Origin of the sequence: Hymenobacter sp. 5317J-9, from assembly GCF_022921075.1 — a bacterium.
Lineage (GTDB): Bacteria > Bacteroidota > Bacteroidia > Cytophagales > Hymenobacteraceae > Hymenobacter.
The window spans coordinates 3,145,031-3,201,178 of sequence record NZ_CP095050.1; the positions used below are offsets into that span (position 1 = coordinate 3,145,031).

Annotated in this window: 51 protein-coding genes and 1 tRNA gene (1 of these 52 running past the window's edge); 20 read left to right on the top strand and 32 right to left on the bottom strand. The window is 63.8% G+C overall.

The window, feature by feature from the left end:
* Positions 1 to 284 carry the 3' portion of a heavy metal-associated domain-containing protein gene (locus tag MUN81_RS13340; protein WP_245111116.1) on the top strand. It extends 88 nt beyond the left edge of the window, so the window shows 284 of its 372 coding nt (coding positions 89-372); its start codon lies off the left edge, out of view; it ends in the stop codon at positions 282 to 284.
* 203 nt (positions 285 to 487) lie between these two features.
* Here MUN81_RS13340 and MUN81_RS13345 read toward each other — a convergent pair whose 3' ends face one another.
* The 10 genes from MUN81_RS13345 to MUN81_RS13390 form a co-directional block, all read right to left on the bottom strand.
* Positions 488 to 1,225: a fatty acid desaturase gene (locus MUN81_RS13345; RefSeq protein WP_245111118.1), complete on the bottom strand. Its 738-nt coding sequence runs from the start codon at positions 1,223 to 1,225 to the stop codon at positions 488 to 490.
* A 30-nt stretch (positions 1,226 to 1,255) separates the two neighbouring features.
* Positions 1,256 to 2,107 carry a 4-hydroxy-3-methylbut-2-enyl diphosphate reductase gene (locus MUN81_RS13350; RefSeq protein WP_245111119.1) on the bottom strand — a complete coding sequence of 284 codons (852 nt, stop codon included), beginning with the start codon at positions 2,105 to 2,107 and terminating at the stop codon, positions 1,256 to 1,258.
* A gap of 103 nt (positions 2,108 to 2,210) precedes the next feature.
* On the bottom strand, positions 2,211 to 2,681 hold the full coding sequence (locus MUN81_RS13355) for a hypothetical protein (protein WP_198977197.1): 471 nt from the start codon (positions 2,679 to 2,681) through the stop codon (positions 2,211 to 2,213).
* Positions 2,682 to 2,872: 191 nt separating this feature from the next.
* The gene (locus MUN81_RS13360; protein ID WP_245111121.1) at positions 2,873 to 3,715 is read right to left on the bottom strand and encodes a phytoene/squalene synthase family protein; all 843 of its coding nucleotides are present in this window, start codon (positions 3,713 to 3,715) and stop codon (positions 2,873 to 2,875) included.
* Positions 3,702 to 5,180 (bottom strand): phytoene desaturase family protein, encoded by a 1,479-nt coding sequence (crtI, locus tag MUN81_RS13365; protein WP_245117393.1) that lies wholly within the window; start codon positions 5,178 to 5,180, stop codon positions 3,702 to 3,704. Before crtI ends, MUN81_RS13360 begins: the two co-directional genes overlap by 14 nt.
* 209 nt (positions 5,181 to 5,389) lie before the next feature.
* Positions 5,390 to 5,941 (bottom strand): sigma-70 family RNA polymerase sigma factor, encoded by a 552-nt coding sequence (locus tag MUN81_RS13370; protein ID WP_245111122.1) that lies wholly within the window; start codon positions 5,939 to 5,941, stop codon positions 5,390 to 5,392.
* Between the two features lie 253 nt (positions 5,942 to 6,194).
* Positions 6,195 to 7,094: a MerR family transcriptional regulator gene (locus tag MUN81_RS13375; RefSeq protein ID WP_245111124.1), complete on the bottom strand. Its 900-nt coding sequence runs from the start codon at positions 7,092 to 7,094 to the stop codon at positions 6,195 to 6,197.
* 54 nt (positions 7,095 to 7,148) lie between these two features.
* Positions 7,149 to 7,658 (bottom strand): sterol desaturase family protein, encoded by a 510-nt coding sequence (locus MUN81_RS13380; protein ID WP_245111125.1) that lies wholly within the window; start codon positions 7,656 to 7,658, stop codon positions 7,149 to 7,151.
* Between the two features lie 125 nt (positions 7,659 to 7,783).
* Positions 7,784 to 8,590 (bottom strand): enoyl-CoA hydratase/isomerase family protein, encoded by an 807-nt coding sequence (locus MUN81_RS13385; RefSeq protein ID WP_245111127.1) that lies wholly within the window; start codon positions 8,588 to 8,590, stop codon positions 7,784 to 7,786.
* A gap of 217 nt (positions 8,591 to 8,807) precedes the next feature.
* Positions 8,808 to 11,075: a ComEC/Rec2 family competence protein gene (locus MUN81_RS13390; RefSeq protein WP_245111129.1), complete on the bottom strand. Its 2,268-nt coding sequence runs from the start codon at positions 11,073 to 11,075 to the stop codon at positions 8,808 to 8,810.
* Between the two features lie 371 nt (positions 11,076 to 11,446).
* On the opposite strand from MUN81_RS13390, the gene MUN81_RS13395 reads away from it, so the two are divergent.
* The gene (locus tag MUN81_RS13395) at positions 11,447 to 12,130 is read left to right on the top strand and encodes a phytanoyl-CoA dioxygenase family protein (RefSeq protein WP_280638279.1); all 684 of its coding nucleotides are present in this window, start codon (positions 11,447 to 11,449) and stop codon (positions 12,128 to 12,130) included.
* A gap of 63 nt (positions 12,131 to 12,193) precedes the next feature.
* Here MUN81_RS13395 and MUN81_RS13400 read toward each other — a convergent pair whose 3' ends face one another.
* Both MUN81_RS13400 and MUN81_RS13405 read right to left on the bottom strand, forming a co-directional pair.
* On the bottom strand, positions 12,194 to 12,625 hold the full coding sequence (locus tag MUN81_RS13400) for a GNAT family N-acetyltransferase (RefSeq protein WP_245111132.1): 432 nt from the start codon (positions 12,623 to 12,625) through the stop codon (positions 12,194 to 12,196).
* Between the two features lie 131 nt (positions 12,626 to 12,756).
* A complete protein-coding gene (locus tag MUN81_RS13405; RefSeq protein WP_245111134.1) occupies positions 12,757 to 13,851 on the bottom strand; it encodes a PhoH family protein in 1,095 nt (364 codons plus the stop codon).
* 128 nt (positions 13,852 to 13,979) lie between these two features.
* On the opposite strand from MUN81_RS13405, the gene MUN81_RS13410 reads away from it, so the two are divergent.
* Positions 13,980 to 14,750, top strand: coding sequence for an SAM-dependent chlorinase/fluorinase (locus tag MUN81_RS13410; RefSeq protein ID WP_245111136.1), 771 nt, complete (start codon positions 13,980 to 13,982; stop codon positions 14,748 to 14,750).
* 165 nt (positions 14,751 to 14,915) lie between these two features.
* On the opposite strand, the gene MUN81_RS22720 is transcribed toward MUN81_RS13410, so the two are convergent.
* The 3 genes from MUN81_RS22720 to MUN81_RS13420 form a co-directional block, all read right to left on the bottom strand.
* Positions 14,916 to 15,041: a hypothetical protein gene (locus MUN81_RS22720; protein ID WP_280638193.1), complete on the bottom strand. Its 126-nt coding sequence runs from the start codon at positions 15,039 to 15,041 to the stop codon at positions 14,916 to 14,918.
* Positions 15,042 to 15,085: 44 nt separating this feature from the next.
* Entirely contained in the window at positions 15,086 to 16,039 is a 954-nt protein-coding gene (locus MUN81_RS13415) for an alpha/beta hydrolase (protein ID WP_245111137.1), read from the bottom strand.
* A gap of 315 nt (positions 16,040 to 16,354) precedes the next feature.
* A complete protein-coding gene (locus MUN81_RS13420; RefSeq protein WP_245111139.1) occupies positions 16,355 to 16,573 on the bottom strand; it encodes a hypothetical protein in 219 nt (72 codons plus the stop codon).
* A 262-nt stretch (positions 16,574 to 16,835) separates the two neighbouring features.
* On the opposite strand from MUN81_RS13420, the gene MUN81_RS13425 reads away from it, so the two are divergent.
* The 5 genes from MUN81_RS13425 (at position 16,836) to MUN81_RS13445 (ending at position 20,589) form a co-directional block, all read left to right on the top strand.
* Positions 16,836 to 17,132 carry an antibiotic biosynthesis monooxygenase family protein gene (locus MUN81_RS13425; protein WP_245111141.1) on the top strand — a complete coding sequence of 99 codons (297 nt, stop codon included), beginning with the start codon at positions 16,836 to 16,838 and terminating at the stop codon, positions 17,130 to 17,132.
* 142 nt (positions 17,133 to 17,274) lie between these two features.
* The gene (locus MUN81_RS13430; RefSeq protein WP_245111142.1) at positions 17,275 to 17,820 is read left to right on the top strand and encodes an iron-sulfur cluster co-chaperone HscB C-terminal domain-containing protein; all 546 of its coding nucleotides are present in this window, start codon (positions 17,275 to 17,277) and stop codon (positions 17,818 to 17,820) included.
* A gap of 37 nt (positions 17,821 to 17,857) precedes the next feature.
* A tRNA-Leu gene (locus tag MUN81_RS13435) sits at positions 17,858 to 17,939 on the top strand.
* A gap of 224 nt (positions 17,940 to 18,163) precedes the next feature.
* Positions 18,164 to 19,363 carry a lactonase family protein gene (locus tag MUN81_RS13440; RefSeq protein ID WP_245111144.1) on the top strand — a complete coding sequence of 400 codons (1,200 nt, stop codon included), beginning with the start codon at positions 18,164 to 18,166 and terminating at the stop codon, positions 19,361 to 19,363.
* Positions 19,364 to 19,458: 95 nt separating this feature from the next.
* Complete coding sequence (locus tag MUN81_RS13445) at positions 19,459 to 20,589, top strand: AI-2E family transporter (RefSeq protein ID WP_245111146.1); 1,131 nt, start codon at positions 19,459 to 19,461, stop codon at positions 20,587 to 20,589.
* 52 nt (positions 20,590 to 20,641) lie between these two features.
* Here MUN81_RS13445 and MUN81_RS13450 read toward each other — a convergent pair whose 3' ends face one another.
* Together MUN81_RS13450 and MUN81_RS13455 are read right to left on the bottom strand one after the other, a co-directional pair.
* Complete coding sequence (locus tag MUN81_RS13450) at positions 20,642 to 21,706, bottom strand: cobalamin-dependent protein (protein WP_280638194.1); 1,065 nt, start codon at positions 21,704 to 21,706, stop codon at positions 20,642 to 20,644.
* Between the two features lie 181 nt (positions 21,707 to 21,887).
* Positions 21,888 to 22,313, bottom strand: coding sequence for a hypothetical protein (locus tag MUN81_RS13455; RefSeq protein WP_245111148.1), 426 nt, complete (start codon positions 22,311 to 22,313; stop codon positions 21,888 to 21,890).
* Between the two features lie 220 nt (positions 22,314 to 22,533).
* Here MUN81_RS13455 and MUN81_RS13460 point away from each other — a divergent pair, with 220 nt between their 5' ends.
* A complete protein-coding gene (locus MUN81_RS13460) occupies positions 22,534 to 22,935 on the top strand; it encodes a hypothetical protein (RefSeq protein WP_245111149.1) in 402 nt (133 codons plus the stop codon).
* Positions 22,936 to 22,949: 14 nt separating this feature from the next.
* On the opposite strand, the gene MUN81_RS13465 is transcribed toward MUN81_RS13460, so the two are convergent.
* The gene (locus MUN81_RS13465; RefSeq protein ID WP_245111151.1) at positions 22,950 to 23,843 is read right to left on the bottom strand and encodes a hypothetical protein; all 894 of its coding nucleotides are present in this window, start codon (positions 23,841 to 23,843) and stop codon (positions 22,950 to 22,952) included.
* A gap of 227 nt (positions 23,844 to 24,070) precedes the next feature.
* On the opposite strand from MUN81_RS13465, the gene MUN81_RS13470 reads away from it, so the two are divergent.
* The gene (locus MUN81_RS13470) at positions 24,071 to 25,447 is read left to right on the top strand and encodes a sigma 54-interacting transcriptional regulator (protein WP_245111153.1); all 1,377 of its coding nucleotides are present in this window, start codon (positions 24,071 to 24,073) and stop codon (positions 25,445 to 25,447) included.
* Positions 25,448 to 25,535: 88 nt separating this feature from the next.
* On the opposite strand, the gene MUN81_RS13475 is transcribed toward MUN81_RS13470, so the two are convergent.
* From MUN81_RS13475 to MUN81_RS13505, 7 genes are all read right to left on the bottom strand, one after another.
* On the bottom strand, positions 25,536 to 26,363 hold the full coding sequence (locus MUN81_RS13475; RefSeq protein ID WP_245111154.1) for an amidohydrolase family protein: 828 nt from the start codon (positions 26,361 to 26,363) through the stop codon (positions 25,536 to 25,538).
* Positions 26,364 to 26,398: 35 nt separating this feature from the next.
* A complete protein-coding gene (locus MUN81_RS13480; protein WP_245111156.1) occupies positions 26,399 to 29,011 on the bottom strand; it encodes a peptidoglycan-binding protein in 2,613 nt (870 codons plus the stop codon).
* Positions 28,980 to 30,119: an aminotransferase class I/II-fold pyridoxal phosphate-dependent enzyme gene (locus MUN81_RS13485; protein ID WP_245111158.1), complete on the bottom strand. Its 1,140-nt coding sequence runs from the start codon at positions 30,117 to 30,119 to the stop codon at positions 28,980 to 28,982. The genes MUN81_RS13480 and MUN81_RS13485 overlap by 32 nt, the downstream gene beginning before the upstream one ends.
* Before the next feature lie 165 nt (positions 30,120 to 30,284).
* Positions 30,285 to 32,339, bottom strand: a complete 2,055-nt coding sequence (locus MUN81_RS13490; protein WP_245111159.1) for a hypothetical protein — start codon at positions 32,337 to 32,339, stop codon at positions 30,285 to 30,287.
* Positions 32,340 to 32,345: 6 nt separating this feature from the next.
* Positions 32,346 to 33,662 carry a hypothetical protein gene (locus MUN81_RS13495; RefSeq protein ID WP_245111161.1) on the bottom strand — a complete coding sequence of 439 codons (1,317 nt, stop codon included), beginning with the start codon at positions 33,660 to 33,662 and terminating at the stop codon, positions 32,346 to 32,348.
* Between the two features lie 62 nt (positions 33,663 to 33,724).
* Positions 33,725 to 34,711, bottom strand: a complete 987-nt coding sequence (locus tag MUN81_RS13500) for a hypothetical protein (protein WP_245111163.1) — start codon at positions 34,709 to 34,711, stop codon at positions 33,725 to 33,727.
* Positions 34,712 to 34,761: 50 nt separating this feature from the next.
* On the bottom strand, positions 34,762 to 35,628 hold the full coding sequence (locus MUN81_RS13505; protein WP_245111165.1) for a hypothetical protein: 867 nt from the start codon (positions 35,626 to 35,628) through the stop codon (positions 34,762 to 34,764).
* A gap of 227 nt (positions 35,629 to 35,855) precedes the next feature.
* On the opposite strand from MUN81_RS13505, the gene MUN81_RS13510 reads away from it, so the two are divergent.
* The 8 genes from MUN81_RS13510 (at position 35,856) to MUN81_RS13545 (ending at position 42,373) form a co-directional block, all read left to right on the top strand.
* The gene (locus tag MUN81_RS13510; RefSeq protein WP_245111167.1) at positions 35,856 to 36,236 is read left to right on the top strand and encodes an S-adenosylmethionine decarboxylase; all 381 of its coding nucleotides are present in this window, start codon (positions 35,856 to 35,858) and stop codon (positions 36,234 to 36,236) included.
* Positions 36,233 to 37,546: a DUF4178 domain-containing protein gene (locus MUN81_RS13515; protein WP_245111168.1), complete on the top strand. Its 1,314-nt coding sequence runs from the start codon at positions 36,233 to 36,235 to the stop codon at positions 37,544 to 37,546. Before MUN81_RS13510 ends, MUN81_RS13515 begins: the two co-directional genes overlap by 4 nt.
* Before the next feature lie 12 nt (positions 37,547 to 37,558).
* Complete coding sequence (locus MUN81_RS13520; RefSeq protein WP_245111169.1) at positions 37,559 to 37,765, top strand: hypothetical protein; 207 nt, start codon at positions 37,559 to 37,561, stop codon at positions 37,763 to 37,765.
* Between the two features lie 11 nt (positions 37,766 to 37,776).
* Positions 37,777 to 37,992, top strand: coding sequence for a DUF350 domain-containing protein (locus MUN81_RS13525; RefSeq protein WP_245111171.1), 216 nt, complete (start codon positions 37,777 to 37,779; stop codon positions 37,990 to 37,992).
* Entirely contained in the window at positions 37,985 to 39,544 is a 1,560-nt protein-coding gene (locus tag MUN81_RS13530; RefSeq protein WP_245111173.1) for a polyamine aminopropyltransferase, read from the top strand. Before MUN81_RS13525 ends, MUN81_RS13530 begins: the two co-directional genes overlap by 8 nt.
* 91 nt (positions 39,545 to 39,635) lie before the next feature.
* Positions 39,636 to 39,920 (top strand): hypothetical protein, encoded by a 285-nt coding sequence (locus MUN81_RS13535; protein ID WP_245111174.1) that lies wholly within the window; start codon positions 39,636 to 39,638, stop codon positions 39,918 to 39,920.
* Positions 39,857 to 41,266, top strand: coding sequence for an FAD-dependent oxidoreductase (locus MUN81_RS13540; RefSeq protein ID WP_245111176.1), 1,410 nt, complete (start codon positions 39,857 to 39,859; stop codon positions 41,264 to 41,266). Before MUN81_RS13535 ends, MUN81_RS13540 begins: the two co-directional genes overlap by 64 nt.
* A 72-nt stretch (positions 41,267 to 41,338) precedes the next feature.
* The gene (locus MUN81_RS13545) at positions 41,339 to 42,373 is read left to right on the top strand and encodes a hypothetical protein (protein ID WP_245111178.1); all 1,035 of its coding nucleotides are present in this window, start codon (positions 41,339 to 41,341) and stop codon (positions 42,371 to 42,373) included.
* Positions 42,374 to 42,468: 95 nt separating this feature from the next.
* On the opposite strand, the gene MUN81_RS13550 is transcribed toward MUN81_RS13545, so the two are convergent.
* From MUN81_RS13550 to MUN81_RS13570, 5 genes are all read right to left on the bottom strand, one after another.
* Complete coding sequence (locus MUN81_RS13550) at positions 42,469 to 44,499, bottom strand: RICIN domain-containing protein (RefSeq protein ID WP_245111180.1); 2,031 nt, start codon at positions 44,497 to 44,499, stop codon at positions 42,469 to 42,471.
* A 122-nt stretch (positions 44,500 to 44,621) separates the two neighbouring features.
* A complete protein-coding gene (locus MUN81_RS13555; RefSeq protein ID WP_245111182.1) occupies positions 44,622 to 45,293 on the bottom strand; it encodes a response regulator transcription factor in 672 nt (223 codons plus the stop codon).
* Positions 45,294 to 45,466: 173 nt separating this feature from the next.
* A complete protein-coding gene (locus tag MUN81_RS13560) occupies positions 45,467 to 47,368 on the bottom strand; it encodes a sensor histidine kinase (protein WP_245111183.1) in 1,902 nt (633 codons plus the stop codon).
* 217 nt (positions 47,369 to 47,585) lie between these two features.
* Positions 47,586 to 48,887 (bottom strand): amidohydrolase family protein, encoded by a 1,302-nt coding sequence (locus MUN81_RS13565; RefSeq protein WP_245111185.1) that lies wholly within the window; start codon positions 48,885 to 48,887, stop codon positions 47,586 to 47,588.
* 7 nt (positions 48,888 to 48,894) lie between these two features.
* Entirely contained in the window at positions 48,895 to 51,993 is a 3,099-nt protein-coding gene (locus tag MUN81_RS13570; RefSeq protein ID WP_245111186.1) for an amidohydrolase family protein, read from the bottom strand.
* Between the two features lie 178 nt (positions 51,994 to 52,171).
* Between MUN81_RS13570 and MUN81_RS13575 the strand changes: the two genes are divergently transcribed.
* The gene (locus MUN81_RS13575; RefSeq protein WP_245111188.1) at positions 52,172 to 52,381 is read left to right on the top strand and encodes a DUF2945 domain-containing protein; all 210 of its coding nucleotides are present in this window, start codon (positions 52,172 to 52,174) and stop codon (positions 52,379 to 52,381) included.
* 166 nt (positions 52,382 to 52,547) lie between these two features.
* Positions 52,548 to 53,738, top strand: a complete 1,191-nt coding sequence (locus MUN81_RS13580; protein WP_245111190.1) for a DUF418 domain-containing protein — start codon at positions 52,548 to 52,550, stop codon at positions 53,736 to 53,738.
* A gap of 62 nt (positions 53,739 to 53,800) precedes the next feature.
* On the opposite strand, the gene MUN81_RS13585 is transcribed toward MUN81_RS13580, so the two are convergent.
* Together MUN81_RS13585 and MUN81_RS13590 are read right to left on the bottom strand one after the other, a co-directional pair.
* Positions 53,801 to 54,346 (bottom strand): hypothetical protein, encoded by a 546-nt coding sequence (locus MUN81_RS13585; RefSeq protein WP_245111191.1) that lies wholly within the window; start codon positions 54,344 to 54,346, stop codon positions 53,801 to 53,803.
* Positions 54,347 to 54,472: 126 nt separating this feature from the next.
* Complete coding sequence (locus MUN81_RS13590) at positions 54,473 to 56,053, bottom strand: amino acid permease (protein WP_245111193.1); 1,581 nt, start codon at positions 56,051 to 56,053, stop codon at positions 54,473 to 54,475.
* Between the last annotated feature and the right edge of the window lie 95 nt (positions 56,054 to 56,148).

The window sequence follows — 56,148 nt, forward strand, 5'->3', positions numbered from 1 at the left end:
AACCGGCTGGCACCGCCACTGTCCAGTTCAAAACTTCGGCCGTGTGCGACATGTGCAAAGCCCGCCTTGAAAAAAGCCTGGCTTATGAGAAAGGCGTGCAGTCGGCCACGCTCGATGTGCCCACCAAGGTGCTCACCGTGACCTACAAAGCCGACAAAACCACGCCCGATGCCCTGCGCACCGCCGTGCAAAAAACCGGCTACGACGCCGACCAGCTTACCGCCGATGCCCGCGCCTACAGCCGCCTGCCCGACTGCTGCAAGAAAACCAACGCTATACACTAAGCCTGCCGTCATTGCGAGCGCAGCGAAGCAATCCGTTCTGTTCTCAGCGACTTACCTAATTAATGTGAAAAGCCCCGGCTCTGAATGAAGTCGGGGCTTTTTTCTTTAAGTTTTGTATATGGATAAGCGCTTGCCACAACTCAGGGCCAGCCGCTCAGCGAGGAAAGATTACTATGGCCTGCTGCCTCACAATGACGGCAGGGCTATTTCGATTTCCACAGCCGCCACCAGGGTAGATAGGGCTGGTCGTGGTGCTCGTAGTGATACCCGAAGAAGTAGCAGCTCACAAAGGCCCACAGGTGGTGCCGAAACTGGCTGCGCGATTTATGCGGGTTATCGGGCGCGTGCTCGCCGCGGTGCGGCAGGTAGGTGCCAAAGAAAAAGAGCTGGACCGTGGCCAGAATAGCCGGTATCATCCAGAAGGCAATGACGTTGGCCTGCGGGAAAAACAGCTTCAGCACGTTATAGGTGGCCGCCATCAGCAGCACCTGCCACCAGGTCACGTAGTTCCAGGCGAAGCGCAGGAACCAGGGCAGGAAGCCGGGGTGGCGGCCGTCGTGAAAATCAGGGTCGTCCTGCGTGCCCACGTGGCGGTGGTGGGCGTGGTGCTTGGGCAGCTGGCCCGGAAACCAGTTGTAGGCAAACAGCCCGGCCGCCAAGGTGCCGATGGCATTATTGAGCCGTTTGTTGGGGCTTACTAAGCCGTGCATGGCATCGTGCGCAGTGATGAATAAGCCGGTGTAGAGGTGCGTTTGGAGCAGCACCAGCAGATACGGGGCCGGACTATGCCAGTCGGGCCGGTACCACGCCAGCAAAAAGCTCAGCAACGTCGCCCAGCACACGCCCACCGCCACCGCCACCGCTACGCCTTTCAAGCCCAGCGGCTCGGGCACCACACGGCGGGTGAGCGGCGATGCCGACGGATAGGAAGCAGTTTGCATGGGCAACAGCGAGTAAACCGTGAGGTTGAATTACAAACTTAGCAGCTGGTCGCGCACTTGCTCCATCAGCCACATGGGCGTGCTGGTGGCGCCGCAAATGCCCACCGACTGCCCCGGCTGAAACCACTCCGGCTGAATTTCGCCCACGTTCGAGATGAAATGGGTTTGCGGGTTGGTTTCCTTGCACACCTGGTAGAGCACCTTGCCGTTGGAGCTTTTGGTGCCCGACACGAACACAATCTGGTCGAACTGCGCGGCGAAGCGCCGCAGGTCCTTGTCGCGGTTGCTCACCTGGCGGCAAATGGTGTCGTTGGCATTCACTTGGTAACCACGGCCTTCCAGTTCGCCCTTGATGTTGTAGAAGCTGTTGGTGCTTTTGGTGGTCTGGCTGTAGAGCGTGATATTTTCGGGCAGCTCGTGGCGCAGCAGCTCGTCGATGCTTTCAAACACCACGGCGTCGCCGCCGGTCTGGCCCAGCAGGCCCAGCACTTCGGCGTGGCCGTGCTTGCCGTAGATGAAGATTTTCTCCTTGCGGTCGTAGCTCGCCTTGATGCGATTCTGCAGCTTGAGCACCACGGGGCAGCTGGCGTCAATCAGCGTCAGGTTGTTTTCCATGGCCATCTGGTAGGTGGCCGGGGGCTCGCCGTGGGCCCGAATGAGCACGGCCTCATTGCGTAGCTCGGCCAGCTTTTCGTGGCAGATGATGCGCAGGCCGCGCGCTTCCAGGCGCTGCACCTCCTCGTCGTTGTGCACGATGTCGCCCAGGCAATAGAGGTAGCCCTGCTCGTCGAGCAGGTCTTCGGCCATTTGAATGGCGTAAATCACGCCGAAGCAAAAGCCGGAGTTGGGGTCGATGCGGACGCTGAGGTGCAAGTGGGGCATACGTCAGGACAAACCGCGAAACCACGGTTAAGGTTGTGACCGCCGGAAACGTTTTTGGCGGGCGCCAAAAACTACGTCAGAACCGCGCAAACCGGTTTTCGGTTTACTCGGCCACGCGGCTCAGGCGCTGGGCCTGCTCGTCGCTCACGTGGCCACGGTCCACCAAGAAGCTGCGCACCGTGCGGAAAGCCTCGGCATCGAGCCCCGATTTGGGGTGGCTCAGGGCCGCGTTGAGCAACATTTCCTTGTCTTCGTCGACGTGCTTGCTCAGGCCCAGAAAGGCCGGCAGGTTGCTTTCGACCGAAAAACGCAGAAACCGGATTTCGGGGTTGCGAGGGTCCAGGCTCACGGCCTGCTCGAAGGTGCGGGCGGCGTCCTGCACATAGGTCAGTTTGTTGAACATCGACGCATCGCGGGCCCGGATGGCCTCGGCCGCGCCCTTGTAGCCCAGCACCAGCGCGTCGCGGTCCTTGTAATCGGCCAGGAGCTTATAGAATTTTTCGCCCGCGGCTTTGTCGGCGGCGGCCTGCTCGTAGTGGCGGCGGAGTACGGAAGGATGGTAAGGAGAAGCCACGGAAAGGGTCGGGAAAGAGGGATTAGTAGAGGAAACGCGGGCCGCCGCAAGGCCGCTCGCGGGAGCAAAGCTGCACGCCATCGGCACAAGCAGCAGGCCCAAGCCGCGTCGAAACAAAGCATTCATGGGAGCAAAACTACTTCAGGCTTCAAAGAATTCAGCTCACTGGTAAGCGGGCCCGGCCGACCCGCTCAGATGCGCGACAGCCGGTAGCGGAAATACGAGCCCAGCAGCAGCAGCAGCTTGGTGTTGTCGGGCACCCGCACCCGCTCACCCAGGATGCGGGCCGCCGGCAGCTTTTTGATTTTATAAAACAGCTTCAGGTAGTACACATAGGCCAAATACACGCCCAGCTTGGCCGAGCGCGGCAGCTGCTGAATGCCCGCGTAGGCGGCTTCAAAATCGGCCTTGATGTCGACCTCAATCTCGCTCTTGGTGGCGTCGTTGAAGCGCTGGTACACCACGCCGGGGAAGTATACGCGGCCCCGCTCCTCGTAGTCGGAGCGGATGTCGCGCAGAAAATTGACTTTCTGAAATGCCGCCCCCAGCCGCCGGGCCGGCTCACGCAGGCGCTCAAACAGCGCGTCGTCACCGTCGCAAAACACCCGCAGGCACATCAGCCCCACCACTTCGGCCGAGCCGTAGATGTACTCGTTGTAGAGGTCGGGGTGGTAGTTCTGGTCCTCCAAATCGAGCGCCATGCTGTGCAGGAAGGCCTCGATGAACTCGCGGTCGATGCCGTAGCGGCGCACCACGTGCTGAAACGCGTGCAGCACCGGGTTGAAGCTCAGGCCCGTGTCCAGGGCCTCGTAGGTCTGGCGGCGGAAATCGGCCAGTAGCGCGGCCTTGTCATGGTCATGAAAGGTGTCCACGATTTCATCGGCCCAGCGCACAAACCCATACACGGCGTACACCGGCAGGTGCAGGCGCTCGTCGAGCGTGCGAATGCCCAGCGTGAACGAAGTGCTGTAGCGCCCCGTGATGAGTTTGCTGCAAGCCAGGCTGGTGTCGGTGAAGAGTTTAACGTGGTCCATTTTCTTTCAAAACTTCTCCCGCCACCACCTGGCCCGAAATTAACGAGGGCGGCACGCCCGGTCCGGGCACGGTGAGTTGGCCGGTGAAATACAAATTACTGACTTTTTTGCTCTTGAGGGTGGGCTTCAGAATAGCCGTTTGCCGGAGGGTATTCGCCAAACCGTAAGCATTGCCTTTGAAGCTGTGGTAGTCGGCCATGAAGTCGCGGTGGGCGTAGCTGCGCTTGAACACCACGTGCTCGCGGATGGGGTGGCCGCAGTGCTTTTCGAGCCGGTCCATCAGCAGGTCGTAGTACCGCTCGCGGGTGGCTTCGTCATCGGTCAGGCCCGGGGCTACCGGGATGAGCAAAAACAGGTTTTCCTGCCCTTCGGGGGCCACGGTGGGGTCGGTTTTGCTGGGCACCGAGGCGTAGTAGAGCGGCTTGGTGGGCCACTGCGGCTGCTCGTAAATCTCGCGGGCGTGCTGGGTCAGGTCCTCGTCAAAAAAGAGGTTGTGGTGCCGCAGCTTGTCCAGCTTGCGGTTCACCCCCAGATAGAACAACAGGCTCGACGGGGCCATAACGCGTGATTCCCAATACTTAGCATCGTAATGCCGGTACTCGGGTGCCAGTACTTCCTGCTCAATGTGGTGGTAGTCGGCCCCGGCCATCACGGCATCGGCGGCGAAGAATCCGCTGGCGGTGCGCACGCCGGTGCTGCGGCCGTTTGCCACCGCTATTTCCGTCACTTCCTGATTGTAGCGGATTTCCACGCCCAACTCCTCGGCCAGGCGCACCATGCCTTCCACAATCTTGTGCATGCCGCCCTTGGGGTACCAGGTGCCCAGCGCCAGGTCGGCGTAGTTCATCAGCGAGTATAAGGCGGGGGTGTTCTCCGACGTGGCACCCAGAAACAGGATGGGAAACTCCACCAGCTCCAGCAGGCGCGGGTCTTTAAAGAAGCGCCGCACGTGCTTGTGCATGCTTTGCAGCACGTCCATGCGAACCATGTCGACCAGCAGCTTGGGGTCGGCAAACTCAAATACGGAGCGGCTGGGCGCATACACCAGCCGGTTGATGCCCACTTCGTACTTGTAGGCCGCCTGCTTCAGAAACTCGTCGAGGCGGGCGGCGCTGCCGGGCTCGTAGCGCTCAAACAGCGCCCGCAGCTCGCTCATCCGGGCCGGAATGTCCACCGCCTCGGGCCCCCGAAAGATTACCTGATACGACGGGTCGAGGCGCACCAGCTCGTAATAGTCGGCCACTTTTTTGCCGAAGCGGGCGAAGTACTTCTCAAACACGTCGGGCATCCAGTACCAGCTGGGGCCCATGTCGAAGGTGAAGCCTTGGGCACGGAAAACCCGCGCCCGTCCGCCGGGGCCTTCGTTCTTTTCCAGGATGGTGACGCGCCAGCCGGCCTGGGCCAGCGTGGTGGCAGCGGCCAGCCCAGCAAAGCCCGCCCCGATAACAACGGCTTGCTTCGGCAAACCCGATTCGGGCGGGCGGGCGACGTGAGTGGCGGCATGAATAGCCGCATTGACGGCAACGCTGGCAGCAGTGGTGGCGGCGGTTGAAGACAAAAGCAGGAAAGAATCTGGATGAATGAAAAGCGAAAGTCGCCCGGAAAAACAAACCGCCGGCCCCGCGCCGCGCGAGCAGCAACAAGGCCGGCGGCCAAAGCACTTACAGCCAAAAGCTAGTCTTCAACTACTTCGGTGGCATCGGCGGCCGAGGCGCCCACCGGCGCGTACACCTGTAGGGCCGACTTCAACTCCTTGCGGGCAATGTGAATACGGTTTTTGACAGTGCCAATGGGAATCTGCAGCTTCTCGGCAATCTCCATGTACTTATAGCCAATGTAGTACATCATGAACGGCGTGCGGTAGTCGGTGCCCAGGCCGGCAATGGCCTCGTTGATGTCGCGCACCACAAAGTCCGACGTCGCGCCGTTGTGGGTGATGTAGTTCTGGTCGGTGTTGAAATACTGAAAATACTCCGTCGAATCGATGTTGGAGCTGCGCTTGGTAATCTTGTTATAGTTGTTGATGAAGGTGTTGCGCATGATGGTATACAACCACGCCTTCAGGTTGGTACCGGCTTTAAACTTGTCTTTGTTGAGCAGGGCCTTGAGGAGGGTTTCCTGCACCAAATCCTTGGCATCATCAGCGTCTCGCGTCAAGTTCATGGCGGCGGGCCGGAGGGTGAGCGAAATCTTCTGCACTTGCGAGGTGAATTCTAGCGAAGTCATGCTGTTTAGCTTTTCGTGGCCGATTGTTAAACAAATATACGAGCCCGCCGCAAAATCAGCTAGCCCCGCCGAAATAATTTCGTTCGGCACGCCTACTAGTGGCTCGCAGGCGCGGCAAGGTACGCCCGACCCGGGCTTCGCCCCGGCGCCAAAACCACTTTTGCCATTACCCTTTTGTGAAGCCGGCGCGCAGGCCGGCGTTCCAGCTACGAGGCAAACTGCGCCGATGGTTTGCTTTTCGGCACAACCTAGCTTACGCTGCCACCGGCTCGGTGGCGTGCTCGGCCACCAGGGCCAGGAAATCGGTCATCAGCGCCGGCGAAACGCAGCTTTTGGGCAGCACCAAGCCTTCCTGCCGGGCCAGCTGGCCGTATAGCACCACCAGCTTGCCGGGGCAGCAGGCGGCCACGGCTTCGGCGAATTCGCCCACGCGGCTGCGCTCGGGCTGGGTGGTGAGCACGGTGGCCACGGCGTCGGGCTGGTAGGTGCGGCACACAGCGTCCAGCTCTTCCAGCGGCAGGTTCTGGCCTAGGTACAGGGTGTGCAGGCCCCGGGCGCGCAACACGTAGTTCATAAAGAGCAGGGCCAACTCGTGCAGCTCCTCGGCCGGCAAAAACAGCACCCAGCGCCGGGCCGTGGCCGGCACGCCGGGCAGCGCGTCGGTAGCGGCCAGCATCTTCTGGCGCAGCAAATGGGCCAGCAGGTGTTCCTGGGCCGGGTTCACGGTGCCGGCCAGCCACATCAGCCCGATGCGCTGGAGCAGCGGATAGGCCACGTTGAGCATCATGTTCTCGAAGCCCAGCTGCGCGCTGGCTTCGTTTAATAATTGATTGATGCGCTGCTCCTCAAATCCGAGCATGGCCGCCAGCAGCGCGTTCACCTGCTGATGGTGGTCGTGCACGTCGTGGCAACAGGCCAGCACGGCCGCCTGCATCTCGTCGTCGCTGAGGCGGGCCACCTGCGAAATGCGTTGCCCCCGGCTGCACAGCGTGGTCACGTTGAGCAAGCGGCGCAGGTCGTCTTCGCAATAGGTGCGAATGTTGGTGGCCGTGCGCACGGGCCGCAACAGGCCGTAGCGCTGCTCCCACATCCGAATGGTGTGCGCCTTGATGCCCGAAAGCTGCTCTAAGTCGCTGATGGAGAAGTGGCCCATTGTGGGGTATGAAAAGGGTATAGCAAGAAGGTTAAAAGCAGCGGGCGCGTGCTGCTAGCCCGGGCCCATTTCGGAGCCCGTTTTCATTTTCTCGCTTTTTAGTTTTTGGCGCCGTTTGCGGGCCAGCTCCAGGTACTTGGGCGACACCCACAGCAGGCCAAACTCGGCCGAGCCGTCGCGGCCCTGGGTTTTGTGGTGGGTTTTGTGGGCCATGTTGAGGGCCCGCAGGTAGGTATTGTCGGACTTTTTCCAGAAGCGCAGGCGGCCGTGAATGAGCACGTCGTGCACGAAGAAGTACACCGTGCCGTAGGCCGCAATGCCCACGCCCACCCAAAACCACCAACGCGCGCCGTTGTCGCCGGTGATGAACAGCGCGGCCGAAATGCCGCCATAAATCAGAAAGAACAAGTCGTTGCGCTCTACCGGGTGCGGGTGCCGCACGTGGTGCGAGCGGTGCAAAAACCACAAGGGCCCGTGCTGCACGTACTTGTGCATGAACCAGGCCCAGAATTCCATGAATCCGAAGGTGGCGAGCGTGATGCCGAGGGCGGCGAATGCAGTCATGGGCAACTAACCAGAACGGGAAACGGGATGTTTCAACCGCAGCGAATGATGAACGGTTAGTGGGTAGCGGATTGCCGGCTGGCCTTCCATCAATCACTAACCGTTGACCACGTATGCATAAAATCTTACCAGCCGATTTTCTCTTTGTTGAGAAAAGCTGCAATTCCGCGGCGGCAGTCTTCCGAGCCGCGGGCTTCGGCGTTGCGCTGGGCGGCGTAGCGCAGGCCTTCTTCGAGGTCCAACTCGGGCAGGCGGGCCAGCATTTCCTTGGTTACCTCCATGCTCTGGGCCGAATTTTCGCGGCAGAGGCGCTGGGCGTAGATTTTCACCGTTTCGGCGAGCTCCTCTTTGGGCACCATGAAGGTGATAAGCCCCATATCGAGGGCCGCCTGAGCCGGGATGACATCGCCCGTAAGCAGGAGCTGCTTGGTGCGGGCTTCGCCGATTTTGCGCACCAGAAACACACTCACGATGGCCGGCAGGAACCCGATTTTTACTTCCGTGTAGCCAAACTTGGCCTCGGGCACGGCAAACGTGAGGTCGCAGATGGCGGCGAGCCCGCAGCCGCCGGCCAGCGCGTGGCCCTGCACCTGCCCTATCACCACCTTTTTGAGGGTGTAAATCTGGTGGAAGAGCTGCATGAGGTGCGTGGAATCCTCCAGGTTGTCGGTGTAGCCGAAGCCCTGCAGGTCCTGAATATAGGCCAAATCGGCGCCGGCGCAGAACACGTCACCGGCCGCGCGCAGCACGATTACTTTCACGTGCTCGTCGTTTTCGGCAAACTCGAAGGCTTGCTTGAGCTCGGTCACCACGTCGGCGTTCAGGGCGTTGCGCTTGTCGGGCCGGTTCAGGGTGATGTAGCCGATGCGGTCCTGGGCTTCGTAGCGGATGTAGCGAAGGGCTTCGAGTTCGGGGGTGAGCAGGTCTTCCATGAGGGCGGAGTTGGCGCGGGCGGATGGGTGTAACCATGATGCCAACCGCCGGGGAAAGGTGGCATCACCAGAGCAATTAACGGAAAAAAGACGCACTTGGTCGGCCTCGCTCGACCAAACCCCTGCCCGGGCAAACCCAATGACCTGGCAAACTGGACGAACGCCGAAGTAGAGCCAACTCGGCCCGGCTGGCCGCTGGGGTTGCCTGCGCGGACTTCTACAGCGGCGGCGCACACCGGAAAGCGCCCTGCGCCGTCACGTCCCAGGTGCGGAAACCGCGGGCGCGCAGCAGCGAGTCCTGCCGGGCCACATACCAGATTTTGCAGCTGGAATCGAACACCACCCGCGCTTTAGTGCCAAACACGGCGGCCAGCGTTTCGGGCTTTACGCGGGCATTGCGCCGCAGCACCAGCACATCGACCGGCGCCGGTTGGGTGGCGGAGGCAATGCGGTTTGACACAAACCCGATGCGCAGGCCCCGCCATTGGGCCAGCAGCACCGGGCCGGGCCGCCAATAAAGGGCTTCTTTGGCGCTGTCGGCATCGGCCAGGCGCCGCACGGGCACGGTGGTGCCGCGCCAGCCGGTGCTGTAGTGCGTGCGCCGGGCAGCCCGCCGGATGATGCCCGGCAGCAGGCGGTAGGTGCGCTCCGTTTCGTTGAGTGGCACCGAATCGGGCGTGACAAACTCGGCGCTGGCGCCCTGCCAAAAACCCACTGCCGAACGCCGCGGAATGCTGTACACGATGAATTCCTCGGTGGGCGCCACTGTGCGGGCTTCGGCCACGCGGCTGCCGGCGTAGCACAGCAGCAGCAGGGCCATGCCGCGCAGCCAGCTGAGCTGGCGGGTGTTGAGCCAGGCCAGAAAGCTGCCGATGAGGCCGAAGATGAGCACCGTTTGCAGGGCCGAAACGTGAATCTCGCGCACCACCCAACCCGAAAAGTAGCGGCTGATGAAGAAGATGTATTCGTTGAACGCCCACACCATCCATTCAAAAAGCCAGGCCACGGCTTTGGGCCCCCAATCCAGGTACCCGGCCATGGACGGAAACCAGACGCTGGGAAAGGCCACAAGCCCTTTCACGGCCAGCAGGGCCAGCCCGACGTACACGGCCGCGCTCGAGATGGGCACGGCCACCAAGTTGGAGAACAGAAAGCTGAACGGAAACTGGTGGAAATAGTACAGCCCCAGCGCAAACGTGGCCACCTGCGCCGCCAGCGACAGCGCCACGGCCTGCCACACCTTATCGAGAAACCAGCCGCTGCCCTGCCAGGCCCACTGCACCGGCTTGAGGTGCCAGGGACGCCGCCGGGCGTAGAAATACCCTTCCACATCAAGCCAGCGAGCAATGCGCGGCTGGATGTACACGATGCTGAGCACCGCCAGAAACGACAGTTGAAACCCCACGTCGGCCACCAGAAATGGATTCCAGAGCAGTAGGAAAAAGGCCGCCACGGCTAGCGTATTAAAGATGGAGCTTTGGCGCCCCCAGGCCCGCCCGATGATGAGGAAGGTGAACATCACCGTGGCCCGCAACACCGACGCCGACAGCCCCGTGACGAAAGCGTAACTCCAGATGACGGTGAGGCCCAGCAGCGCCGACCACAGCCGGAAGCCTGGCACCCGCGCAAAAAACAGCTTCAGCAACACCGTGAGGGCCGCAAACAGCAGGCCCACCTGCAGCCCGCTCACGGCCATGATGTGCGAGGTACCCGTGCTGCTGTAGGCCAGCTTGGTTTCGCCATCCACGTCGTCCTTGATGCCCAGCACCAGCGCCGAAGCAATGGCGTATTCGCGCTTCTCTTTAATGTATTGACGAAAAACGCCATCGAGCTTCTCGGCGCAAGTCATGCTCCAGTACACCAGCACATTGGGCGGCGCCACGCGCAGCACGCGGTACTGGTCGGGGTGAATGTATTGCTGATGATACACCTGCCGATAGGCCAGGTACTGGCGGTAGTCGAACTCGCCGGGGTTCAGCGGCGGCTTGCTGGGGTCGGGGTGGCCGCGAATGAGCCACACCTCGCCGTAGCGCGGCTGCGCAATGCCCGCCACCCGCGGCAGCGACACCCGCACGCCGCCCGTGGCCCGGCGCCAGCGCCCATCTACCCGCACGGCCTGCACCCGCAGCGTGGTGGCAAAGGTGGCGGCGCGCACCACGGTGGCTTCGTCCACCACCGCCTGGTAACAGTCAATGCGGGTGTCGAACCGAAAGAGGTGGTCGGCCCGGCGGCTTTCAGTGGCGCGCTGCGTGAGGGCGGCCCCGAACAGAAAAACGGCCAGCAGGGCCACCACTCCGGCCGCATCGGTGACGGCCGGCCGGCGTTGGCGAATGGCCCAGGCAATGAGCAGCATCGTGGCCGCCGCCATTCCCACGGCCACGGGCCAGAGCTCCGGCCAGGCTTCGCCAAGGTAGAGGTAGGCCACGATGCCGCCAATGAGCGCGGGCGTGTAGCGAACGAATGGGAACGTGGCCCAGGTAATCATTTATGGCAGAAAAAGAGAGCGTATTGAATTGGCAATGTAGGACTTTGCCCCGATACCGCCCAAGCGCCCGGCCATCGGACTGGCAGAATTAGTAATTTGGGCGGGCAATTTCTTCCTGCCATGCTCTCCTTTCTGCGCCGCCTCAAGCTTAGCTACGCCGCCTACAACGTGCTTCAACCCCGCCGGCTGCGGCACAACGTGCCCCTGTACCAGAAGCTGGGGCTGCACAAGCAGTACTTCTCCCCCGTCAGCAGCCGCGATTTCCGGCACTTGGCGCCCGATGCGGGCCTGCCACCCGTGCCCCCGCTGCCCCAGCGGCTGGCGGCCACGGCCGCCTTCCGGGCGCTGCCCCCGCCAGCCAGGCCAGCCTGCTGGCGTTTGAAGAAAATGGCTTTGCGGTGCTGCCGGGCTTTTTCAGCGCCGACACCGTGGACGGCATCAATGCCGAATTGGCGAAGCTCATCGAAACCAGGCAAATCAGCCGGCGCTACCGCAACAAGTTCATGTTTGCCTTTCGGCAGTCGGCCCGCATCCGGGAGGCGGGCGAAGGCGCTTTGCGCAGCCTATTGGCCGCCCTGCTGGGCCACGAAACCACGCTATTTCAGAGCATTAACTTTCTCACCGGCAGCGAGCAGCGCACCCACTCCGACAGTATCCACATGAGCACCTTTCCGCTGGGGGGCATGGCGGCGGCCTGGGTGGCGCTCGAAGACATTACGCCCGGCAACGGCCCGCTGCACTACTACCCCGGCAGCCACAAGCTCCCCTACTACCTCAACGCCGACTACCAGAACGAAGGCACTACTTGGCTTATCGGTGACAAGGAATACACTGAGTACGAGGCCTACATCAATCAGAAAATAGCCGAAGCCGGCCTGCCCAAGCAGGTTTTCCTGGCCCGCAAAGGCGACGTCTTTGTGTGGCACGCCAACCTGATGCATGGCGGCGAGCCCCACCTCGATAAAGCCCAGACGCGCAAAAGCATGGTGTTCCACTACTTCAGCCAGGCCCACATCTGCTACCACGAAATCACGCAGCGCCCGGCGCTGCTGTAGCGTGGGCTCTGCGTGTCCACGCGTTGCGAACGTTCGCCCGGGTATGGACTCGCAGAGTCCACGCTACAGCACCATTTTGTAGTGCTGAATATTAGCTTCCTCAAACATTTCCCCCTGTTTTTGGAAGCCGTGGCGCTCGTAAAAGGGCACGGCCCTCAACTGGGCGTTGAGGTAAATCTCGGCGTCGGGCAGTTCGGCCTGCACGTCGGCCAGCACGGCATGAAGCAGGGCCGCCCCGATTTCCTGATTGCGAAAATCGGATAGCACGGCAAACCGCTCCAGCTTCACGCCGTTTTCGGTTTCGCGCCAGCGGGCGGCGCCAGCGGGCGTGCCGTCGGCGGCGCGGGCCAGGTAGTGGCGGGCATCGGTGCGGTCGTGCACGTCGTGCTCCTTGGCAGCCGGCACGCCCTGCTCCTGCTGAAACACTTTCTCGCGGATGGTGAAGGCGGCGTCGAGGTCGCGCAGGTCGGTGATGCGGTAGGCGGTGGCGGGCATGGCAGTGTTAATGAGGGTACTTAAAAACCGTCATCCTGAGCGCAGCGAAAGACCTTCTCACGCCTGAACAATTTGTTCTGACGCGAGAAGGTCTTTCGCTGCGCTCAGGATGACAGCATATGCGTGAAAAACTACAGCGCCTGTTCGTGGTTCACGGGCAGCTCGGGCTCGTCGGTAGCGGGGGCATCGGGCAGCAGGCCCTGCTCGCGCAGGCGGCGCTCGTGGCGCTCATCGCGGCGCGCCGAACCGTTTTGCTGGGCCTGGCGGGTGGTTTCCTCGGTGTCGTACCGGTCGTAGGCTTCCACAATTTCCTTTACCAGACGGTGACGCACCACGTCTTCCGACGTCATCTCGACGTAGCCGATGCCGGGCACGCTCTTCAGGATGTCGAGCGCCTGCAGCAGGCCCGATTTCTGGCGGGTGGGCAGGTCAATCTGGCTGCGGTCGCCGTTCACCATCACTTTGGCGGTGGGGCCCATGCGCGTCAGAAACATCTTCAGTTGCGAGGGCGTGGTGTTCTGAGCTTCATCAAGCAGCACGAAGGCGTTGTTCAGCGTGCGGCCACGCATGTAGGCCAACGGGGCGATTTCGATGATTTTGTTTTCCTGGTAGAACTTCAGCTTTTCGGCCGGAATCATGTCTTCCAGAGCGTCATAAATCGGGCGCAAGTAAGGGTCTACTTTCTCCTTCATGTCGCCGGGCAGGAAACCGAGGCTTTCGCCGGCCTCTACCACGGGGCGCGAGATGATGATTTTCTTGACCTCCTTGTTTTTGAGGGCGCGCACGGCCAGAGCCACCGAAATATAGGTTTTGCCGGTGCCCGCGGGGCCCAGCGTAAACGTCAAATCGTGCGCCATCACGGTATCGACCAGCTTTTGCTGGTTGGGCGTTTTGGCTTTGATAACGCCGCCTTTGGCGCCGAACAGAATGACGTCGGGCGAAGCAGCCAGTACCCGTCCCTCGGCCTCTTCGGAGGTGGCGGAGAGGTACTGGTTGACGGTTTTGTCGGTAATCTGGCCGTACTGATGGTAGTGCTCGATGAGCGACGACAATAAATCGTTGATGCGGGAGATGACCGCCGGCTGGCCCTGAATCTTGATTTCGTTGCCGCGGCTGATAATTTTGGAACCCGGGAAAGCGGCAGCTAACTGACGGATATTCTGATTGTCGGGGCCGAGGAAATCGACCAGAGACATGTTTTCGAGGGTGATGATTTTTTCGACCAAGGGCGGGAGAAGGGGAAAAGAAGGCGGGGAAACAGCCAAAAAAGAAACAAGCCTTTCCGCACAAACCGGCTACTTTTGCCCCGGTTCGGGCGGACGAACAATACTACGAAAAACTACCGAACGCAGGCATGGGATTGATTACGTTGCTGACCGATTTTGGCTACCGCGACCATTACGTGGCGGCGCTGAAAGCGCGACTTCTGCAATTGGCCCCGGCGACGCCCGTGGTGGACATCAGCCACGGCGTCGAACCTTTTAACATCGCGCACGCCGTTCACGTTCTCCAATCCGTGTTTCGCGACTTTCCGGCGGGCACGGTGCACGTCATCGGCGTCGACGACCACGGCGCGGGCCCTGAGCCGGGCTGGCACGCGGCCCGCTACCAAGGCCACTTTTTCGTGGCCGGCGACAACGGCATTCTGGCCCTGCTCACCACCAGCGCCCCCGAGGAGCTGGTGGCCCTGCCGGCTGCCGTCACGGCCTCGCCTACCCGCGACGTGCTGCTGCCCGCCGCCGTGGCCCTGGCCAACGGCCAAGCCCTGACGTCGCTGGGCCCCGTGGTGACAAATTTCCACCAGCTCAACAACCGCCAGCTGCGCCTGCAGGACCACCGCATCACGGGCCACGTGGCGCACGTGGACCACTACGGCAACCTGATTACCAACATTTCCCGCACCGCGGTCGACGCCGTGGGCCATGGCCGCCCGTTTGCCGTGCACTTCGGCCGCGATGTGGTGCGCGAAATCCATCCGCACTTTTCGGCCGCCCCTCCCGGCGAGGCCGTGGCCGTGTTCAACAGCCAGGATTGCCTGTGCCTCGGCATTTGCCAGGGCAACGCCTCTGAGCTGCTGGGCTTGCATTTTGATTCGCAAGTTGACGTGCGCTTTCCGGTTGAGTAGCTTGGAATTATGAAAAAGACCGGCGTGCAGAGCGGCAGCGAAGCATCTCGCTCGAAGCAGTAATTCTTTTCGTTCAACGATTAGATTACTACCACAAGCGCGATGCTTCGCTGCCGCTCTGCACGCCGGTCTTTTTTGCCTTAAAGACGGCTGAGTTGCGGGGGCTTACTTCAGCGCGCCTTTCAGGTCGCTGACAGCTACGCCCTGGGCTTCTTTGGCTTCGGGCACTACAGCAGCCATGCCGAAGAATTCATGCGTGGTGCCAGTGTAAAGCTTGTAATTGGTTTTCACCCCGGCGGCGCTGAGCTTGTCAGCCAGGGCCTTGCCTTCGCTCTTCAGGGGTCGTAGTCGGCACCAATGACGGTGGTGGGCTCCAAGCCTTTCAGGTTGGCGGCCACGAGGTTGATGCGCGGGTCCTTTAAATCGGCCGGGGTGCGCTGGTAGTTCTTGAAGAACCACTCCATGCCGGCCTTATTGAGCGGAGCAGTTTCAGTATTGGCCTGGTAAGAAGGCGTGTTGGTGTCGGAACCGGCAATGGGATACACTAGTACTTGGTATTTGGGCAGGGCCACCTTTTTGTCGCGCGCCATGATGCTCACGTTGCAGGCCAGGTTGCCGCCGGCGCTTTCGCCCACCACGGCCACCTTGTTGGGGTCACCTTTCATGCTGGCGGCATTTTTCAACACGTACTGATAGGCGGCAAACGCGTCGTCGTGCGCCGTCGGAAATTTATGCTCCGGGGCTTTGCGGTATTCCACCGACACCACTACCGCCCCTACCTGCTCGCACAGGGCCTGGGCCGAGGCCGCATACGTATCGTTGGTGGCAATGACCCAGCCGCCGCCGTGGTAGTACACAATAACCGGGAACGGCCCGGCAGCGCCCTTGGGCGTGTAGATGCGCGCTTTCACGCCGGGCATCAAGGCTTTGGTAGCGGTATCGCAGTTCAGGGGCGGCACGGGAATGTTGCTCAGGCGCATCTGCTTCATGGCCGCGTCGGCGGCGGTGGGCTGCTTGCGGGCCTGGGCGGCGGTGAGCTCAGGCAGGGGTTTATTTTTGAAGCTCATGAGCTGCTCAATCACGGCTTGCATTTCGGGCTTAAGGCCAGGGCCCCAAGCGGGCTTGGCCATGGTGGGCTTCACCGTGCCTGGAGTGCCGGCGGTGACAGCCGTGTCGGGGCTGGCGGCCGTGGCCGTGCTGTCGGCGCCGGCCGTGGTGGCGGTTTCGGTGGTAGTGGAGTTGCTGTTGCAGCTGGACAACAGCAGGCCGGTGGTCAGAGTCGGAGCCACCAACAAAGCAAGAGCAAGCGAACGAGGTGCAAGGTGTTTCATGAAGAGAATGGCAATGTGCAACGTGTGAAAAGCAATGTCGAGCCTATACGAACGGTCTAGATAGAGGTTCGACTTATTGCATTTTTCAAGCACTAACGCTATCAAAATCCCTCATTATACCAAGATTAAAACGGCATTGTTAACACCGTGGCCCACACGCTCTAAAGCAAAAAGGGCCTCCATGTCAACAGCACATAGCAGCTGACACGGAGGCGCTTTTTGCTTTAGAACAGTCAGGCTGCCTAATGGCTTCAGATTTAAACCAGTGTCGGTTTACTTGGCCATCGTGGAGTCGGTGCCCATGGCGGAACTGTCGGCACGGGCGGTAGTGGCGGTGCTGTCGGAAGCGGCGTTGGTTTCGCTCGAAACCACGGTGGCGGTTTTGTCGGCCTCAGTAGCGGTGGGCTCCGAGTTGCAGCTGCTCAACGCCAGGCCGCCGGAAAGCGAGAAGAGGCAGGCCACGGCGGCGGCCCGAAAAGTGGATACTTTCATAACAAGAAACTTCTGATGTGAAGGAAGGTGTGTGCCCGTGCTTACGGGCGGCTTAACTGAAGAGTTGGGTAAAACTGCCGGACTGCACGCTGGCAATGGGGTTCACAATCATTCGTTTCCGTGGCCCGCAATCCTTTGTGAAGGGGCAGCAGAAGGATTTTTTGCGTTTCTATCTATTCGTAAAAAAGGCGAAAGCCCACGGCACGTTGAGTGCGCACAGCCGGAGCGTTTTACTTTTGCGGCGTTCATTTTTCTATTCCAGATGCTCATTCGCGTTGTCCGCATGACGTTTGCGCCGGAGCAGGTGCCGGCCTTTCTCACGCTTTTTCACGCTACCAAACACCGCATCCGGCAGCGGCCCGGGTGCCGCCACCTAGAGCTGTGGCAGGATGCCGTCGTTCCCAACGTGTACTGCACTTTCAGCCATTGGGACGACGAAGCCGCGCTCAACGCCTATCGGGAGTCGGAACTGTTTGGCGAGGTGTGGCCGGCCACGAAACGGCTGTTTGCGGCACCGCCGGTGGCATTTTCGTCGGCCCCGGTCACAGTGGTGGAATAGCGCGAGGACCTGCGCCACAGACAGAATTTTGCTGAGGCCGCGGCTACAGATGCGGCACCGCTGGACGCATTATTGGCCAAACCATCAGGCCCCTTTAGCGGTACAAGCAGCGGGGCGCCCCGTTGCGGCCCTACCTTCGCCCATGCCCGACCCTGCCGATTACTTCGCTTTTTACGGTATTCCCGAGTCTTTCCGGCCCGATGAAGCCGCCCTCAAGCGCCGCTACTACGCCAAAAGCCGTGAAACTCATCCCGATTTTCACGCCACCAGCTCGCCTGAAAACCAAGCCGAAATGTTGCGCCAGTCTACGCTCAACACCGATGCCTACCGCACTCTCGCCGACCCCGACCAGCGCATGGCCTACCTGCTGCGCCACCACGGCCTGCTCGAAGAAGGCAAGCAGGAGCAGCTCCCGCCCGACTTCCTGATGGACATGATGGACCTCAACGAGCAACTCATGGAACTGGAAATGGAACCCGACCCCGCCACCCATACCAAAGCAGCTACCGAAGTACAAGCCCTAACCGAAACGCTGGACGCCGGTATTGAGCCGGTTCTGGCTGGCTATGAGCAGCTACCCGCCGACCACCGCCCGGCCGCGCTCCAGCAAATCCGCACCTACTACCTAAAAAAGCGGTATCTGTTGCGCATCCAGCAGCAGCTAGCTACCTTTGCAGCCCGCTCCTGATACCGGCAGAGCGGAATTGTTCTAAAAAGCTCATCCTGCCCGGATGGCGGAACCGGTAGACGCGTTGGTCTCAAACACCAATACCGCAAGGTGTGCCGGTTCGACTCCGGCTCCGGGTACTAGGAAGGTCTAACGACCACCCACAATTCAAGCCTCAAAAGCTGTAAATCTGTTCGCAGATGCAGTTTTTGAGGCTTTTTGCGTTCAGGCCAATCGGGAAGTTGTGTGACATTGGCTTCTGGCCTATTAAAAAACAATGGCTTTCGTAGCCATTTCCCTATGCAGGCTGGTAGGCTCCCCTACTTTGGTGCACTTTTGCAACTCAACCTTTGCCCAACCCCGAATGAAGTTTACTGCCCGTTTCCGCACGTTGGTGCCCGTGTACAGCCTTGGCCTGCTTGCGGCTGCCGCATTTCTGGATGGGTGCGCGAAAAAGGCATCCAGCAGTTCAAATGCTTCCCGCGACTACCTCGTGTACATCGGCACCAACGTGAGCTCGGAGCAGGAAAACTCGATTTACCTCTACCGTCTTGCGCCGGCTACCGGGGTGCTGACGCCGATAGGCGCGTACCGGGGCGGGGCCAGCCCCACCTACCTGACCATGCCGGCCGGGCGTAAGTTTATGTACGCGGTGAGCGAGACGCAGATGTTTCGGGGTGCCAAGGGCGGCGGAGTGAGCGCCATAGCCGTCGACCCGCGCACCGGCGGCCTCACGCTGCTCAACCAGCAGCCATCCACCGGCGCCTCGCCCTGCTACATCAGCCTCGACCGTTCCGAAAAAGCCGCGCTGGTGGCCAACTACGTGGGCGGCAACGTCGCCCTGCTGCCCCTGAGTCCCAACGGCCAGCTGGCCGCCCCCACCGCCACCGACCAGCACCAGGGCGCCGGCCCGCACAAAAACCAGAACGGCCCGCACGCCCACTGCATTCTCCCCGACCCGACCAATACCTACGCCTTCGCCGTGGACCTGGGCACCGACCAAGTGGTGAGCTACCGGCTCAACGCCGCTCAGGGCCAGTTGGCCCGCCTGGCCGAACCCGCTTTCAAAGCCACGCTTGGCGCGGGGCCGCGCCACCTCATTTTCCATCCCAACGGCAAGCGGGCGTATTTGATTAATGAGCTGAACTCGACGGTGACGGCGCTGGCGTATGACGCGGCGGCCGGCAAGTTTCAGGAGTTGCAAACGGTGAGCACGCTGCCCAAGAGCTTCACTGGTCAGAATTCCTGCGCCGACATTCACGTGTCGCCCGACGGCTTGTTTCTCTACGCCTCCAACCGGGGCCACAACAGCATCGCTGTGTTCGCCATCGACACCAGCAACGGCACGCTGGCGCCCATTCAACACGTGAGCACCCAGGGCAACACCCCGCGCAACTTCAGCCTCACGCCCTCGGGGCGCCTGCTACTGGTGGCCAACCAGAACTCCAATAACGTGGTCACGTTCCGCGTCGACCCGCAAAACGGCCTGCTGGCCCCCACCGGCCAGACCGTGGAAGTGCCCTCGCCCATGTTTGTGCAGGTGGTGGAAGATTTTACGCGCTGAGCCAGCGCCCCGGCCCAGCGGACAACGCGCCAAATGCTACACCGTAAGCGGCCTTACGCTGACGGCACATCGCTGAATGGCCTCTCACCCCCTTTATGCCCGACCTCGACGCCCCCTCCCGCGAGCTGCAATTTCCCCTCTACGTAAAACTGCCGCTCATCCTCCTGGGCCTGGCCCTGGCGGTGTTCACCATTCACATTGCCAGCGAAATCATTTTTCCGCTGTTTTTCGCGGCCATTTTTGCCATCATGCTGCATCCCGTGGAGCAGTGGCTGCTGCGGCACCGGGTGCCCAGGCTGCTGGCCATCACGCTCACGGTGGTACTGGGCGTGAGCGCGCTGCTGGGCCTGCTCTACTTCATCTACATCGAGGCGTCCCAGCTGTCGAGCCAGATGCCGCTGTTCAAGAAGAAGTTTGCCGAAACCACCGCGCAGGTGCACCAGTGGCTGCAATCGCGCTTCGGCGTGAGCGACCAGAAACTGCAGGGCTACCTCAGCGAGGCCGGCAACCGGGCCTCGGCGCTGCTGGGCGGCACGCTCTCGGCGGTGTCGGGGCTGGCGGTGGTGGTCACGCTCATTCCGGTCTACATCTTTCTGCTGTTCCTGTACCAGCGGCGGCTGATTGACTTTCTAACGCAGGTGTTTTCGGGTCGCCGGCAGGACCAGAACGTGGCCGACGTGCTGCACGAAAGCAAGGCCACCATTCAGAGCTACATGGTGGGCCTGCTCATTGAAGCCAGCATCGTGGCCACGCTCAACACCACGGCGCTGCTCCTCATCGGGGTGCCGTATGGGCTGCTGCTGGGCGTGCTGGGCGCGCTGCTGAACTTCATTCCCTACATCGGCGGGCTCATTGCCATTGCGCTGCCGGTGCTCATGGCCTTCGTGGCCAAGCCCGGCTACGGGCACGCCGTGGCGGTGGTGGCCGCCTACATGGTCATTCAGTTCATCGACAATCACTACCTCATTCCGCGCATCGTGGCCTCCAAAATCAAGGTTAACGCGCTGGTGGCCATTGTGGGCGTGCTGGTGGGCAACGCCATCGGCGGCGTGGCGGGCATGTTTCTGGCCCTGCCGGTCATCGCCATCCTCAAAATCGTTTTCGACCGCATTCCGTCCCTCAAGCCCTGGGGCATGCTGCTGGGCGACGAGGAAACCCCGCGCGGCCGCAAAATCAACCCGCCCACCAAAGCCACCGAGCGAGCAGAGCAAGTAGTGCCGGGCTAAGGCGCCGCGCCACCCCCCTGCCGGACCACCGCAGAGGTAGCCCGAGCCCCGGTTATTCTTGCTGAAAAAGTCCCCGCACCACGGCCACCGCATCGTCGGCGCTGGCGGCCCAGGCGTCGGCGCCGGTGCGCTCCCACAGGTCGGCGTCGTACACAAAGGGGCGCCCGCCCACCACCACGCGCACGTGGCGCGTAGCCGGGTCGCGCCGCAGGGCAGCCACTAGGTCGCCCAGCAGCGGCACGTGGTGCGGCATGGACGCCGACGTAAGCAGCAGCTGCACGCCTTGGTCGGCTATCATGCGGCGGATGCTGTCCTGGGGCGTGCTGGCGCCGAGGTAGCTCACGTCCCAGCCGTCATACTCCAGAAAGTCAGCCACCATCTGCAGGCCAATCGTGTGCAGGTCGCCGGCCACGCAGGCGGCCAGCAGGCGCCGCCCGTTCCGCGGAGTGCCCTGGAAATAGGGCTGTAGCTGGGCCATCACGCCGGCCGTGGCGGCGGTGCAGTAATGCTCCTCAGCCACGCTGATTTCGCCGCGATGCCAGCGGTTGCCCACTTCGCGCTGGGCCGGCTGCAGCACGTGCAGGTAGAGGTCGCGCACGTCGGTGCCCGCTTCCGCTTCGGCCACCAGCAGGCGCTGGGCGGCGGTGCGGTCGGCGGCCAGCAGCAGGGTCACGTAATGGGTGGCCAGCGCGGCAAATCGGAGGGCTTCGGGGGTTTCGGGGGGCGCTTCGGCCACCGGAGCCAGCGCCGCCAGCGGGGCGGCCAGCGCAACGAGGCCGGCGCTGAGGATGCCTGCCACCAGCACGTATTCGCCCACGGTAAGGCGTAGCAGCAGCGTTTGGCGCAGGGCGGCCACTTCCTCAGTTGCCACCACGGGGCCCAGCTGTTGGCTGAACTGCAGCAGGTGGCCCTCAAACAGGCCCGGGCTGTTCATGAGCACGGCGTTGGCCAGGGCAATGATGTGTTGCTGCAGCTGGTCGACGGATGAGTCGGGGAGGTCGGCCGCGGGCGGGGAGGCGGCATCGGGGAGCTGCTTAGCGGCAGCTTCGGCCAGCGCCCCCAGCTCCTGGTAGAGCCGCTGGGCAATCTGCTCGCGCAGCGCTTGGTTGGTGGGCAAAGGCGTGGTATCGGTTTTGGGTAACGGAGACGGATTCCGGATTTGTCTCCGAAATCAACTTCGCCTTTACGCAACTTATACCCAGCAGGATGCCTTTTAGCGGCGGCCCGGCCCGCAAAGCCATGAAAAATAGGCATATTTTTTTGGCCACCGCCTGCGCTGGCGGCAGCGCGTGCAGCCGTCAGGCGGGCAGGCCGGTTAGCCAAGCTTCGGCCGCGTCAACGCTGACAAAGCGTTGGAATACGAAGCCCGACGGCGACGCCGACACCACCGACTGCGTGGACAGGCGGTGCAGCGGGTCGGCGCCCTCCACGATGGCGCAGTGCCGGGTGCGGGCCTGCGTCATGGCCCGCGGAATCCAGTTTTCGATGAGCCAGGCCTGCGCCGCGCCCGAAAGTGGCGCGCGCTGCCCGTGGTCGGAGAGGATTTTGCGCGCGCCCGAATTCAGCAGCAAGGCCAGCACCTGCTCGTAGAAGGCCTTCACGGCGTCGAAGGAGGTGCGCTCGGCACTCCAGGCCAGGCGCACGAAGCCGCGGGGGTGATGGTAGACCTTGCCCGCGGCATTCTGAAAGTAGAGCGTCTCCTGAGTTCGGGGCAGCAAATTCATAAGAAGAGTAGAAGGTAGAAGTGCCCGAACGAACGCCGCTGGAAGCCAAGTAAAAGCCGCGACAAAACTACGCGGCGCAGGGGCAATCTGTGCTTTTTTAATTTCTCAACGAAACGGCCCGGCTTTCGTAGAAAGGCTCAGCCATTGGGCATTATCCATTTAGCCCAAGTATATTATTATCCATCTGTTTATCAGCGGCTTGCTCGCTTTCTCCTGCATAATGCGTTTATATTTTGAGAATCCCGTGGGGCGCCTGCTCGAACACCCCGACGGCTATGCTTTGGTGCAATACGCGGCCGGCCCCCGGGACTTTCCCACCTTTCAAGCCTTTCTTACTCACACCAGCCAGCTGCTGCGCCGCCACAACTGGCACAAGATGCTGGCCGACCAGCGCCAGATGTCGCCCTTCACCGACGAGGAGCGCAACTGGATTCGCGAATACTGGCTGGCCAGCAGCCAAACCGACGGCTACGAGCTCTACGGCGCCGTCATCATTCCGGCCGACGTGTTTGCCCGCCTCTCGCTCAACCTGGTGATGAACGACTCGCAGCAGTCGGCCCTCACCTACCGCCTCTTCGACGCCGAGCCCGAGGCCGTGGAGTGGCTGCAGCAGCTGCCCTAACCCGAAGCCCTCCGCTATTCCAAGCTGATTTCGGCCACCACGGCGGTGCTGCCGCCTGCGTCGTCATCCGTCACGAGCAGCAATTCCCAGTGCCGTGCGCCCACCACGCGGCGCACCGCCAGGCCCTCCACCTTGCCGCGGTAGGCACGCCCGTCGTGCCAGGCCAACAGGGCAAACGCCGCCCGCTGCGTGTCGAGGTTGACCAGCCCGATGAACGAGCCCAGCACGTCGCCATCGAGCACGGCATCGGTGGTATTTTCCACGGAGGCGGTCACGAAAAGCAGCTCGTCGACAAACGTGGCGCCCGAAAACCCAGCCGGGCAGCCTGCAATGGCGGGCAACTCAAAGGGCAAAACCTTAACGATGGGAACGGTGGCCGCGCCACCCAAAAAAGCCACCGTGGCTTCCAGAGGCAGCCGAAACAGCAGCGCCGCGTCGGCCCGCCCCACCGTGCGCTGAAACAAGAGCAGTTCGGTGTCGGAGGCGGCGGCGGCTTCCAGGTTGAACACCGCGCCAGCGGGCAGCAAGGGCGCCAGCAGCGCGTAGAGCGGCGTCAAATCGAGCGGTTCGGGAACGGCGCTGGCGGTGTCGGTGGGCACAAACCAGCCCCGGGCGCGGTTGGGGCGACTGCCCGAACCCAGCAGCAGCAGGCCGGGGCGGCCGTCGGCCCAGCACACGGCTGCCATGCATTCCAGGTCGGGCTTTTCGGGCTTGGGAATGCGGAATGGGCCATTGGCCGGGCCATCGAATAGTTGGCGGCGGGCGGTGGGCGCCAGCGTGGCCGCATCGAGGCAGTGCAGCGCGGCCGGGTCGTCGCCGATGACGTAGGCCGTGGGCCCAATGATTTCGACCCCGGAGGCCGAGGGCAGGCCGGGAAGAGCAACTTCAGAGAGAATGGTGGCGGTCATGGGCAGGCGGGGCGGCGGCGAATGGCGGGCAACTGCCGCGTGTACGCAAGGTGGCAAAGTTGGCTGCATCGGGCGGCCTAGCAAGCTCAAGCGGCCCTGTAGTCAAGCAGGCAAACACTTTGATTTTAACACAAATAAAATATTCAATTTATTGATTATTTAACTTATATTTACCTCCCTTCCTTTCCCGCGCGCCGCTCTTCTTTCCCACTTTTTTCCTGCTTCGCATGGCTACCCCCTGCCCGGTATGGTTTCTACCGTTTACGCGCCAGAACTCCCGCCTCGCCGAAATCATCATTCAGCTGGAGAAAGCGGGACTGGCTTTGCAGCCGCTGCGGGCTCACACGCCCGCTAGCGGCGCCGGCATTCTATTTCTCGACGCCGACGCTTCGCTGCCCGCCGCGGTGGAGGCCGTGGCCGAACTGCGCACTGCCCCCGACGCCAACGTACTGGCGGTGGGCGTGGGTGCCTTGCCCAGCCCGAGCACCTGGACCCTGTTGCGCGCGGGGGTGTCCGATGTTTTTTCGTGGTTTGATGTGGAGCAGCCGGTTGAAATCGTGACTTCACGGCTGCGTTACTGGCAGCACCTGAATGCCACCGTGGCCGACCTGCAGCGCCGGCTGGTGGGCCGCAGCCAGCGCTGGCGCGACGCCCTGCGCCAAGTGGTCGACATGGCCCTTTCGAACTGCCAGGTGCTGATAACCGGCGAAAGCGGCACCGGCAAGGAGCTGGTGGCCCAGGAAATCCACCGGCTGGACCCGCGTCCCGGCAAGCGCGACTGCGTGGTGGTGGACTGCACCAACCTGATTCCCGGCCTGTCGGGCAGCGAACTGTTCGGGCACGAAAAAGGGGCTTTCACCAACGCCATCAGCGCCCGCGACGGGGCGGTGGCGCTGGCCCACGAGGGCACGCTGTTTCTGGACGAGCTGGGCGAACTGCCCTTGCCGCTGCAGGCCGAGTTTTTGCGGGCCCTGCAGGAAGGCACCTACAAGCGCGTGGGCAGCAACACCTGGCGGCAGGCCCACTTCCGGCTGGTGAGCGCCACCAACCGCGACCTGCTGGCCGAAGTGCAAAAGGGCACTTTCCGGCAGGATTTGTACTACCGCGTGTCGGGCTGGACCTGCCACCTGCCGCCCCTGCGCGAGCGCAAAGAAGACATTGTGCCGCTGGCTGAGCACTTTTTCACGCAGCAGCACGGCATCCGCCAGCCCGTGGACCGGCAGGTGTACGACTTCCTGCAGCTGCGCGACTACCCCGGCAACGTGCGTGAGTTGCAGCAGCTCATCACCCGCATTGCCAGCAAGCACGTGGGCGAAGGCCCCATTACCATCGGCGACATACCCCGCTCCGACTGGCCGGATTTTGCCCACTTAGGCGCGGCTGCACCCACCGCCGACGAGCTCGAAGCCGGCGTGACCACCCTGCTTTACCAGGGCCTGGGGTTGAAGGAAATAAAGGACCAGGTGACGGAAATCGCCAAAAAAGTGGCTATCACCCACGAGAGCGGCAACCTCAAAATGGCTGCCCTACGCCTGCGCTGCAGCGAGCGAATTCTGCAGATGCACCGCCGCGACGAGCCCGAGACGCAGATGCGCCTGGCGTAAAGGGACAAATTATAAACGCCTGTCATCCTCATCTGGCTGCGCGGACGCCAGATGAGGATGACAGGCGGTTTTAAAGCCGCCTACTTCGCTATTCTTTCCCAATAAGCCAAGGGTCACGCCAGGCGTTGCTCAGCGGCTCCGTGACTACCGACACACGGCGCCGGGCGCCATCGCCTACCGCGGGGCGCACCCGGCCAATGAGGCGCAACAAATTGCCGGCCAGCACCTGTTGGGCCTCTTCGGGCGCGAGGTGCAGGGCGTGGATTTTGCTTAATTCCACGCCCGGGTGTAGCCAGGGGCCGTCGGAGCCGAAGAGAAACTTGGCGGGGCCGGCCCGCTCCACGGCGCGCTGCAGGATGTCGAAGCGGCGCACGCCGGAGGTGTCGGTGAAGATATTCGGGCAACGCACGAGGTAGTCGATGAGGGCGGTTTGGGCGCGCCAGTCGTCGGAAAACGAGCCCAGGTGCGGGATGATGAAGTTGACGTCGGGGTATTGGGTGGCCAGTAGGTCGACCACCGAGGTTTCGCCCACCACGTCGTAGAGCACCGGCAGCCGGAAGGCGCGGGCCACGTCGCACACCTCGCGGCTGATGCGGGCATCGTAGCGGTGCAGCTTGATGCCGACGAAGCCGTACTCTTCCACGGCGGTGCGCACCATTTCCAGCACCCGGCCCCGGTCGCGCTGGGCGTGCACGAAGGCAAAGCCGTAGAACCGCTCCGGGTTTTGGTGCACGAGGTGGGCCACCTGGCGGTTGGCCACGGCGTAGTCGGAATGAAACGCGGCAAACAGCACCGTGCGCGCAATGCCGGCCTCCTCGGCCCAGGCCAGGTAGGGCTTGAGCGGCGCATCGGTATCCCAGGGGCCGGTGAGGCCGTCGCCGCGCCCGGCGTGGCAGTGGCAGTCGATGATGAGCATGGCGGTGGGTGAAAAATGGCAGCGGCAGTTCCGGCTTAGCCGTTGAAGGCGCTGAAAAACAGGTCGACGCCGCGCAGGGGCACGCGGCTTTTGCTGCGCACGGTGCTGGTGCCACCCGAGTTGCCGTCGATGGTGTCCATAGTGCCGTCGGGGTACACCTCGCGCACCAGGAAGTGGTGGCGGAAGGGCTGCTTGGTGGCAGGGTCGAGGTTGTAGTAGCCGATGTCGCCCTTCTTCACCCGCGCCGCCGGAATGCTGCGGAAAGCCGGATTGGCACTGATGCCCTTGCCGATTTTCCAGGTGCCCACGTTTAGGCCGGCGGCGCGGTGGGCCCACAGCGCGAAGATGCCGCACCAGTGCGGAATGCCCGCCGTGTTGCTCACGCTGGTGCTGCGCTTGAGGTTGTTTTCCTCCCAGCCGGACTGTACGTAGTCGGGCGCAGCGGTTTCAAACAGTATTTTCAGCTTCTGCCAGCCCTTGCGGAAGCCGTCGGCCCCGCGCAGCTTCGCCTCGATTTTTGGCTCAGCCATCATGCCCAGCGCATTGGCCACAATGGCTTCGCGCAGAGCCGCTTCGGAGCCGCCGGCGGGCGGCACAGGCACCGGCCCTACATTGCCGGGCTGGGGCACCGGCCCCACAGGAACAGGCGCGGCGCCCAGGGTGGCAAAAATCTGCTGCACGCGCTGCACAAACAGGGCGGTGTAGCTCTTCGTGCACATCACATCGCAGGCCACCATGCGCACGCTTTCCCAGTCGCCCACGCGCACTTTGTTAATACTGTTGGTCTTTTTGCCAAAGAAAATCTTGAGCGCGCCGAGCGCAAACTCGGTGCTTTGCATGAACAGTGCCTGCCAGTCGGCGTTGCTGGAGCGGGTGGCCACGGAGTCGAGGCTGAGGCCGCGCCACTGGGCCTTTTTTTGCAGGATGATGGGGTCGGAACCCGAGTAGTTCTGCACCGAAGGGATGAGCCACTGGTAGGCGTTGCGCCAGGTAATCTGGATGTAGCCGCGGCCCCGAAACTTGTAGAAATCCGCCTCTTGCACAAAGCCGGCGATGGCCGGGTCGGTGCTGGTCGAGGCCGCGTCTGTGGGGTAGGCCTCGCCGCCCCAGCGCGCGTCCTTGGTGTTGGCCAGTTGGGCGCCCAAAGGCTTCTGGCCGTGCGCTTCCAGGAATTCCCGGTTGTTGAACAGCTCCAGCGCCCGCTTATTCGAGCCGGTATTGTACGACACCTTGAGGCCGGGAATGCGGTTGAAGGCATAGGCCAGGCCGGGGTGGTCGGGCAGGCCCACCTTTTCGGCAATAGGCCGCATGGTGCCGCCCGTTTCGTTCACAATCACGCTTTGCAGGGCGGCAAACTGCGCGAAGTTGATGTCGGGGGAATTAAACACGCGCGGAATGCCGTCCCAGAACTGCAGGAAGCCCGCTTTGGCGTCGGCGGTGGCGGGCATGGTCACGGGGTAGGTTTTGCCGCCATGGGTGCGCACCCAGGCGCCGCGCCCGCCCACTTTGCCCCGGAACCAGTCCACGAAATCCTGCCCGGTGCGGGCCAGGAAGAAGTTATTGATGTCGGCCGCGTTGCGAAAGCGCACGGTGCTCACGTCGGTGCCACCGCTGGGCGTGGTGCCGACGGGCTGCGTTTTGGGCGGCACCGTGGGCACCACCGCGCCGCCGGCGTCGAGCTGGCCCCACGTGAGCGGGCCCACCACGGCATCGACCACCAGACCCCGCCCCTGCTGGAAATTGCGCACGGCGGTCTGGGTTTTGGGGCCCCACACGCCATCGTTCACCAACGGCTGAGGCAGGCTCACCTTGTGGAAATTGAGCCGGCACTGCAGGTAGCGCACGTACTCGCCCCGGGCGCCCAGGCGCAGGGTGGGCCGGCCACTGCCGGGGCTGGCGCAGCCGGGCGCCACGTCGGCGAATTCGTAGCCCATTTCCTGCTCAAAGCCAAGCTCCTGCTGGCCTGGCGGGCGCCGGCTGGGCAGTTGGGCAGATTCTACGGTGCGCTGCATCTTATTGTGCTTCTCGTAGGCGCCGGCCACGGCTTTGGCTACGTCATACACAGGCTTGAAGGCGCCCTGCGGGCCCAGCGCCAGGGCGCCGGTCAGGGCCGCGGCCTGGCCCAGCTGCTTCAAGCGGCTCCACCAGCCCTCGTCTTCCAGCTCCATATCAGAGATGTAATCATCCTGCAGGAGGGCGTTCAGCAAATGGGAATTACTACTGCTATTATCTTTGTAATCAATATCATGCCCACAATGCCCGCAACCGCAGCTGCAGGTTTCAGGTGTGGCGGAGCGGGCACTGGGTGCGGCTTCGGCCAGCGTGCGCAGCTGCAGCTTGTCGGCCAGGTGGAAGCGGCTGAGGTAACGGGCCAGGCCGAGGTAGCAGCTTTGGCACAACGGCTCGCCCGTGACGAGCAGAATGCGCCGAACCTGCAGCGGAAAGCCCGGCCGGGCGCCCGCCATGCGGTTGAACCAGGTGATGAGCTGGCGCTCGGGGTGCTGCTCGTGGCCATAGGAGCCGCCGGTGGGCGTGCGCCGTAGCGGCACGCGCAGCACGGTGCCCACTTTAGGGTAGATGATGGCCACGGCCGCCGGCGCATTGGTGCGGCTGCGGCTACGGGGCGAAAGGGTTAGCGTCGGATTCATGGCGTAGGGCAACGGAAAGAGGTGAGGAAAACCAGTCGGTGCCGCGGGCCAGGTGGGCCAGGGCAGCGGCGGCGTAGTCGATATCGGCCGCCGAATGGTCGGCCCGTAGGCAGAAAGCCACTTCGGGCACGCCGGGCCGGGTTTCGCCGGCCAGCAGCAGGGTATTGAGGCCGGCCTGGCGTAGCTGTTGGTGCAGGCCCAGGGCGGCTGTGGTGCGGTCCAGCACTATTTTCTGGACCGGAAAGTCGTCGCCCAACGGCCGGATGCCCGCCCGCGCCAGCGCCCGCCGAAACTGCGTGATGCGCAAGCCCAGCCGGCGCCGGGCCGCGTGGCCGTGGCGGGCATCGTGGCGCAGGGCCTGCTCGGCGGCCCAGGCGTGCCAGGCCGATACCGGACTGGTGTGCACCCGCGTTTCGGCCCGCCGACGGAACTGCGCAAGCCGGCTGGCGCGACCCGCCAGCACGGCTACCGGCACGCCCAGGCCCTTGGCCAGGGAGGTAATGGTCAGCAGCTCGGGGCCTAGCCCTTGCGGCGTAAGGCGGGCCCAGCGCAACAGCCCGCCCCCGCCCTGCCCCAGCGGCCGGTTGCGGGCCGGGTTAGCTCCCAGCACGCCAAAAGCTTGGGTATCATCAATCAGCAGCACAGCGCCGGGGTGCGAATCCAGCAGCTCTCGGTAGTGCGCCAGCGGCGCGGGGCCGCGGCCAGGGTGCCAGCCATCGGTCACGAGCCAGGGCGTACGGCCCTGCTGCTGATAGGTGTGCAGCACCCGCGCCAGGCCGGGCAGGTCATCGGCCCGAAATGTGGCCACGGGCAGGCCACGGGCGCGAGCGCGAAGGCTGCCCCATTGCCCTACCGGGTACAGTTGGCGCTCCAGCAGCACCACACCGCGGGCCGGCACCAGCCCAAACACGTCCCAGAACAAGTGCAGGGAGGACGGAGCCAGCTCGCCGGCTTCCAGGCCCTGGCGCCGGGCCACGGTGTGGGCCACCCACTGGGCCCGACCGTTGTGGTCGAGCACCGCCGGGCGGCCGGTGGTAAGGGCCAGGCCCGGGGGCGGCGGCGGGAATGCTTGTGGGCCCAGGTACAGCGCCGAGGTGAAATCGAGCATGGGCGGGTGATTCAAAAGGTAAGCTTGGTTGCGGCGCTAGCGGGCGCCTCACCCCCGGTTCCTCTCCACTGGGAAAGGGGGGCCAGTCGACCCAAAGCTTTTCCGGTGCCCCCTCTCCCTGTGGAGAGGGGGTCAGGGGTGAGGCGCCCCGCCAGCACGAAACCCCTACTCGCCCAATGCCTTACGGCGAGGGACAGGCACGGCAAACGGGCGACGTCCCTGGGCCAGCGGGCCGTTGAGCTGGCGGCTGCGACGGAGCTGGCCCTGCTGCAGCGCGTTCTGGCGCTCGATGAGCTGGGCCGGCTGCAAGTACCGCTCCTCGTTCTCGGGCAGGTTCTGGCGGATATCGCCGAGGTCGGTGGCCAAATCGATGCCCGTCACGGCCTTGTAGGCGTGGATGTAGCGTTGAATTTCTTCTCTCCAGTAGTGGGCCCAGTTGGCGGCGCTGGTGGCGCCCACGGTGGGGCTGTTCCAGGAGCCGTAGCGGATGCTGAGCAGCAGCTGCTCGCCAAACGCACCCAGGTCGCGGAAGTGCGTGATGTTGGTCGGGTTCCAGCCCTGCAGGCTCTTCATGTTGTCGACGCGGTCCATCCAGGGCTCGGAATACGGCACCATGACGCGGCCGCCCAGAAACTCGCGCACCTCGGGCCGGGCCAGAATCCACTGCTGGGTCATCATCTCGGCGCGGGCCGTCCAGGGCAGGTCGCCGTACTGGTTGTGGGCGCCTTCGGCCAGGGTCAGGTGCACTTCGCGCAGGTGATTGAGGATGGGGAAGCCGTCGGGAATCACCGTCGTGAAGTTGGCCTGCTGGTAGAACTCGGTGCAGGCGCGCAGCAGGCTGTGGAAGCCCCGCAGGAAGAACGTGCGGTGCTCGGCCACGGCAATGTTCTGCACACCGCGCCCAATCAGCCCGAAGCCGTACTCGTACTGGTATTCCAGGTTGCGGCGGTTCATGGTCAGGCGGTTGCGCTCGTCCTCGATGTAGCCCCAGATGATGTTGTTCAGGGGCCGCAGTGGGTCGATGGCCAGGTTGGCCAGCGGGTCGGGGCCGGGGCCGGGCCGGCGCACGTTCTGGAAGCGCAGGCTCAGGGCGTTCATGGTTTGCACCAGGCCGCCTTCTTCGTGCCAGTACGACCAAATCAACTCCATGAGCGGCGGCGCTTCCACGCGCGAGCGGAGGATGCCGTAGGTGAGCTGCCCGCTTTTGATGATGTCGTCGGGCTCCTTGAGCGGCACCTCCTTCAGGCGCTCCCGAATGGTGTCGAGGTAGGGCACCGCCAGCGCCGCGCCTTCTTCGTCGCCCAGACTTTTGAGGTATTCCTCGCGCATGCGGCTCAGGTCGAAGGGCTTGCCGCCGGTGCGCTGCAGTTCGCTGTTGGCCCACTGGGGGTCCGAATCGCCGGGGGCGGCAATGGGCGCCAGGCCCACTTCCTGCATCAGGAAATACTCGGTGGCGTACTTGAGCACAGCGTAGGAGGCGGCGCGGCTAAAGGGCAGCTGCCGCGACGACACGTAGGCCCGCGCCGACATGCCCAGCTGCGAAGTCCGGTCGGTCAGCACGTTGTCGATGAAGTTGCAGTACCGGCTGAAGTTCAGCGTGCGGCGCCGGATGAGCCCCCACAGGTCCTGGTCGTCGCTGGCTTCGCGCTGCGCCTGAAACAGCGTGACCGGCAGCGGCAAAGGCAGCGGCGTTGCCGTGGGACCGGGGTCAGGCGTGGGCGTGGTGTCAATCACCGTCACGTCGCCCACGGCCAGCCGCGTTTCGCTGATTTCCAGCCCCGTCGGGTGCTCCTCGTTTTTCATGGGCTTGGCGCTCAGCAGGCGCCCGCGCACCGAATAGCGGCCTGCATCCCGCCAATTGTTGAGCCGCCACATGGGGGCCACCACGTTGTTGGTGATGCTGAGCCTGTTGCGCACTGTTTGCAGAGGCGAGCAAAAGGGCAGTGGCGGGTCGTTGGGCTCGGGCGTGAGCGTGAGCTGCCGGCTGCTGATGGTGTAGTTGTAGCTCTGCTCCAGGCGCTCAGTGGGGTCGTCATCTGACCAGAATTCCAGCGTGATGCTGCCGGCGGTGGTCAGCAGGGTGGCCAGCGGGATGTCGCCCTCGGCCGACAAGGTCAGTTCCAATTCCGTGTCGTTGCCCACCCGGATTTTGGGTTTGGTAAACGACAGTTCGCCCCGCAGCGGAAACCCCGATTTGGAGGTTGAGGTAGTGGCTTCCATGATGAATTAAATGGTTTGAAGTGAAGGGGTTGACACCGCAGCCGGGGCTGCCGGCGCGGTGCAGTAGTTGCGGGCCCGATTCAGGGCCCAGCGGTTGAGCATGTGCGAGAGCACGCGAGCCTCCTCGTTGGTGCTGATGCGGCCGTCGGCCTTGGCCTGCCCCACCACCGCAAACACCAGCGACGGAGCCACGTGCTCGCGCAGGTGGGGCTGCTGCTGCCAGGCCTCGAACAGGGCCTGCAGCTGGTCGGGCTGGCGCTCGGCCACCGGGAAAATGTCGGCCACCCGCTGCCCGCGCAGCGACTTGGGCCGGTGGTTGAGCACCAGCTCGGCGAAGGCGGGCAGGGCGGCTTCGAGGCGGTCAATCAGGTCGCGCTTGTCGGCGCTGAGCTCGTCGGTGGGATACAGCTCCTCCCACTGCCGGCTTAGGGCTGCCCACTGCGGGTGCGGAAACAGCACCGCCCCCAGCGCCAGGCTGATTTTCACCCGAATCCACGGGAACGGGTGCGGCCCGTCGGTGCCGATGCGGAACACAAAGTAGCTTGGCAAACTCACCACGCTCAGCAGCCCGTAGGTGGCCGTGATGCCCAGGTGGCCCATGGCCCAGCAGTCCGACAGTATCTCGTTCAGCCAGCGGCTATATAGCTGCCATGGCAGCGCGTTTCCCCGGTCGCCGGCCGCCGTGTGCCGCTCAATGGCCTGCTTGAGCGAGGTGGTCAAATCCAACAGCTCGGAGCCCTGGTGGCCCACTTCGTGAATGAGCGAAGAGGCAATGCCCGACCCAATGAGGCGCTCACGCGGAATCTGAATCACGCCCACCGGGCTGAGGTCGCCGCCCGGCAGGCGGGTGCGCGCCCGCCGGATGGCCGCCCCGTGCCCACGCTCCAGGAAGCACACCAGCGGCGGGGCTTCGTAGTAGTTGCCGGGCAGGCACAGGGCGTCTTCGGCCAGCACGTCGAGGCCGGCCACCCAGGTGCCGGTGCCGTGCTCGGAGCGCTGCCCCAGCACGTCGGCAAAGATGTCGACCTGGTCGAGCAGGTTGTTGAAGCGCATCTTCAGCAGCACGTAGCGGGCCTGGGTTTTGGCGGCGCTGAGCCGGCGGCTTTCGGGGCTGCGCAGCCAGCGCACAAACTCCAGCAGCCGGCGGCGCAGGTCGAACGCCACGTGCGCCAGGTGCGCGTTGATGGCCGCCTGCGCCGGCGCCGACACGGCCGCCGCCAGCACCATGGGCGTGCTCAGCGAGAACGAGCGCACGGTTTGGAGGCGGCCAAACAGGGCCAGCGTTTCATTCACCAAAAACCGGGTATCGGCGGCGGTTCGCATCGGTAAGGGAGTAAATGTGTAGATGAGTAAAGACTTAAGGTTTTAACTCCTAATAGCTTTCCTCAGAGCTGGATAATGAGCGTGCTGCCGCGGCGCATCCATGTGCCGCGCGTGGGGCCCTGCTCGCCCGTGCCGTTGGCTTCGGGGCCGTCGTAGCCCGAGGGGTCGTAGCCGTTGGTGGCCGGCGCCTGGCCAAAGCCATTGCCCTGGCCGTAGTCGTTTGAGGCGAAGCCGGGGCCCGGCACACCGGGGCGACGAAAACCGCCGGCCCCCGGCCGCTGGAAGCCCGGATGGGGCCGCCGGGTGCCAGCGCGCTGGCCGGGCCGGGCGCCCATGGAGCGGAACGTGCCGTTGGGGTTGCGGGGCCGCAGCAGGCCGGGGGCGTGCTGGCGGGCCGCGCCCGAGAGGGCCTGGCGCACCACGGCCGCCATGGGCGCCCCGCGGCGCTGGGCGTGCAGGCTGGCGGCCCGGTTGGCTGCCGAATTGGCGAAGCGCACGTAGGCGCGGGCCACTTCAAACTCCTGGTCTTCGGGGCTCAGGCCTTCCAGCTCCAGCTCGAAGAGGTTGCTGGCGGCCGAGCCCAGCTTGTTGCCAATCATGCCCCCCAGCGGCCCGCCGAAGAAGGTGCCCAGCGCGCCGCCCGCAATGGGCAGGGCTTTTTTGGCCACGGTCTTGAGCACGCCACCAATGGCGCGGCCCACGCCCGACTTGGCAAAATTGCCAATGGCCTTGCCCGCGCCTTTGATGAGCTTGCCGAGGAACTGGTTCAGCTCCTGCTCGTTGCTCACTTCCAGCAGCTCGTGGGCCAGCTCCATTTCCATGGTTTCGTTCAGCTCGCCGCTGTACTCGTGGCTGTATTCGTTGCTGAACTCCTGGCTGTACTCGTTGGCGTATTCGCCGCTCATCTCGAACGACTCACCCTGAGTCTCACCGCTGGTTTCGCCCAGGTATTCGGGGTTGAACTCAAAGGTTTCCATGGAGTGCCCGCCGGCTTCCAGTTCCTGGCCGATGGCTTGCTCAAATTCCTGAGAAAATTCGTTGTGGTACATGACATTGGGGGTAAAGTGAAGGGTGTGAGAGTTGGGTTCGGGTGAAAAAACTACAGGCCGTAGAGGACCACCACGCCGTCGCGGCGCTCCCAGCGGCCACAGCTGGCGCGCCGGGTGGGCCCGCTGAGCTGCAGGTCGCCGTTGAGCAGGCCGGGGGCGTAGTAGGGCGCGGTGGCCGTGAGCACCTGCCGGCCCAGGGCGCCGGGGCGCAGGCGCGGGTTGCGGCGCAGGGCGCGGTTGGCGCGCCGGGCCACGTCGGAAGCAAAGCGCACGTAGGCGCGGGCTATTTCCAGCTCCTGGCTTTCGGGGCTGAGGGCTTCGAACTCCAGGCCGAATACTTTTTTGGCGTTGTCGGCCAGGAAATTGCCGGCCTGGGTACCCGCCCAGTTGCCGGCCGCCGAGCCCGCGTAGCCGCCGGCCTTGCTGCCGGCCCACTGTCCGGCGCGGGCACCCAGCGGCCCCAGCCGGCCGCCAAGCGCGGCGCCGGCCCGGCCGCCCAGGGCGGCACCGGTCTGCCCGCCGTATTGGCCGGCCAGCTGCGGCAGGGTTTTCTTGCCAAAATCGACGAGGTAGCGGCCCACGCTTTGCCCGGCCGGCGACTTCGCCAACTGCGAGGCCGCGCCCGCCACCTTGCTCACCAGGCTGCCCAGAAACTGGTTCAGCTCCTGCTCGTTGGTTACTTCCAGCAGCTCGCCCACCAGCTCCTCTTCCTGGCTCATCTCGAAGTTTTCGCCGTTGGTTTCGCCGCTGAACTCCTGGCCGAATTCCTCTTCGAACTCCTGGCCCATTTCCTCCTCGTATTCGAATTCCTGGCCCAGCTCCTGGCCGTATTCGCCGCTGGTTTCGTAGTTCTCGTATTCGCTGTTGGTAGCGACCCCGGATTCAAATTCCTGCAGGGTGCGGTCGATGTTGTGCATGGTTGACAAGGGAAAGAATTGAGAGATGCCTCCCCTGTTTTCAATCCCAGTGCCAAGTGTGCCAGGGCCATTTCCAGCCATTGAAGCGGGGTACGGCCCGAAATAAATTTCGCCAGCCCGCCAAAGGCCGGGATTTGACGAAACTGATTTCGCCGCCCGCCGCGGCGTAATGCAAACCGCCTTCCGCCGATAACTGGGCAACCCTGGCTTCCTATCTTGCCGCCGCGATGTCCCACGCCATGCCCCTCTACTCCCCCGGCCTGCACATTCTGGCCACGTTTGCCGCACCGGCAGCCGCTCTGCGCGACGCCGCCGCCTGCCGCACGTTCTTCGATGCCCAGGTGCGGGCCTTCGGCCTGGAGAAGGTGGGCGAAGCCTACCACTCCTTCCCGGCCGATGAGAACGGCGCGGGCGGCTTCACGGCCGTGTTGGCGCTCACCGAGTCGCACCTGAGCATCCACACCTGGCCCGAGCACGGCCTGGCCACGTTCGACGTGTTTCTCTCCAACTTCCGGCGCGACAACGCGGCCACCGTGCGCGGCATCTACGCGGCCACGCTGGCGTTTTTCGGGGGCATCGAGCAGCACAAAACCGAAGTCCGCCGATGAGCGCAACTGCTACTCACCGGCCCGAATCGGCCCAGCTTGATTGCCCTTCCTGCGGCACCGGCATCACCTACTACGACGTGGAGGGCAGCGAATTCTACGCCTGCCCCAACTGCCACGCCTATTTCCGGTGGTCGGGTGAGGAAACGCCGAAAGTCTTCGGCAGCTACAAGGCCGGGCCGCAGGAAGCGCCCCTCTTCCCGCTGGGTGCGCTGGGCACGCTGGCCGACCAGCGGTGGCGGGTGGTGGGCTTTGTGGAGCGCTGCGAGCTCCGGGCCGAGCAATACCGCTGGACGGAATACCAGCTTTTCCAGCCCGAAACTGCCGAATACGCGCAGCTGGCGCAGTACCGGGGCCACTGGATGCTGGTGCGGCCGGCCCGGGAGGAAATCAAGCATACCAAGCTCAACGGCCGGTTTGTGACCATGCCCGACGGCACGTACCGACTGTACAACCGTTATCAGGCGCGGGTGCTGTGGGCGGTGGGCGAGTTTGATTGGGACATCGAGGGCGACGACCGGCTAAAAATTGCCGAATTCATCCTGCCGCCCCAGATGCTGGTGCAGGAGAAAGCGCCGAACAACACGGTGGTGTGGTACCGCGCCGAGCACGTGGAGCCCCGCGAGGTGGCTTCGGCTTTCAACCTGAGGCCGGGCGCTATGCCGCCGCAGGAAGGCGTGGGCGCCATTCAGCCCGACCCTGTGAAGGCCAGCTGGCCGGCGCTTTCCACGCTTACCACTGTGGCTTTTGTGGTGCTGCTGCTATTGCAGATTGGCCAGCACCTGCGCCACCCCGACCAACTGCTGCTGAAGGCCAGCCTGCAGGTATTGGCCGACACCACGGCCAAAACCGCTCCCGGCACCGGCCGGGTCATCGTGTCGCCCTCCTTCACCCTCGACCACCAGGCGGCGCTGCAAATCGACCTTACCACCACCCTCAACAACCAGTGGCTGGAGCTGCCCGTGAGCCTCGTGAACGAGCAAACCGGCCAGGGCTTTGAGTTCACCAAAAACATTGAGTTTTACAACGGCGTGGAGGGCGGCGAAAGCTGGACCGAAGGCAGCCGCGACGCTGACGCCGTGCTCTCGCGGGTGCCGGCTGGGCGCTACCATCTCAATTTCTACCCCTTCACCGAAGCCGGCCCGGCCGCACCTAGCATCGAGGTGCGCGTGACGGCCGACCCGCCCCTGTGGTCGAACTTTTTCGTGGTGCTGCTCCTGCTGCTCGTCTTTCCCGCATGGCAGTATTTCCGCCGCGCCAGCCACGAAACCCAGCGCTGGAGCCAAAGCGACTACGGCCCTGACTCCGAATAACCTTCTGCCTTTATGCTCGAACGCTTGTTGATTTCCCTGCGGCCCGTGCGCTTCTACGCGCTGCTGTTGCTACTGCCGCTGGGCTGGTTTGCCTGGGGCACCGCCACCGGCACTCGCCTGCTCGGCGACGACAACGAAAGCACCGAAACCCTGAGCGCCGGCTCTGGCAGCCGCGGCGGCCGCGGCAACATCGGCCACGCCCGTTTTTATCACAAGTAACTTTTCAGCTCATGGAATACCTCAACCTCAAGGCTTTCGCGGCGTCCATCGTCTACTCGCTGCTTGGCATCGTCATTCTGGTGGTCAGCTTTTACGTGTTCAACAAGTTGACGCCGGGCACCTTGCGCAAGGAAATTCTGGAAGACCACAACACGGCGCTGGCCATTCTGGGCGCGGCGTTTATGCTGGCCGTGGCCCTCATCATCAGCGCCGCCATTCATGGTTGAAACCGATTTGGCGCCCGAAGTGGCCCCCCCGGCCACGCGGCGGCAGCAGTCGCCGGGCTTGCTGCTGCTGGCGGTGGCCGTTATTGCCACCTGCGGGCTGATTTATGAGCTGATTGCGGGCACGCTGGCCTCCTACCTGCTGGGCGACTCGGTGACGCAGTTTTCGACCATCATCGGGGCCTACCTTTTTGCCATGGGCATTGGCTCGTGGCTGTCGAAGTTTCTGGAAGGCTCGCTGCTGCGCTGGTTTATCCGGCTCGAAATTCTGGTGGGCATCGTGGGTGGGTGCATGGCGCCGCTGCTGTTCGTGTCGTTCGAGTACGTGGCCTCGTTCCGGCTGCTGCTCTATGCGCTGGTGGGCCTCACGGGCGTGCTGGTGGGGCTCGAAATCCCGCTGCTGATGCGGATTCTGGAAAACCGCTACCAGTTCAAGGACCTGGTGGCGCGGGTATTTGCCGTCGACTACGTGGGGGCGCTGCTGGCCTCGCTCATCTTCCCGCTGGTGCTGGTGCCGCAGCTGGGGCTCATTCGCACCTCGCTCCTGTTCGGGGCGCTAAACCTGGCCGTGGCCGCCGTGGTGCTGGCCCGCTTTCCCGAAACGCAGCCCTACCGGCGGCGCTTCGCGGTGGGCATCGGAGCAGCGCTGCTGGGGCTGGCGGTGCTGTTCGGCTTCGCCAACCGGCTGCTGGCCTACACCGAAACGTTGGCGTTTCAGGACCAGGTGATTTACTCCAAATCAACGCCCTACCAGCGCATTGTGCTCACCCGCAACCCGCGCGAGTTGCGCCTGTTTCTCAACGGCAACCTGCAGTTCAGCTCCGCCGACGAGTACCGCTACCACGAGGCCCTGGTGCACCCGCTGCTGCAGGCGCTGCCCCAGGCCCGCCGCGTACTGGTGATGGGCGGCGGCGACGGCCTTGCCGTGCGCGAGTTGTTGAAATATCCTCACATCCAACGCATTAAGCTAGTCGACCTCGACCCGGGCATGACCAGCATTTTCCAGCACAACGAGCTGCTGCTGGCCCTGAACAAAGGCTCGTTGAACGACCCCAAGGTGCAGGTCATCAACGCCGATGCCTACCAATGGGTGCGCCAGGACACGGCGCACTACGACGCCGTCATCGTCGATTTTCCCGACCCCGGCAACTACTCCATCGGCAAGCTGTACTCGGCGGCGTTCTACTCGGCGCTCAGCAAGCGGCTGGCGCCGGGCGGGCGCATGGTGGTGCAAAGCACGTCGCCCTATCTGGCCCGGCAGTCGTTTTGGTGCGTGGCGCACACGCTGGCGGCCGTGGGCCTGCACACGGTGCCCTACCACCTCTACGTGCCCTCCTTCGGCGAGTGGGGCTACGTGCTGGCGGGGCCCGATGCCCACTGGCGCGGCGATGCCGGGCCGCTCCCGGCGGGCCTGCGCTACATCACCCCCGCCACCATCCACGACATGCTCCGCTTCCCGCCCGACATGGCCGAAGTGCCCACCGAGGTGAACCAGCTCAATAACCAAGCGCTGGTGCGGTATTTTGAGGAAGACTGGGGCCCGTACGTGCATTGAGGGAAAGGACATTTCCCCTCGAAACGTCATGCCACGGGTACGCTCGGCAGGACGTGCTTAATTTCTCTATTCCCTCTCCCTGCCTCCCCTAATGCCCACCCGTCGCACTTTTCTGGCCCAAAGCGGGGCGGCCCTTACCGGCGCGCTGCTGCTCCCGGTTCTGCCCGGCTGCGCGCCCGCAAACCCGCTGGCGCACATCAAGGGCCGGATGCTGGGGCAGGACGCGGCCACTGGCCACCTGCTGCGCGACCCCGGCCGCATCCCTGCGCCTACGCAAACCATTCAAACCGACGTGTTAATCATTGGCGGGGCGTGGCGGGGCTTTCGGCCCGGCGCTGGCTGCACCGCCATGGCCTCCGCGACACGCTGCTGGTAGAGCTAGCCCCCGAAACCGGAGGTAACGCCGCCGCAGGTCAAAATGAGGCTTCGGCTTACCCTTGGGGCGCTCACTACCTGCCCGTGCCCGATGTGCGCAACGTGGAACTGCTGGAGTTTCTGCAGGAAACCGGCACGCTCACCGGCTACGCACCCGGCGGCCTTCCCATCTACAGCGACTATCACCTGTGCCACGACCCCGACGAGCGCCTGAGCATCGACGGGCACTGGCAGGAAGGGCTGGTGCCGTCGGTGAACCTGTCGGCCGAAGAGCAGGTGCAGTTTGCCCGCTTTTTCCAACTCATTGACACCCTCAAGAAAGCGAAAGGGCGTGATGGGCGCGATGCTTTCTGCATTCCGCTCGACCACGCATCGGCGGATGAAGCCTACTGCCAACTCGACCGCATTTCCTTTGCCGACTACCTCACTCGCGAAGGTTTCACGGCCGTGCCCCTGCGCTGGTACCTCGACTACGCCTGCCGCGACGACTATGGCGCTTTGGCCTCGCAGGTGTCGGCCTGGGCGGGGCTGCACTACTTCGCCAGCCGCAAGGGCAGCGCCCACAACGCCGACCGCGGCGACGTGCTGACCTGGCCTGAGGGCAACCATTTCCTGACCGAAAACCTGCGCCGACACGCCACGGCCCCCGTGCACCCGCACACCCTGGCCTACGACCTGCGCGAAACCGCCGCCGGCGTTGAGGTTCTCACTTACAACGTGGCCACCCGCCAGAGCACCCGCGTGCTGGCCCGGCGTGTGCTGCTGGCCACGCCCCAGCACGTGGCCCACCGGCTGCTGGCCGCCGTGCCCGGCCACGCCCTGCCCCCGCCCCAGGCCCTGCACCACGCCCCCTGGCTCATCGCCAACCTCACCGTAGATGGCCTGCCCCAAGGCCCAGGCCGCCCCCTAAGCTGGGACAACGTGCGCTACGGCAGCGCCTCGCTGGGCTACATCAACGCCATGCAGCAGTCGTTGCAGCAGGAAAACGGCGCGCCCAAGGTCATTACGCTCTACTGGCCTCTCACCGACGAGGCCCCCGGCCCCGCCCGTCGCCGCGCCTACCAAACGCCCTACGCCGAGTGGCTGCCCCACGTGGTGGCCGAGCTCGAAACCTACCACCCCGGCGTGACGCCCTACATCAAAAGCGCCGACCTTTGGGTGTGGGGCCACGGCATGGTGGCCCCCACGCCCGGCCTGGTGTGGGGCTCAGCGCGCCAAGCCGCCATGCAGCCCGTGCGCAACCGCATTTTCTTCGCGCACACCGATTTCAGCGGCATTTCTATTTTTGAGGAAGGCTTTTACCAAGGGATTCGGGCAGCACGGGAGATATTGGGGGACGAAGTCTGATAAGCAAAAAGAGCGTCATGATGAGAGCAGTCGAAGCATAACGTTAGTTAATTTTATCTTTCTCACCCGCCCATGCCCCAACCCTGGATTCGCTCGGCCCGCTACGACGGGCTGCTGATTTTGGCGCCGCCGTTTCTGGCGCTGGGGCTGGTGCTGGCCCTGCCGCCTACCTACCGCAGCTCGGCCCAGATGCCATTGCTGGCCTGGGTAGCCCTGGTTGTGCTCATCGACGTGGCTCACGTCTACGGCACCTTGTTCCAAACCTATTTCGACCCGCAGAAGCGACGGCAGCGGCGCACGCTGCTGTGGGTGGTACCGGTAGCCTGCTACGCGGCCGGCGTGGCGCTGCACAGCTTAGGCGGGCTGGTATTTTGGCGGGTGCTGGCCTACCTGGCGGTGTTCCACTTCATTCGCCAACAGTATGGGTTCCTGCGGCTCTACGGCCGGCACGAAACACCCGAGAAAGGCACGTGGCTGGCCACCGCGCTCATTTACTACGCCACCATCTACCCGCTGGTGTATTGGCACCTTTCGCCGGGGCGCAACTTCAACTGGTTTGTCGACGGAGAGTTTGTGCAAATCGACTGGCCCGCGGGCCGATGGGTAGCCACCGGTCTTTACGTGGCCCTCATTGCCGCCTACGCCAGCCATGAATTCCGGCGCTGGCGCCGCACCCGCATCTTCAACTTGCCCCGCAACCTGCTGCTGGGCGGCACACTGGTGTCATGGTACGCCGGCATCGTGTGGTTCAACGGCGACTTGGCGTTTACGCTGCTCAACGTGGTATCGCACGGTATCCCTTACCTGGCCCTGGTCTGGAACGGCGGTCCATCGCCCCAACACGCGCCGCGGCCGCCGCGTCGGGGCGCATGGGCGGGCCGCTACGGCCTACTGGTGTTTTTGGGCGCCGTAGCGTTGTTCGCCTTTCTGGAAGAAGGACTATGGGACGGGCTGGTGTGGCGCGAGCACGGCACCGTGTTCGGCTGGTTTCAGCGGCTGCCGGCCGTGGCCAGCCCGGCGCTGCTCATCTGGTTGGTGCCGCTGCTGGCCCTGCCCCAGTCTACACACTACGTGCTCGACGGCTTCATCTGGCGCCGGCCGAAGTAGCTTGGACTCTGCGAATCTGAGCAGCATGTGGCAACGAGCATCCTATGCGTGACGTTGTTCGGTTCCGCTTGCTGCTCAGACTCGCAGAGTCCAAGCTACTTCACTATCACCAGCTCCACGCGCCGGTTGAGGCGGCGGGTTTCTTCGCGGTCGTTGCTGTATTTGGGGCGGGAGCCGCCGTAGCCTACTGTGGTGATGCGCTTCTCGTCCACGCCCCGGCCCACCAGGTAGCGCTTCACCTCGGCCACCCGGTCTTCGGAAAGCTGCTGGTTTTTGTCGGCCGGCGGCTCGTTGGAGGTGTGGCCTTCGAGGCGGATTTCGGTGGCGGGGCTGGCCTGCAGGGCAATGGCTAGGCGGTTGAGTTCGGCGTAGGCGGTGCCCAGCAGCGTGGCCTTGCCCTGGGCAAAGAGGATGGTGGTCAAATCCAGCTTCGAGCCCACGGCGGCGGGCAGCAGCAGCAGGTCGCGCCGCGGCGAGCCGCTGATGTCCACCGTGTCGCCCACCGTCAGGAAGCCGCCGCCCGTGGCGGTGAGGTAGTATCGGCCCGGCAGCAACGACAGCTGGTAGCCGCCCGTGTTGTCGGATTTGTGCGTGGCGTTGTACTGCACGCCCGCCGCGTTGGCCAGCAGGTTGGCTTTCACGATGGCGCCCGGCACGGGCTGTTTGGTGCGGGCGTCCAGCACGCGCCCGCTCAGGTAGGCGCGCGTGTTGGGGTCGGGGGCAGCGGCTACCGGCGCGGCGGGCAGCGAGTCGGCGGGCGTGGCGCGGCCCGTGCGCCAGATGTCGCTCGTGGCATTGGGCGCGGGCGACGACGAGTAATAGGCCGTTTTGCCATCGGGCGCAAGGCTGAAATAGGCGTTGAAGCCGGGGCCGTTCAGAGCCGGGCCCAGGTTGCGGGGCTCGCTCCATTGCGTCCAGCTTTCGTCAAGGCGCTGGCTCACGAAGATGTCGGCCGAGCCGTAGCCCATGTGGCCGTACGACGCGAAATACAGCGTTTTGCCATCGGGTGCCAGCCAGGGCGCGAAGTCAAAGCCGGGCGAATTCAGCACAGGTCCCAGGCTGGTGGGCTCCGTGAAACCGCCCTTGCCGTCGGGCCGGCTGAAGTAGAGGTCGTTGCCGCCTTCGGAGTCGCCCCGCTCCAGTGATGAAAGTAGCATTTTGCCGTCGCCACTCACGAAATAGCCCGCGCCCGGCACCGCGGTGTAGAAATTGGCAATCGGCGCTGGCGTGGGCCGTGCGCCTTTGGCCAAACCGCTGACGGCCGCCGCGCTGCTCACCGTGCTGACACCCTCATCGCGAAAGCCATTCGAATCATAAGCACCGCGCACAAAAAGCGCACGCCCACCCGGCCCGGTGGCGGCCACCACCTCGTTGTTTTGGGCGGTGTTGATGGCGTCGAGGCGGGTGGGCTGGCCCCAGGTCTGGCCGTTGTCGGCGCTCTGGCTGGCCCAGGCGTCGCCGGAGTCGGTGTTGCCTTCGGTGTTGCCAGCAAACTTGGTGCGGGCAAAATACAGCGTCTTGCCATCGGGGCTCAGCAGCGGGTGCAGTTCGTTGCCGGGCGTGTTGATGCTGCCAGCCAACGGCTTGGGCGCGCCAAACGGCGAGGGCCCTTCCACCACGTTCAGGCGCAGCCGAAACAGGCGCCACTGCTGGCTGGCCCGGCCGTTGCCCTTCTGGGCCACCACGGGCGTGCCGTTGAACTTATCGGAAGCCGCGAGGGCGGCCACGCGGCTTTCGCTGCGGTTTTCGAGCTGGAAGCTGCCGGCCGAGCCCGCCGGCACCAGGCGCCACTGCTGCTGCTCGCCGCCCTGAAACGGGCGCTGCACCAAGGCCATGTTTTCGCCGGGCTTGTCGGCCGTCAGGCACATGTTGCTGTGGCGGGCTTCGATGCGGTAATACTCGCTGCCAGTGCGAATGGGCACAAAGCGCCACTGCTGGCTATTGGCGTGGGTGAATTCCCACTGCACCGCCGCCGCACCGCTGGTGGTGCTAGCCTTGGCAATGTCGAGGCAACGGCCGCTGCCGCGGTCTATCAGGCCATAATAAGCCCGCTCATCGGGCACGAAAGGAGTTTGGGCGGGGGCAAATAGAGGAAGCAGCAGAAACAGCGACAGCAATCGAAACATTAGCGGGAGCGCGGAAAAGGGCGCGTGGGTGCATAACGCAAAAGAACGCCTAAATGATGGGACGGGCGGGAACGGGGCGGCATCCGCGCCGCGCGGCAAGGTCCCGCACTCGCCTTCTCCGCCTACGCTAACAGCTTGTGTTTGATGGCGTATTGAATGAGCCCCACCACCGACTTGCAGCTGGTTTTGGTAAGGATGTTCTTGCGGTGGGTTTCCACGGTGCGCTCCGAAATGAAGAGGGTGTGGGCAATGTCGAGGTTAGACTTTTCTTCGGCCACCAGGCGCAGAATTTCGCGCTCGCGGGCGGTGAGCTCGGCCACCGGGGCCGTGCCAGGCCGCTGGGCGGGCACGTCGAGGTGCTGGAGCAAGGTCTGGCCCACTTCCTGGCTGAAGTGGGTGCGGCCCGCCGCCACGTTGGCAATGGCGGCGCTGAGCTCGGCCTTGGTGGTGTTCTTCAGGAGGTAGCCCGCACCGCCGGCCTCCAGCACTTCCATCACCGAAGCGTGGTCGTGAAACATGCTCAGGGCCAGCACGCGCACCGCCGGAAACGCCGCCCGGATGTGCCGCGTGAGCTCCACGCCGCTCATCTGGGGCATGTTGAGGTCCACGAGGGCCACTTCAATGCCGGGGTGTTCGCGCAGGCGGCGCAACGCCTCAGCCCCGGAGCTGGCCTGGGCCACCACGCGCACGGCAGCGTCGGTTTTGAGCAGGGTTTTGAGGCCTTCAATCACCATCTGGTGGTCGTCGACCAGCAGCACGGCGGTTCGGGATGGGGCGGCGAGGTCGTGGCTCATGGTCGGTTCCTGGCAGTGAGTGGGAGAAAATGACGATGCTTCTGCGCGACGGCGAGTGCGGCAGGGTTCGCCTACCTGCCCAATTGGGGTGAATACGCTTGAATATACACATTCAAACATACTCAAGCATTGCCGCGGAATGCAACAAGTCCGCATAAGAATTTTACCACGCCTCAGGCCACCATGGGCACTTCCAGGGTCACGGTAGTTCCGCGGCCGGGGGCGGCGTCGAAATCGGCGCGGCCGCCCAGGTAGGCCATGCGGCTTTCGATGTTTTTCAAGCCAATGCCGGCTTCCTCCCCCATCGCGCCAGGGTCGAAGCCCACGCCGTTGTCTTCCACCAGCACGGTCAGCTCGTCGGCGTGCCGGATAATCTGCAGGGTAATTTCCGTGGCCCGGGCGTGCTTGAGGATGTTTTGCACCAGCTCCTGAATCACGCGAAACAGCACGTTCTCGACCATTGGCTCCAAGCGGCCGCCCCGGTCCAGGCCCACCACTTCAAGGTTGATTTTCAGGCGGCCATCGGGCGTTACTTTATCTAAAAAGTCGCGCACGGCCTGGGCCAATCCTCGTTTGATGAGGGCGTTGGGCATGAGGTTGTGCGAAATGCTGCGCACTTCCTTAAAGCTGTCCTCCACCCCGTCCAGCGCATTTTGCAGCATGGCTTGCTGCCCGGCCGTTTGCACCTGCAGTTCCTGGCCCAGGGCGTGCAGGTTGAGCTTGGCAGCCGTGAGCAGCTGGCCCACGCCGTCGTGCAGGTCGCTGCCGATGCGGCGGCGCTCCCCTTCCTCGGCTTCGAGCACGGCGGCGGCGCGCAGGCGCTCCAAGTGCTGGCGCTCCTGGGCAAACTCTACTTCGCGGCGCAGGCGCCGCCGCCCCACCAGCAGGTAGGCCAAGCCCGCCAGCAGCAGTGCCACCAGCGCCCCGGCCCACAGCAGGGTATTGCGCCGCCGAATGAGCTGTTGCTGCTCGCGCAGCTGGGCGGCCTGCAGGCGGTTTTGGGCGTCTTTTCTCTCGGTATCGTACTTGGTTTGCAGCTCGGCCACCTGCTGAGTGCTTTGCTCCTGAAAGAGGGAATCGTTCAGCAGCTGAAACCGGCGCTGCCACTGCAAGGCTTTGGCGGGCTGACCATTGGCTTCATACAAAGTGGCCAGGCCATTGTACACCACGCGCACCACGGGCAGCGCGTGCAGGCGCCGGCTCAGCTGCAGGGCGTGCTGGTAGGCGGCCTCGGCCTCGGGGGTGCGGCGTAGCAGTGCCAGGGCATCAGCTAGGTTCAGCCAGGACTCGGCCTGGCCCTGCTCGTTGCCTTCGGCTTGGTCGATGGCCAGCGTCTGGCGGTAGTAGCGGTAGGCCTCGGCGCCGTTCTTTTGCTTCAGGGCCAACCCGCCCAGGTTATAGAGGGCCAGCACCGCCACGCTAGAATCGCCAAGGGCGCGGGCTTTTTGCAGGCAGATGCGAAATTCGGCGCGGGCGGCGGCCAGCCGGTCCTGCTCCATCAGGGCCGTGCCGCTGTTGTTGTAGGAAATGGCCAGCGGCTTGGCGGCGCGGGCGTCGCCGGCCTGCACGGCTTGGCTGAGTAGGCGCTGGGCGCGGCGGGCGTAGTCCAGGGCCAAGTCGAGTTTCCGCAGGTTTTTGTTGGTGGAAGCCAGGTTTAGGCAGGCGGCTCCCTGCCCCAGCAGGTCCTGCCGCTGCTCGGCCAGGCGCAGGGCTTGCAGGAGGTGGCCCGCGGCCGCGGCGAAATCGCCGGCGCCGTTGGCCATGCGCCCGAGCAGCAACAGCGCGGCCTGTTGCCGGGCCTCCTGGCCGGGCTTTGCCTGCGTTTGCTGCAAGGCCAGCGTGGCCAGGCGCGTGGCTTCTGCGGGTTCGCTGCCGCGCAGGGCGTTGGCATCGGCCAGCAACAGGCGCACTTGCGCCGAATCGGGAGCCCCGACGCGGCGCTGATTCAGGCTGTCGGCTAGTGGCGAAGTCTGGGCAGCCTGCGCGGCGGCTGGTGCGCGCCAGCCCACCGTCATGCCGCCGAGCAAGAGCCAGATATGTAGGCAGGAAAGGCGCTGGAAGTAAGAAAATCGCATAGGCCGAACCGTTTGAAAGCGTGTTCCTCCTCCGCTCTTTGGGCTGCATCAAGGGGCGTGAATCTGGCATTCATCTTAAAAAGACACAAGCCAATGCTGCCCCGTTACAAAAACGACCCCAAACATCAGAGCCGCTAAGTAAAGCAATTATGCAATACTTAGCGGCTCCTGTTTTGCCGAATTTCAGAAAGCCTTGCTTCCTACCCTTTAGCTCGCGCTATTGGCCGTATTTGCTGCGGAATTTCTTTTCCAGGTAGGTCTGCTTGCTTTCCAGTGAGATGCTGCGCCCGTCGATGAAAGCACGCGACACGGCGTTGGTGCGCATGTCGAGCAGGTCGCCTTTGCTGAGCACCAGCGTGGCGCTCTTGCCGGTTTCCAGCGTACCGTAGTCCTTATCAACGCCCATAATCTGGGCCGGCGTGAGCGTGATGGCCGTCAGGGCCTGCTCCTTGGTGAGGCCGAAGTTTACGGCCGTGCCGGCAATGAACGCCAGATTGCGCGAGCCCGCCGTTTCCTGGTCGCCCTGGTAGTCGAGGCAGAAGCGCACGCCGGCGGCCTGTAGCTGGGCGGGCAGCTTGTAGGGCTGGTCGTAGTCGTCGGCATCGCGCCGGGGCAGGGCGTGTATGCGCGACACCACCACGCTCACGTCGTTCTGCTTCAGAAAGTCGAGCACCATCCAGGCGTCGCGGGCACCCACCACGGCCACCTTCTGCGCCCCCAGGCGCTTGGCAAAGCGCACGGCTTCGATGATTTCCTTGCCGTAGTCGGCGTGCAGGTACAACGTCTTGCTGCCATCGAAAATGCCAGCCAGCGAGGCCAGGCGCAGGTTTTCCTTACGGCCGGCGGGCAGCTGGCGGTAGGCGCTGGCTTCGCTGAGCAGCTGCTCCAGGTCGCGCAGCTGCGTTTCGCGGGCTTTCTGACGCTTGTCGAGGGCCGTGGCGTCTTCGTTGGGGTTGTTGCGGAACACCATGGCGGGCCAGGTCAGGTGCTGGCCGTCGTCGGCGCGCACCACGGCGTCCTGCCAGTTCCAGGCATCGAGCTGCACCACGCTGCTTTGGCCGGCCAGCAGGCCACCGCGAGGCGTGGGCTGGGCCAGCAGCACGCCGTTGGTGCGCACGGTGGGCAGGATGTCGGAGTCGGTGTTGTAGGCGATGAGGGCGCGCACGTTGGGGTTCAGCGTGCCCACTTCCTCCTCATCCACAGTGGCCCGGATGGACTCTACCTCAGTGAGGCCCAGCGTGGTGTTAGGCAGAATTAGGCCCGGATAAAGCTCCTGGCCAGTGGCGTCGATGGTTTCGTAACCGCTTTTGTCGGCGGTGAAGCCGGCAGCCGGGCCGGCGTAGGTCAGGCGGCCTTTGTCGAAGGCCAAGGCGGCGTTGGGCACCACGGTGCCGTTGCCCACGTGGAGCGTGGCCCCGGTGATGAGCACGGGCTTGGCCTGGGCGGGCGTGGGCATGGGCACTTGGGCCAGGGCGGCACAGGTGGTGCTAGCTAAAGCAAGCGTGAGTAAAATGCGCATGAGTTCTCTATTTAGCTAGTTCTTTTTCTTCGCCGAGGGTGTCGCAGTGCCACAGGCCCTGGGCTTTGCCGGGGGCGGCCTGGGTGGGCGCGCCGCCTTTTTTGGCCGTCAGCATGGCTTGCACCAGGCGCTGGCGCTCCTTTTGAATGTCGGCGCGCAGGGCGGCGTCGGCCGCCAGGCTGAACATTTCGCGGCCGTCCACAAACGTGTATTCCGGGTGGGCGTAGATGCTGAGCGGGTTGTCGGACCAGAGCACCACGTCGGCGTCCTTGCCTTCCTTGATGGAACCCATCCGGGCGTCGAGGTGCAGCATTTTGGCCGGGTTGATGGTGACCAGGCGCAGCGCCTCTTCTTCGGTTAGCCCGCCGTATTTCACCGTTTTGGCGGCTTCCTGGTTGAGGCGGCGGCTCATCTCGGCGTCATCGGAGTTGATGGCCACGTTCAGCCCGGCCCGCGTCATGATGGCCGCGTTGTACGGGATGGCGTCCTTCACCTCGTTCTTATAGGCCCACCAGTCCGAGAAGGTGCTGGCGTTCACGCCGTGGGCCTTCATTTTGTCGGCCACCTTGTAGCCTTCCAGAATGTGGGTGAAGGTGTTCACCTTGAAGCCCAGGCGGTCGGCCACGTTCAGCAGCATGTTGATTTCGCTCTGCACGTAGCTGTGGCAGGTGATGAAGCGCTGCTGGTTCAGGATTTCGACCAGCGCCTCCAGCTCCAGGTCGCGGCGCGGGGCCTCGCCCTTTTGCTGCTTGCTTTTGCCGAGCTTGTTCCAGGCCTTCCACTCCTGCTCGTACTCCTTAGCGCGGGTGAAGGCGTCCACGAACACCTGCTCGGTGCCCATGCGCGTCTGCGGGAAGCGCAGCACGTTCATCTCGCCCCAGTTGCTCTGCTTCACGTTTTCGCCCAGGGCAAACTTGATGAAGCCCGGCGCACCGGCAATTTTCATGTCCTCAGGCGTGGCGCCCCAGCGCATCTTCACCAGCGCCGACTGCCCGCCGATGGGGTTAGCCGAGCCGTGCAGCAGCTGCGCGGCCACCACCCCGCCGGCTAGGTCGCGGTAAATCCCCACGTCCTCGTTGTCAACAACATCCCCAATGCGGACTTCGCTGGTTACAGCTTGGGTGCCCTCGTTCACCCCGCCCGAAATGGCCAGGTGCGAGTGCTCGTCGATGATACCCGGCGCCAGGTGCTTGCCCGTGCCGTCGATGCTGCGGGCGCCCTTGGGCAGGCTCAGGTTTTTGCCAATCTTCGTGATTTTGCCGTTTTCCAGCAGCACATCGGTGCTTTCCAGCTTGCCGGCGGCGTCGCTGGTCCACACCGTGGCGTTCTTGATGAGCGTGGGCTGCTGGCTGGGCATGGCCGCCCGGCCGTAGGCAGCAAACGGGAACATCACGCTGCCCAGCACCGGCGCCGGGGTCGCTTTGGCCGAGTCACGCTTGGCGGCGCGGGTGGCTTCTTCCTGCCGCACCGCCCGCCATTTTACCGGCGTGCCATCGGCCAGCAGTCCATCGCCCTGAAACACGCGGCCCTCCTGCGTGTAGTAGCCGCTCAGCCGCACTGAGCCCTCGGCGGCGGGCTTTTTGTCGGGCTCCTTCTCCCCTTTCTTCTTTTTTCTATCAGCCGGGTTGAATACCACTGTGGCCAGGTCGCTGGTCACGGTCAGGTTGCCTTTGAGGGTGTCGCCGGCCGTGGGCACAATTTTGAGTTCCGGTGCCTCGGGCTTGCCCTGAATCAGGAAGCGGCCCTCGGGCTGGCTGCCGATTTTCAGGCTGTACACGCCGCGGTAGTCGGCTGGCACGGTGCTTAGCTGGTACCGCTCGCCCTGCACCCAATTGTCGAGCAACACGTTGTCGTCGGCAAGCAAGTTGGCCGAGCACACGATGAAATTGGCTTCCATGCCCGGCTTCAGCGCCCCGACCCGGTCCTGGGCGCGCAGCAGGCGCGCGGGCGTTTCGGTGAGGGCCTGCAGCGCCGCGGTTTCGCTCAGGCCGTACTGGGCCGCTTTGCGCAGGTTGGGCAGGAATTTCTTTTTGTCCTTCAGGTCGGCAGCCGTGAGGGCAAAGGGCACACCGGCCTGGCTGAGCCTAGCGGCGTTGGCGGGCGCCAACTCCCAGTGCTTCAGGTCTTCGAGCGGAATGCGCAGGGCATCGTACACGTCGGCCACGTCGTAGGCATCCGGGAAGTTAAGGGGCAGCACGAAGGCGGCGCCCGTCTTTTTCAGGTCGTCGAGGCGCTGGTACTCGTCGCCCCGGCCCTTAATGATGTATTGCTGGCCGGCTTCGTCGCCCAGCTTATCGGCGCGCAGGGCCGAGAGCTTGTCGCTCACCTGGAAAATGGCCGGCAGCGCCTTTTGCTGGCTCAGCGCCTGCAGCGAGAGGTTGCGCTCGCGGCTGGGGCTGCGCTGGTTCCACTGGGCGTCGAGGTAGGTTTGGCGCAGCAGCGCAATGCTGCCCATGAGCGAGCCCGGGTAGTCCTGGGTGCTCGTGCCCTTGTCGAACGACAACCCCGAGGCGGCTTTTTCCAGTAGCATTACCTCCTGCTCGCGCCGGTTGGTGTTCAAACTCACCAGCGCCGCCGTGCCGCGCATGATGCCGTCGGCCTGCTGCGTGAGCACGGCCCCGAAGCCCAGCGCCCGGTAGGCCGTGGCCTGGTCGTTGTTGATTTTGAACTGCTCGGCGGCGTTCACCTCCGGGTGAATGGCCTGGTTCCAGCTGTAGGCGCCGGTTTTCTGACTGTCGAACTGCGGGCCTACGCGCCGGCTCTGGCGCTGCGCGGCCGGAATTTCGGGCACGCCGTAGCTAGTGTACACATCCACAAACCCCGGGTAGATGAACTTGCCGCGCACGTCCTGCACCACGGCCCCGGCCGGGATTTTTACGGCCGCCGCCGGGCCGGCAGTCACCACTTTTCCGTCCCGCACCAGCAGCGTGGCGTCGCTGATTTTGGTCTTGTAGTCAGTGAATAGCGTGGCGTGGGTGAAGGCGAATACGCCCGGGCGCTGGTCGTACACGCCGTTGCGCGGGAAGGTGCCGGGCTGGGCCGCAGCGGCCGTGCCCAGCAGCGCTAGGCCGGCCGCCAACGGCAGCCGTGGAGTAGCAATTTTCATCAAATGGCGGGTCGATGGTTGAGAGTTTCTCCAAAAAAGGCTGGAGTCGTTGCTCTTTTTCTCATCAAATGTAGCCCTTTGGCCAGCGCCCCAGCAACGGTACTGCTCAAATGAAAGTAAGCAGCAGAAAACCGGGGCTTGCAGCCCCCTATTTGTTCACCATTTCGTTTTCATTTTTATGCGCAAGGGCACCAAAGTTTCCTGGAAATACGGCACCGGCACCGCCACCGGCAAAATTGAGTCTGTGCACAAAGAGTCCATCTCCCGCACCATCAAGGGCGCCGAAATTCACCGCAACGGCTCGGCCGACGACCCGGCCCTGGTCATCGTGCAGGACAACGGCGACAGGGTGCTCAAGCTCAAAAGCGAAGTGAAGGCCGCCAGTTAAGCGGGGCGGTATCGGCATAATATATAATTTTAATTATATATTAACAGCTCCACTTACCCCAAGTCCTGCGCCCGATGCCTCCTCTCCCCCCCTGCCGGCCGCGCCACTGGCCGAAACCGACCGCGCCGAACTGCTGGACGCCCTGCGCGGCTTTGCCCTGTGCGGCGTGTGCCTGGCCAATCTGTTTACGGGGTTTGCGGCCTGGAACGAGCCGGGCGGGGTGCCGGCCGCCCAGCTGCCCACCGCCGCCACCGACCCGGCCGCCGCCTTCCTCATTCGGGCGCTGGTCGACGGCAAGTTCTACTCGCTGTTTTCGCTGCTGTTTGGGGTGGGCTTTGCGGTGCAGCTGCAAAGCGCCACCGCCCGGGGCGACGCGCAACTGCTGACGTATCGGCGGCGCCTGTGGGTGATGCTGGGCATCGGGCTGGTGCACCTGCTGTTCATCTGGCCCGGCGATATTCTGGCCTTTTACGCGCTGGTGGGGCTGCTGCTGGTACGGCTGCGCCACCTGCCCGACCGGGCCATTGGCCGCTGGGCCGTGGGGCTGCTGCTGCTGCCGGTGCCGCTGTGGGCCGTGTTCTGGCTGGGCGGCGGCTGGCAGGCCCGGTTGCCGCTCACGCCGGCGGCGCCATTCTACGCCGTGGCCCAGGCCCTCGACCAGCCCCTGCACATCACCTCCTTCTACCAGGTGGTAGCCAATTCCGACTGGGTCTTTTTCGCGAAAGCCATGCGCTCGGGCTTCTTCTACCGGGCCGGCGACTTGCTTTTTCAATGGCGCATCTGCAAGGTGCTGGCCATGTTTCTGCTGGGGCTGTGGGTGGGCCGGCACCAGGTATCCCGGCAGCTCGATGCCTACCGGCCCCTGTTGCGGCGCGTAGCTTTGGGCGGATTGGTACTGGGCCTGGCCGCCAGCCTGCTCAACGCCTACCTCGACCACGGCCGCGCCTACAACCTGGGCCAGACGCCGGGGCTGTCCTTTGCCGTGCTATATGCGCTGGGCGTGGCGCCGTTGGCGCTGGGCTACGCGGCCACGTTTGCGCTGGCCTGGCGTCGGCCGGGTGCCCAGCAGGTACTGCGCCAATTAGCCCCGCTGGGGCGCATGGCCCTCACTTGCTACCTCAGCCAGAGCTTCATTGGCGCTTTCCTGTTTTACGGGCTGGGCCTAGGGTGGGCGGGCAAGGTAGGGCCCACGCTGCTCTGGCCCCTGGCCGCAGGCGTTGTGGGCGGCCAGCTCCTGTTCTGCCGCTGGTGGCTGAAACGCTACCAGTTTGGGCCGGCCGAATGGGTATGGCGCAGCCTCAGCTACCGGCGGGCACAGCCGCTACGCCGCAAGGCGGCACTGGCCGCGGCGGCATAGGATGGTTTGTGTGCCGCAACAAGGCAGGCGCCGTCTGGGCAAGGCAACAGTCGCCCGCTTCTTTAACGTTGCAAAACGGCCCCGCGCCCACTGCCGTCACCGTCGGCCACCACGGGCACGCCGTTGAGCACGAAGCGACGGCGCGTGTTCTGGCCGCAGCCGCAACAGCCGTCGCCACCGCTTTCCCCAATCTGCAATTCAATATCGCTTAAATCGTACGTCCGGTTAGTGGCCGGCAGCACAAAACGGAAGTTATAGCTTTCCAGGTTGGATGGGGCCGGCACCGAAACCATCGCCGGCCAGGGTAAGGAGCGCAACGTGACTCCACCATTGTAAAAATTGGTGCCGCCACGCACTTGGCGCACAGTATCAATCGGCCGGGCAAAACCGGGTGCTACGTAGCGTACCGCGTAACCTCCCGCTAGGTCAGCCCTGCGGAAGCCGCCGTGCAGGCTGTCCACGTCTATGTAGACGATGATGTCGTCGATGAAAGCATTGCACGGCGAGCAATAGACACCGGCGCATTTGTCGCCGCAGCCGCTCAGGAGCGTACCAGCCCCGGTTAGCGCAACGATGCTGAAGGCAGAAAGAAGGTGAGGGCTTTTCATAGGAAGGCTAGGGACGGACCACGGCAGCCTGACCGCCTACCGGCCAGATTGGTTGCCTAAGGATACTAAAAAAACCCCGCCGGTGCTTACCGGCGGGGTTTTTCAAGATGAAGTCTGACTAGCGACCTACAGGTTGTTCGGGTCGGGCTTGATGAAGGCTTCTTCCTCCATTTCGGTGGGCACCACCACCACGCCCTTCTGGAGCATGGAGTTTTGCTTGCCGTAGAGGAAGTACACGATGAAGCCCAGCAACATCCAGCCCACGGCCACTTTCAGCGTGAACGCATCGAGGCCGACGATGAGCAGCGTGCACACCAGCGCACCCATGATGGGCACCAGCGGGAAGCTGGGCGACGAGAGCGGCGCGCGGAACGGACGCGGCTGGTCGGGGTCGGAGCGGCGCATAATCCACACGCCGATGCTCACCAGCACGAAGGCCAGCAGCGTGCCAAACGAGGTGAGGTCGCCAGCCAGCGAGCCGGGCACGAAAGCCGCAAACAAGCCCACAAATACCATCAGCATCAGGTTCGACTTGTAGGGGGTGTTGAACTTGGGGTGCAGCTCCGAAAACGCCTTGGGCATCAGGCCGTCTTTGGCCATGGAGAAGAACACGCGGCTCTGGCCCATGAGCATTACGAGGATAACCGAGGTGAAACCGAGCAGGATGCCCACCGTGACGCCCGTGGCCAGCCAGCCGTAGCCGGGCATGTGCGCCCGAATGGCATAGGCCACCGAAGCTTCGCCGCCCAGCGCCGGGTCGGCAAACTCGCGCCAGCTGGCCACGCCCGTCAGCACGTGGCCGAACAGGATGTACAGCACCGTGCAGATGGCCAACGAACCCAGAATGCCGATGGGCATGTCGCGCTTGGGGTTGCGCGCTTCCTGCGCCGCCGTGCTCACGGCGTCGAAACCAATGAAGGCAAAGAACACAATCCCCGCGCCGCCGATGATGCCGCCCAGGCCGTGCTTGAAGAAGCCTTCGTAGGTGCGCACCGTTTCGCCGGCCGCGTTTTTCACCACGGCATCGGCCGGAATGAGGTAGGGCGTGTGGTTGGCCGAGTTGATGAACTGCCAGCCCACGGCGATGAACACCACCACGATGAGCACCTTCAGCACCACGATGACGGCGTTGAACAGGGCCGACTCCTGCGTGCCCTTCACCAGCAGCAGGCTGAGCATCACGATGATGAACAACGCCGGCAGGTTGACGATGCCGTGCTGCTCCACGTTGTTGATGACGGCGTGCTCGAAGGGCGAGTGGCATAAACTATACGGTATACTGGTGCCAAAGACCTCCAAGAGCTTGTTCAGGTACTCGCTCCAGGCAATGCTGACAGTAGCCGCGCCTAGGGCGTATTCCATCACGAGGGCCCAACCGATGACCCAGGCCACAAACTCGCCCATGGTGGTGTAGGCGTAGGTGTAGGCCGAGCCGGCAATGGGAATCATGGCCGCAAACTCGGCGTAGCACAGGCCCGCGAACACGCAGCCAAACGCCGCCAGAATGAAAGCCAGCGTGACGCCCGGCCCGGAAGCCTGCGCGGCAGCCGCGGCGGTGCGCACAAACAGGCCCGCCCCGATGATGGCGCCCACGCCCAGGGCCACGAGGTTGCCGGCGCCCAGCGTGCGCTGCAGGGTGCCGTGTCCGGAAGCATTGGCCTCGCCCAGAAGCACGGACAGGGGTTTTTTGGCGAAAATACTTGCCATGTGTTAAGTGTAAAGGAGGAAGAAGTGTGAAATAAAGGGTTCGGTAAACGGGATGGTCCGACGCTATTTGCCCGGGTTTTGCCCCAGAAAACAGC

Excerpts from the sequence above, each read along its gene's own strand:
- MUN81_RS13425 (WP_245111141.1), top strand. The coding sequence starts at position 16,836 with ATGCTCATTCGCGTTGTCCGCATGACGTTTGCGCCGGAGCAGGTGCCG.
- MUN81_RS13460 (WP_245111149.1), top strand. The coding sequence starts at position 22,534 with ATGCGTTTATATTTTGAGAATCCCGTGGGGCGCCTGCTCGAACACCCC.
- MUN81_RS13545 (WP_245111178.1), top strand. The coding sequence starts at position 41,339 with ATGCCCCAACCCTGGATTCGCTCGGCCCGCTACGACGGGCTGCTGATT.
- MUN81_RS13530 (WP_245111173.1), top strand. The coding sequence starts at position 37,985 with ATGGTTGAAACCGATTTGGCGCCCGAAGTGGCCCCCCCGGCCACGCGG.
- MUN81_RS13515 (WP_245111168.1), top strand. The coding sequence starts at position 36,233 with ATGAGCGCAACTGCTACTCACCGGCCCGAATCGGCCCAGCTTGATTGC.
- MUN81_RS13385 (WP_245111127.1), bottom strand. The coding sequence starts at position 8,590 with ATGGAAGACCTGCTCACCCCCGAACTCGAAGCCCTTCGCTACATCCGC.
- MUN81_RS13380 (WP_245111125.1), bottom strand. The coding sequence starts at position 7,658 with ATGACTGCATTCGCCGCCCTCGGCATCACGCTCGCCACCTTCGGATTC.
- MUN81_RS13350 (WP_245111119.1), bottom strand. The coding sequence starts at position 2,107 with ATGCCCCACTTGCACCTCAGCGTCCGCATCGACCCCAACTCCGGCTTT.
- MUN81_RS13550 (WP_245111180.1), bottom strand. The coding sequence starts at position 44,499 with ATGTTTCGATTGCTGTCGCTGTTTCTGCTGCTTCCTCTATTTGCCCCC.
- MUN81_RS13495 (WP_245111161.1), bottom strand. The coding sequence starts at position 33,662 with ATGCGAACCGCCGCCGATACCCGGTTTTTGGTGAATGAAACGCTGGCC.
- MUN81_RS13345 (WP_245111118.1), bottom strand. The coding sequence starts at position 1,225 with ATGCAAACTGCTTCCTATCCGTCGGCATCGCCGCTCACCCGCCGTGTG.
- MUN81_RS13455 (WP_245111148.1), bottom strand. The coding sequence starts at position 22,313 with ATGAATTTGCTGCCCCGAACTCAGGAGACGCTCTACTTTCAGAATGCC.
- MUN81_RS13510 (WP_245111167.1), top strand. The coding sequence starts at position 35,856 with ATGTCCCACGCCATGCCCCTCTACTCCCCCGGCCTGCACATTCTGGCC.
- MUN81_RS13420 (WP_245111139.1), bottom strand. The coding sequence starts at position 16,573 with ATGAAAGTATCCACTTTTCGGGCCGCCGCCGTGGCCTGCCTCTTCTCG.
- MUN81_RS13520 (WP_245111169.1), top strand. The coding sequence starts at position 37,559 with ATGCTCGAACGCTTGTTGATTTCCCTGCGGCCCGTGCGCTTCTACGCG.
- MUN81_RS13480 (WP_245111156.1), bottom strand. The coding sequence starts at position 29,011 with ATGAATCCGACGCTAACCCTTTCGCCCCGTAGCCGCAGCCGCACCAAT.
- MUN81_RS13400 (WP_245111132.1), bottom strand. The coding sequence starts at position 12,625 with ATGCCCGCCACCGCCTACCGCATCACCGACCTGCGCGACCTCGACGCC.
- MUN81_RS13465 (WP_245111151.1), bottom strand. The coding sequence starts at position 23,843 with ATGACCGCCACCATTCTCTCTGAAGTTGCTCTTCCCGGCCTGCCCTCG.
- MUN81_RS13505 (WP_245111165.1), bottom strand. The coding sequence starts at position 35,628 with ATGCACAACATCGACCGCACCCTGCAGGAATTTGAATCCGGGGTCGCT.
- MUN81_RS13475 (WP_245111154.1), bottom strand. The coding sequence starts at position 26,363 with ATGCTCATCATCGACTGCCACTGCCACGCCGGGCGCGGCGACGGCCTC.
- MUN81_RS13470 (WP_245111153.1), top strand. The coding sequence starts at position 24,071 with ATGGCTACCCCCTGCCCGGTATGGTTTCTACCGTTTACGCGCCAGAAC.
- MUN81_RS13575 (WP_245111188.1), top strand. The coding sequence starts at position 52,172 with ATGCGCAAGGGCACCAAAGTTTCCTGGAAATACGGCACCGGCACCGCC.
- MUN81_RS13485 (WP_245111158.1), bottom strand. The coding sequence starts at position 30,119 with ATGCTCGATTTCACCTCGGCGCTGTACCTGGGCCCACAAGCATTCCCG.
- MUN81_RS13525 (WP_245111171.1), top strand. The coding sequence starts at position 37,777 with ATGGAATACCTCAACCTCAAGGCTTTCGCGGCGTCCATCGTCTACTCG.
- MUN81_RS13560 (WP_245111183.1), bottom strand. The coding sequence starts at position 47,368 with ATGCGATTTTCTTACTTCCAGCGCCTTTCCTGCCTACATATCTGGCTC.
- MUN81_RS13430 (WP_245111142.1), top strand. The coding sequence starts at position 17,275 with ATGCCCGACCCTGCCGATTACTTCGCTTTTTACGGTATTCCCGAGTCT.
- MUN81_RS13410 (WP_245111136.1), top strand. The coding sequence starts at position 13,980 with ATGGGATTGATTACGTTGCTGACCGATTTTGGCTACCGCGACCATTAC.
- MUN81_RS13585 (WP_245111191.1), bottom strand. The coding sequence starts at position 54,346 with ATGAAAAGCCCTCACCTTCTTTCTGCCTTCAGCATCGTTGCGCTAACC.
- MUN81_RS13375 (WP_245111124.1), bottom strand. The coding sequence starts at position 7,094 with ATGGGCCACTTCTCCATCAGCGACTTAGAGCAGCTTTCGGGCATCAAG.
- MUN81_RS13370 (WP_245111122.1), bottom strand. The coding sequence starts at position 5,941 with ATGACTTCGCTAGAATTCACCTCGCAAGTGCAGAAGATTTCGCTCACC.
- MUN81_RS13535 (WP_245111174.1), top strand. The coding sequence starts at position 39,636 with ATGCCCACCCGTCGCACTTTTCTGGCCCAAAGCGGGGCGGCCCTTACC.
- MUN81_RS13500 (WP_245111163.1), bottom strand. The coding sequence starts at position 34,711 with ATGTACCACAACGAATTTTCTCAGGAATTTGAGCAAGCCATCGGCCAG.
- MUN81_RS13490 (WP_245111159.1), bottom strand. The coding sequence starts at position 32,339 with ATGGAAGCCACTACCTCAACCTCCAAATCGGGGTTTCCGCTGCGGGGC.
- MUN81_RS13360 (WP_245111121.1), bottom strand. The coding sequence starts at position 3,715 with ATGGACCACGTTAAACTCTTCACCGACACCAGCCTGGCTTGCAGCAAA.
- MUN81_RS13570 (WP_245111186.1), bottom strand. The coding sequence starts at position 51,993 with ATGAAAATTGCTACTCCACGGCTGCCGTTGGCGGCCGGCCTAGCGCTG.
- MUN81_RS13555 (WP_245111182.1), bottom strand. The coding sequence starts at position 45,293 with ATGAGCCACGACCTCGCCGCCCCATCCCGAACCGCCGTGCTGCTGGTC.
- MUN81_RS13390 (WP_245111129.1), bottom strand. The coding sequence starts at position 11,075 with ATGATTACCTGGGCCACGTTCCCATTCGTTCGCTACACGCCCGCGCTC.
- MUN81_RS13590 (WP_245111193.1), bottom strand. The coding sequence starts at position 56,053 with ATGGCAAGTATTTTCGCCAAAAAACCCCTGTCCGTGCTTCTGGGCGAG.
- MUN81_RS13565 (WP_245111185.1), bottom strand. The coding sequence starts at position 48,887 with ATGCGCATTTTACTCACGCTTGCTTTAGCTAGCACCACCTGTGCCGCC.
- MUN81_RS13440 (WP_245111144.1), top strand. The coding sequence starts at position 18,164 with ATGAAGTTTACTGCCCGTTTCCGCACGTTGGTGCCCGTGTACAGCCTT.
- MUN81_RS13445 (WP_245111146.1), top strand. The coding sequence starts at position 19,459 with ATGCCCGACCTCGACGCCCCCTCCCGCGAGCTGCAATTTCCCCTCTAC.